This window comes from Shewanella gaetbuli (genome assembly GCF_023284065.1).
Taxonomy (GTDB): Bacteria; Pseudomonadota; Gammaproteobacteria; order Enterobacterales; family Shewanellaceae; genus Shewanella; species Shewanella gaetbuli.
The window spans coordinates 57,672-115,342 of record NZ_JAKIKP010000008.1 but is presented as its reverse complement, the minus strand read 5'-3'; the positions used below and the strand labels follow the sequence as shown (position 1 = coordinate 115,342).

Annotated in this window: 51 protein-coding genes (2 of these 51 cut by a window edge); 6 read left to right on the top strand and 45 right to left on the bottom strand. The window is 40.1% G+C overall.

All coding sequences use genetic code 11. The features are described from left to right. Both L2672_RS11825 and L2672_RS11820 read left to right on the top strand, forming a co-directional pair. On the top strand, nt 1–1,617 hold the 3' portion of the coding sequence (locus tag L2672_RS11825) for a carboxylesterase family protein (RefSeq protein WP_248996057.1). Its footprint begins 471 nt before the window's first position; 1,617 of the gene's 2,088 nt are visible here — the last part of the coding sequence; the start codon falls outside the window, past its left edge; the stop codon is at nt 1,615–1,617. 148 nt (nt 1,618–1,765) lie between these two features. After that, nucleotides 1,766–2,584: a DUF2797 domain-containing protein gene (locus L2672_RS11820; protein WP_248996114.1), complete on the top strand. Its 819-nt coding sequence runs from the start codon at nt 1,766–1,768 to the stop codon at nt 2,582–2,584. A 60-nt stretch (nt 2,585–2,644) separates the two neighbouring features. Here L2672_RS11820 and L2672_RS11815 read toward each other — a convergent pair whose 3' ends face one another. Beyond that, the gene (locus tag L2672_RS11815; RefSeq protein WP_248996056.1) at nt 2,645–3,205 is read right to left on the bottom strand and encodes a DUF4136 domain-containing protein; all 561 of its coding nucleotides are present in this window, start codon (nt 3,203–3,205) and stop codon (nt 2,645–2,647) included. A 284-nt stretch (nt 3,206–3,489) separates the two neighbouring features. On the opposite strand from L2672_RS11815, the gene L2672_RS11810 reads away from it, so the two are divergent. Further along, nucleotides 3,490–4,089, top strand: coding sequence for a LysE family translocator (locus L2672_RS11810; protein WP_248996055.1), 600 nt, complete (start codon nt 3,490–3,492; stop codon nt 4,087–4,089). 19 nt (nt 4,090–4,108) lie between these two features. Next, the gene (locus L2672_RS11805; protein ID WP_248996054.1) at nt 4,109–4,705 is read left to right on the top strand and encodes a DUF1415 domain-containing protein; all 597 of its coding nucleotides are present in this window, start codon (nt 4,109–4,111) and stop codon (nt 4,703–4,705) included. A gap of 72 nt (nt 4,706–4,777) precedes the next feature. Here the strand turns inward: L2672_RS11805 and L2672_RS11800 are convergent, their stop codons facing one another. The 25 genes from L2672_RS11800 to L2672_RS11680 form a co-directional block, all read right to left on the bottom strand. Continuing rightward, nucleotides 4,778–5,989 carry a BamA/TamA family outer membrane protein gene (locus tag L2672_RS11800; protein ID WP_248996053.1) on the bottom strand — a complete coding sequence of 404 codons (1,212 nt, stop codon included), beginning with the start codon at nt 5,987–5,989 and terminating at the stop codon, nt 4,778–4,780. A gap of 59 nt (nt 5,990–6,048) precedes the next feature. After that, a complete protein-coding gene (locus L2672_RS11795) occupies nt 6,049–7,353 on the bottom strand; it encodes a DUF4056 domain-containing protein (protein ID WP_248996052.1) in 1,305 nt (434 codons plus the stop codon). After that, entirely contained in the window at nt 7,353–8,267 is a 915-nt protein-coding gene (locus tag L2672_RS11790; protein WP_248996051.1) for an alpha/beta fold hydrolase, read from the bottom strand. The genes L2672_RS11795 and L2672_RS11790 overlap by 1 nt, the downstream gene beginning before the upstream one ends. Further along, on the bottom strand, nt 8,267–9,133 hold the full coding sequence (locus tag L2672_RS11785; protein WP_248996050.1) for a virulence protein: 867 nt from the start codon (nt 9,131–9,133) through the stop codon (nt 8,267–8,269). Before L2672_RS11785 ends, L2672_RS11790 begins: the two co-directional genes overlap by 1 nt. A gap of 389 nt (nt 9,134–9,522) precedes the next feature. Next, complete coding sequence (locus tag L2672_RS11780) at nt 9,523–10,569, bottom strand: fimbrial protein (RefSeq protein ID WP_248996049.1); 1,047 nt, start codon at nt 10,567–10,569, stop codon at nt 9,523–9,525. 104 nt (nt 10,570–10,673) lie between these two features. After that, nucleotides 10,674–13,145, bottom strand: a complete 2,472-nt coding sequence (locus L2672_RS11775; protein ID WP_248996048.1) for a fimbria/pilus outer membrane usher protein — start codon at nt 13,143–13,145, stop codon at nt 10,674–10,676. A gap of 162 nt (nt 13,146–13,307) precedes the next feature. Next, nucleotides 13,308–14,006, bottom strand: a complete 699-nt coding sequence (locus tag L2672_RS11770; RefSeq protein ID WP_248996047.1) for a fimbrial biogenesis chaperone — start codon at nt 14,004–14,006, stop codon at nt 13,308–13,310. 62 nt (nt 14,007–14,068) lie between these two features. Further along, the gene (locus L2672_RS11765) at nt 14,069–14,611 is read right to left on the bottom strand and encodes a fimbrial protein (RefSeq protein ID WP_248996046.1); all 543 of its coding nucleotides are present in this window, start codon (nt 14,609–14,611) and stop codon (nt 14,069–14,071) included. Between the two features lie 882 nt (nt 14,612–15,493). Next, nucleotides 15,494–16,270, bottom strand: coding sequence for a class I SAM-dependent methyltransferase (locus L2672_RS11760; protein WP_248996045.1), 777 nt, complete (start codon nt 16,268–16,270; stop codon nt 15,494–15,496). Between the two features lie 69 nt (nt 16,271–16,339). Further along, the gene (locus L2672_RS11755; RefSeq protein ID WP_248996044.1) at nt 16,340–18,337 is read right to left on the bottom strand and encodes a methyl-accepting chemotaxis protein; all 1,998 of its coding nucleotides are present in this window, start codon (nt 18,335–18,337) and stop codon (nt 16,340–16,342) included. 158 nt (nt 18,338–18,495) lie between these two features. Continuing rightward, complete coding sequence (locus L2672_RS11750; RefSeq protein WP_248996043.1) at nt 18,496–19,314, bottom strand: alpha/beta fold hydrolase; 819 nt, start codon at nt 19,312–19,314, stop codon at nt 18,496–18,498. A gap of 23 nt (nt 19,315–19,337) precedes the next feature. Beyond that, nucleotides 19,338–19,703, bottom strand: coding sequence for a hypothetical protein (locus tag L2672_RS11745; protein ID WP_248996042.1), 366 nt, complete (start codon nt 19,701–19,703; stop codon nt 19,338–19,340). A 136-nt stretch (nt 19,704–19,839) separates the two neighbouring features. Next, nucleotides 19,840–21,432 (bottom strand): ABC-F family ATPase, encoded by a 1,593-nt coding sequence (locus L2672_RS11740; RefSeq protein ID WP_248996041.1) that lies wholly within the window; start codon nt 21,430–21,432, stop codon nt 19,840–19,842. A 236-nt stretch (nt 21,433–21,668) separates the two neighbouring features. After that, a complete protein-coding gene (locus tag L2672_RS11735; RefSeq protein WP_248996040.1) occupies nt 21,669–22,577 on the bottom strand; it encodes a M14 family metallopeptidase in 909 nt (302 codons plus the stop codon). A 77-nt stretch (nt 22,578–22,654) separates the two neighbouring features. Further along, a complete protein-coding gene (locus L2672_RS11730) occupies nt 22,655–23,650 on the bottom strand; it encodes a DMT family transporter (protein WP_248996039.1) in 996 nt (331 codons plus the stop codon). Between the two features lie 4 nt (nt 23,651–23,654). Then, entirely contained in the window at nt 23,655–23,861 is a 207-nt protein-coding gene (locus L2672_RS11725; RefSeq protein WP_248996113.1) for a hypothetical protein, read from the bottom strand. Between the two features lie 157 nt (nt 23,862–24,018). Further along, entirely contained in the window at nt 24,019–24,777 is a 759-nt protein-coding gene (locus L2672_RS11720) for an SDR family oxidoreductase (RefSeq protein WP_248996038.1), read from the bottom strand. Nucleotides 24,778–24,787: 10 nt separating this feature from the next. Further along, the gene (gene mmsB / locus L2672_RS11715) at nt 24,788–25,693 is read right to left on the bottom strand and encodes a 3-hydroxyisobutyrate dehydrogenase (RefSeq protein ID WP_248996037.1); all 906 of its coding nucleotides are present in this window, start codon (nt 25,691–25,693) and stop codon (nt 24,788–24,790) included. 12 nt (nt 25,694–25,705) lie between these two features. Beyond that, the gene (locus L2672_RS11710; protein WP_248996036.1) at nt 25,706–26,821 is read right to left on the bottom strand and encodes an enoyl-CoA hydratase/isomerase family protein; all 1,116 of its coding nucleotides are present in this window, start codon (nt 26,819–26,821) and stop codon (nt 25,706–25,708) included. Next, nucleotides 26,821–27,600 (bottom strand): enoyl-CoA hydratase, encoded by a 780-nt coding sequence (locus tag L2672_RS11705; protein WP_248996035.1) that lies wholly within the window; start codon nt 27,598–27,600, stop codon nt 26,821–26,823. Before L2672_RS11705 ends, L2672_RS11710 begins: the two co-directional genes overlap by 1 nt. Nucleotides 27,601–27,654: 54 nt before the next feature. After that, complete coding sequence (locus tag L2672_RS11700) at nt 27,655–28,812, bottom strand: acyl-CoA dehydrogenase family protein (protein WP_248996034.1); 1,158 nt, start codon at nt 28,810–28,812, stop codon at nt 27,655–27,657. A gap of 173 nt (nt 28,813–28,985) precedes the next feature. Then, nucleotides 28,986–30,479, bottom strand: coding sequence for a CoA-acylating methylmalonate-semialdehyde dehydrogenase (locus tag L2672_RS11695; protein ID WP_248996033.1), 1,494 nt, complete (start codon nt 30,477–30,479; stop codon nt 28,986–28,988). Between the two features lie 133 nt (nt 30,480–30,612). Next, on the bottom strand, nt 30,613–31,818 hold the full coding sequence (locus L2672_RS11690; RefSeq protein ID WP_248996032.1) for an acetyl-CoA C-acyltransferase: 1,206 nt from the start codon (nt 31,816–31,818) through the stop codon (nt 30,613–30,615). A gap of 310 nt (nt 31,819–32,128) precedes the next feature. Further along, nucleotides 32,129–33,073 carry a homoserine O-acetyltransferase MetA gene (metA, locus tag L2672_RS11685; protein WP_248996031.1) on the bottom strand — a complete coding sequence of 315 codons (945 nt, stop codon included), beginning with the start codon at nt 33,071–33,073 and terminating at the stop codon, nt 32,129–32,131. 36 nt (nt 33,074–33,109) lie between these two features. Next, nucleotides 33,110–33,496: a YbaY family lipoprotein gene (locus L2672_RS11680; RefSeq protein WP_248996112.1), complete on the bottom strand. Its 387-nt coding sequence runs from the start codon at nt 33,494–33,496 to the stop codon at nt 33,110–33,112. A gap of 159 nt (nt 33,497–33,655) precedes the next feature. Here L2672_RS11680 and L2672_RS11675 point away from each other — a divergent pair, with 159 nt between their 5' ends. Further along, on the top strand, nt 33,656–34,402 hold the full coding sequence (locus L2672_RS11675; protein ID WP_248996030.1) for an SDR family NAD(P)-dependent oxidoreductase: 747 nt from the start codon (nt 33,656–33,658) through the stop codon (nt 34,400–34,402). 70 nt (nt 34,403–34,472) lie between these two features. Here L2672_RS11675 and ompW read toward each other — a convergent pair whose 3' ends face one another. Together ompW and L2672_RS11665 are read right to left on the bottom strand one after the other, a co-directional pair. After that, nucleotides 34,473–35,153, bottom strand: a complete 681-nt coding sequence (gene ompW, locus L2672_RS11670) for an outer membrane protein OmpW (RefSeq protein ID WP_248996029.1) — start codon at nt 35,151–35,153, stop codon at nt 34,473–34,475. Nucleotides 35,154–35,393: 240 nt separating this feature from the next. Further along, nucleotides 35,394–37,352: a monovalent cation:proton antiporter-2 (CPA2) family protein gene (locus L2672_RS11665; RefSeq protein WP_248996028.1), complete on the bottom strand. Its 1,959-nt coding sequence runs from the start codon at nt 37,350–37,352 to the stop codon at nt 35,394–35,396. Between the two features lie 179 nt (nt 37,353–37,531). Between L2672_RS11665 and dgcS the strand changes: the two genes are divergently transcribed. Then, nucleotides 37,532–38,416 (top strand): diguanylate cyclase DgcS, encoded by an 885-nt coding sequence (gene dgcS, locus L2672_RS11660; protein WP_248996027.1) that lies wholly within the window; start codon nt 37,532–37,534, stop codon nt 38,414–38,416. Nucleotides 38,417–38,457: 41 nt separating this feature from the next. Here dgcS and tilS read toward each other — a convergent pair whose 3' ends face one another. The 17 genes from tilS to rpsB form a co-directional block, all read right to left on the bottom strand. Continuing rightward, nucleotides 38,458–39,897, bottom strand: coding sequence for a tRNA lysidine(34) synthetase TilS (tilS, locus tag L2672_RS11655; RefSeq protein WP_248996026.1), 1,440 nt, complete (start codon nt 39,895–39,897; stop codon nt 38,458–38,460). A 15-nt stretch (nt 39,898–39,912) separates the two neighbouring features. After that, a complete protein-coding gene (gene dnaE, locus L2672_RS11650) occupies nt 39,913–43,389 on the bottom strand; it encodes a DNA polymerase III subunit alpha (RefSeq protein ID WP_248996025.1) in 3,477 nt (1,158 codons plus the stop codon). A gap of 141 nt (nt 43,390–43,530) precedes the next feature. Further along, a complete protein-coding gene (rnhB, locus tag L2672_RS11645) occupies nt 43,531–44,166 on the bottom strand; it encodes a ribonuclease HII (RefSeq protein ID WP_248996024.1) in 636 nt (211 codons plus the stop codon). A gap of 49 nt (nt 44,167–44,215) precedes the next feature. Next, nucleotides 44,216–45,361, bottom strand: a complete 1,146-nt coding sequence (gene lpxB, locus L2672_RS11640; RefSeq protein WP_248996023.1) for a lipid-A-disaccharide synthase — start codon at nt 45,359–45,361, stop codon at nt 44,216–44,218. A gap of 8 nt (nt 45,362–45,369) precedes the next feature. Further along, a complete protein-coding gene (gene lpxA / locus L2672_RS11635) occupies nt 45,370–46,140 on the bottom strand; it encodes an acyl-ACP--UDP-N-acetylglucosamine O-acyltransferase (protein ID WP_248996022.1) in 771 nt (256 codons plus the stop codon). Beyond that, entirely contained in the window at nt 46,137–46,598 is a 462-nt protein-coding gene (fabZ, locus tag L2672_RS11630) for a 3-hydroxyacyl-ACP dehydratase FabZ (protein ID WP_248996021.1), read from the bottom strand. The genes lpxA and fabZ overlap by 4 nt, the downstream gene beginning before the upstream one ends. Nucleotides 46,599–46,643: 45 nt before the next feature. Continuing rightward, the gene (lpxD, locus tag L2672_RS11625) at nt 46,644–47,666 is read right to left on the bottom strand and encodes a UDP-3-O-(3-hydroxymyristoyl)glucosamine N-acyltransferase (protein ID WP_248996020.1); all 1,023 of its coding nucleotides are present in this window, start codon (nt 47,664–47,666) and stop codon (nt 46,644–46,646) included. A 23-nt stretch (nt 47,667–47,689) separates the two neighbouring features. Continuing rightward, the gene (locus tag L2672_RS11620; RefSeq protein ID WP_275975028.1) at nt 47,690–48,196 is read right to left on the bottom strand and encodes an OmpH/Skp family outer membrane protein; all 507 of its coding nucleotides are present in this window, start codon (nt 48,194–48,196) and stop codon (nt 47,690–47,692) included. Nucleotides 48,197–48,251: 55 nt separating this feature from the next. Then, on the bottom strand, nt 48,252–50,735 hold the full coding sequence (gene bamA / locus L2672_RS11615) for an outer membrane protein assembly factor BamA (protein ID WP_248996019.1): 2,484 nt from the start codon (nt 50,733–50,735) through the stop codon (nt 48,252–48,254). A 31-nt stretch (nt 50,736–50,766) separates the two neighbouring features. After that, entirely contained in the window at nt 50,767–52,137 is a 1,371-nt protein-coding gene (gene rseP / locus L2672_RS11610; protein ID WP_248996018.1) for a sigma E protease regulator RseP, read from the bottom strand. Nucleotides 52,138–52,148: 11 nt separating this feature from the next. Further along, nucleotides 52,149–53,339, bottom strand: coding sequence for a 1-deoxy-D-xylulose-5-phosphate reductoisomerase (gene ispC / locus L2672_RS11605; protein WP_248996017.1), 1,191 nt, complete (start codon nt 53,337–53,339; stop codon nt 52,149–52,151). 5 nt (nt 53,340–53,344) lie between these two features. Beyond that, nucleotides 53,345–54,202 (bottom strand): phosphatidate cytidylyltransferase, encoded by an 858-nt coding sequence (locus L2672_RS11600; protein WP_248996016.1) that lies wholly within the window; start codon nt 54,200–54,202, stop codon nt 53,345–53,347. A 20-nt stretch (nt 54,203–54,222) separates the two neighbouring features. Then, complete coding sequence (locus L2672_RS11595) at nt 54,223–55,038, bottom strand: isoprenyl transferase (protein WP_248996015.1); 816 nt, start codon at nt 55,036–55,038, stop codon at nt 54,223–54,225. 131 nt (nt 55,039–55,169) lie between these two features. Further along, nucleotides 55,170–55,727 (bottom strand): ribosome recycling factor, encoded by a 558-nt coding sequence (gene frr / locus L2672_RS11590; RefSeq protein WP_248996014.1) that lies wholly within the window; start codon nt 55,725–55,727, stop codon nt 55,170–55,172. 100 nt (nt 55,728–55,827) lie between these two features. Continuing rightward, a complete protein-coding gene (pyrH, locus tag L2672_RS11585; protein ID WP_248996013.1) occupies nt 55,828–56,562 on the bottom strand; it encodes a UMP kinase in 735 nt (244 codons plus the stop codon). Nucleotides 56,563–56,630: 68 nt separating this feature from the next. Further along, on the bottom strand, nt 56,631–57,482 hold the full coding sequence (gene tsf, locus L2672_RS11580; RefSeq protein ID WP_248996012.1) for a translation elongation factor Ts: 852 nt from the start codon (nt 57,480–57,482) through the stop codon (nt 56,631–56,633). Nucleotides 57,483–57,600: 118 nt separating this feature from the next. After that, nucleotides 57,601–57,671, bottom strand: partial view of a 30S ribosomal protein S2 gene (gene rpsB, locus L2672_RS11575; RefSeq protein ID WP_248996011.1) — the 3' portion only. Its footprint extends 658 nt past the window's final position; only the last 71 of its 729 coding nucleotides appear in the window; its start codon lies beyond the right edge, outside the window; it ends in the stop codon at nt 57,601–57,603.

Below are 57,671 nucleotides of genomic sequence, written 5' to 3'. Positions count from 1 at the left end.
GGTAGTTTACCCAATCTAAGCCCTGACGTTGTTGTCGCTCAAAGTGTAATAGACACTCAAAATGGCGATAGGACATCACCTTTTATGGCAATTACTTTTAACTATCGCCTTGGTCTTTTAGGAAGCTTTTGGATTGAAGATAATGGGGATACTAAAGGGGGTAATTTCGGGATTGGCGATCAAAAACGCGCTTTACAATGGGTGAGTCAAAATATTAGTGAACTGGGTGGAGACCCTAGCAATGTTACTGTATATGGTCAGGGGAGTGGTGCTATATCAATTAATGTTATGCATCAAGAACATGAAACTGAACTTGATCCAGACTCCGTAGATAATGCAGCACCTCAATATTTCCAGCGCTCAATAATGCAAAGCTTACCGTTGGGGTTGCCTTTCAGAAGTTACAGTTTAGCTAAAGACTCTAATGAAACCATTATTGCTTTGGCTAATGAATTATTTGGTGATGAGAGCTCACCCGTTGCTGATTTAAAATCCCTTTCTGTTCCTCAAATACTTGAACTACAAAGCAAAGCAAAATCTCAATTAACGGGTCGATTATTTGGTCTACCCGATGGTGTGATTGAAAATATTGTTAAAGACGTTATTGACGGGACATCCCTAGCTGTAATTGCAGTTAAATATGCCTCAGATATTGCCGCCATTGAACCAAGAGCAAAAATGCTTGCTTTTGCTCCTTATGTAGAAGCTCATCGAGAGTGTATAAGAACAGGAATATTAGGCTGTCGTGAATATGCTGACTACGACGGTTATCATGTTATGGCTCAAACCGCCGACACGACGCTTCAAGTGCCCTCTGTAATTGGTTTCAATAGTGATGAATCAAATCCCTATACTGCAGTATTTAAAATTCCATTTCTTATTAATTTAGAAATACTGGGCTTTAATATTATCGACTTGATTTTAGGTTTATTAAGTGACGCGTCATTACCAGAAAATATTGCCGACTTTGTCCCTTATGAAGACGATGAAGATTCTAATGTTAATATTCCTGTGTACTCAATTTTATCTACTATTTGGTATTTAGATAACACTAGCGCGCTATCAATTGCAGATTTCAAGCCTGCAGAAGATGACACAACAATTAGTGGAGCTGTTGAAAACATGTCTAAGTTTAACAACTTAAACAATAATTTGTTATTCAAATGTGCCGCACGCGATTATGTACAGCAAGCTGTAGTAACAACACCCGATCTAAAAACCAGTTTGTATCATTTTGATTATATTTCTGGTTTTAATTCAAACTCATTTGACGACCCATTATTAGGGGCATTAGGTAGTTTGAGTTGTTTCTATGGCAAACCTTGTAACGGTGCAGAATTACCGTTTATTTTAAATAAAGCTATTGATGAAGACGGAACCGCATTATTTACCACAACACGAGATAAAAAGTTAATGCAATCACTTTCTAGATTATGGTTTAGCGATGCATTATTTGATGATAATCCATATACATCAGCTAATGATAATGTGCTTTATATTGGTGTAGAAAGTGAAGATATTGATGTACTAATTGTAGAGCCTCAAAACAATTGGGACAACATTATCAATACCAGTATTGATCCAACTGTATCTTCTGGAATATGTGAATTACTGTAACACCCAACCTAATATTAAACACTATCAATGGCAGTCTGAAAAACTGCCATTTTTTATGCTGTTTTTCCGAAAATCAAACATCATAAGCCCTAATCCTATAGGATAAATAATGCTAAACTATGGCGATAAATCATCTTATGGAATCATCATGTTAGGTACATTATCAAAATTAAAAACTAGCTTGAACTCACAGAATCAGGTTGAGTATCAATTACCAGTAGGCGATCAACTAGTGCCATTAAATCCACTTATAGGTCAATCTTTCACCCTAACCCATACTGGTAATATATTTTGTTGTAGCTGCGGTAAAAAAACTAAAAAAAGCTATTCTCAAGGTCACTGTTATCTGTGTATGCAAAAACTGGCCAGTTGCGACATGTGTATCATGAAGCCTGAAACCTGCCATTTTGATCAAGGCACTTGTCGTGAGCCAGAGTGGGCTCAGTCACATTGTTTTGTCCCACACTATGTATATTTATCTAATACTTCGGGTATCAAAGTTGGTATTACTCGTCACAACCAAATCCCTACACGCTGGATTGACCAAGGTGCAACCCAAGGTTTACCCATATTTAAAGTATCTACCCGTAAACTTTCAGGCTTAATCGAAATTGAGCTGGCTAAATTGGTGAATGATAAAACCCATTGGCAAGCCATGTTAAAGGGCCACAATCAAGATGTTGATTTAATTGAACAGGCTAATATGCTGATCCCTCAAATCGAACAAAAGCTGCAAGCTTTGGCTGATGAATATGGTGATATTGCAATCGAGCGTCTTGACGAAAACATTCAAGCCATTACCTACCCGATTGAGATGTTCCCCACAAAAGTTAAATCACATAATTTTGATAAGGTGGCGGAAGTATCTGGTGTGCTGCAAGGTATTAAAGGTCAATACCTTATTTTTGATACTGGGGTCATCAATATTCGTAAGTTTGGATCTTATGAAGTTGAAGTGAAGTTGTAAGTTCATTTGCAGCGCTAGGTTTGTATGATGGAAATAACCTAGCGCTTTGCAAGTTTACTGTTAATGCACATCCGGAATGTTACTGAGCATCATGTTGGCTAGCTCATCAAATTTTACTTCACGATTAACAACCGTTTTATGAGGGTCAGTAAAACCCTGCGCCAATACTCGCCAAAATGGCTGGTTAATTCTGGGATTAAAAAACGCAATTAATACAGAACCTTTTTCATATTCATCTGAAACATCTTGGGTGGATAACCCGGGCACTAAACCGGCTTTAGCCAGTATTTCCATATCACTCATTTCAGACTCCAGTGCCATGCCAAAGCCAACTGTCATTTGCGGGTTTTGATTATTGGCCACCAATACATATCCTTTTGAGGCCATTAACTTATCAACTGATTGACGTAAATGGCGCTTTAATTCTTCTTCATCCATTTTATTGGCGGTGTGTATGCTAAACATGGTTTCATGCCACGCATAAGTTTGGGTTGCTAAAGAAACATCACCGCTGGTTACCATTGTCATACGATGTTCGGCAACCGAATGATGGTCTGTAGCACAACCGCTAAGCATCATAATGCTGGCAGCCATAAAAAAACACAGTATCGATTTAAGCATTTATGAATATCCCATTTGAATTAGCATTGGCGTTGTTATTGCCCACTATTGATGCAACATGACTAAAGTGTTTTGATATCAAAAATCTCACTCACCTGCATAAATTACGCTGTTAAGCTCACAATAACAACATAGACAAACTGTTAACCCTGTACTATTAGAATTAAAAAACGTTAATAAGCCATTCTTTAATTTATGCCTTGATTTAATATTAGATTGTCATCAGATAAATGGTTACTATACTCGCCTCAAAATGACCAATATATTAGGCACGTTGCTACACCATGGAATTGATATTTGCTATCGCCTTATTTGCTTTCTCATCTGGAATAACACCTGGCCCTAACAATATTATGTTAATGACCTCTGGGGTTAATTTTGGTATCAAACGCAGTTTACCGCATTTACTGGGGATCACCTTAGGGTTTCCAGCAATGATATTAGCGGTTGGTTTAGGGCTTGCCGCGGTGTTTCAAAGCTACCCTATTTTACATACTGTCCTTAAATATATTGGAATTACTTACTTGTTATATCTTTCTTGGCTGATTGCCAATAGCAGTAGCAAAATGGAAGGTAAAAATGTCAGCAAACCCTTTAGCTTTATTCAAGCGGCTGCATTTCAATGGGTTAACCCTAAAGGTTGGATTATGGCAGTGGGTGCAACCGCAACCTTTACTACGGTAAATCAAGCGCTTGCTCCGCAAATTATCACTATTGCCAGCGTGTTTTTATGTGTTGCCTTTCCTTGTGCTATTGTTTGGCTGGGCTTTGGAGTTGGCTTAAAAAAACTCCTTAAAAACCAGCGTCAACAACGCATATTCAATGTGTCTATGGCATTATTATTAGTCGCATCTATCATTCCCATGGTACTGCCAAGTCATTAACCTTACCCGAGGCACAATTATGTCTGATCAACATCCCTGCATTGAAGAATCTGAAAACTGGGTTAAACAGGTCATAATGAAATATAACATTTGCCCGTTTGCTCGGCGCGAAGTAGAACGTAATAGCATTCGCTATACCCACACCGAAACAACTAAATTCAAACAAGTATTAAAAGCGTTTGTTGCTGAATGCCAGTACCTTGATGATAATCAACACGTTGAAACGACTTTGTTTATCTTACCTAGAGGTTTTGAAGACTTTTATACTTACCTAGACTTTGTCGATGCTGCTAACGACAAATTAGTAGAATTAGACTACGAAGGGGTTTATCAATTAGCCAGCTTTCACCCTGATTACTGCTTTGAAGGTGAAGACCAAGATAGTGCGGCAAACTATACCAACCGCTCGCCCTATCCGACCATTCATATTATTAGAGAAGCCAGTATGGAAGCAGCTTTAGCGCATTACGATGAGCCAGAAACAATTCCCGAGCGCAATATTGCCTTTGCAGAAAGAAAAGGCTGTGCTTTTTTTACCGCCTTACTAAAACAATGTCAAAGTCCTTCTAATAAGAGTCCTTCTGATAAAAGTACTTCTGATAAAAGTACTTCATAATAAATTTTCTATGAATAAAAGGCCTGCAAATAAATCGGAATATTAGCTGTGCCAGTGATTGATATGAGCCTGTTAAAAAGCTTCATTTACATTAAAGTAAAACCCAGTATCACCGTCGCCAAAGGCTAAGTCTAACCTTAGATTAACTTTTGGCTTTACTTCAAACCGATAGCCAACACCGGTATTGGGTAAAAGGTTTGATGTAAGCAATTCACTAAATTGATCTGATATCACCCCTGCACCGGCCCAAAAAACCATACCATGACGCCAAGGTAAATTCAGTCGATATTCCACTTGTGCTAATAGCATTTGCTTATCTCGGTACCGCCCTGTGGTATAACCTCGTAATAATTCGCCGCCACCCACTTTCGATAATTGATCCCACGGCACATCACCATGGGTAAATCGTCCTCTTATTTGCCAAGCTAATACATCGTCAGAGTGTACAGAGTAATAAGTGCTATATAGCGCATCAAATACCTCAAAATCAGTTTTACCGCCTAAGTCTTCACGATAAACACCCACGTCTAACTGGGCTATTTTACCTTGTTGAGGATTTAATACATTGTCGCGCGAGTCATAGCTGACATGGAAATTGAAGCCCGCACTTGTTGAAGACTCAAACAAGTCATCTACAGGTATAAGAGATTCTAAAATATCAATATCTTCAGCTTCGCTGTATCTAAAATCAAATCCACCACCCACGAACACATGTTCAGATACGCGAGCTAAATACATAGGATTAACTTCAATCGAGCGGCTATTTAGTTTCACCTTATTATCATCATTATGATTATTGTCATATCCAACGCCATAATAAACATCAGGTACGTTATACACGCCAGCATCAATGTATAATCTTTGAGTATCTTGTTTTATAAATGTTTTATTATGAATCCCGACACCTAAAGCGCCATTAACAGAAGCTAAGCCATTAATCACTAGAGATGATAACTGACTAACATCATCTTCAGGATCAATTTGATACAGACCAATAGCAGAAACTCCAACTCCTAAATTCATTTCAGGGTTATAAAAAGGGCCAGGTAAAATACTAAAGTCGATAAGTTTGTCGGCATCAAACTCACCGTCTGCGCCTAATTTATTTAAAAAGTTTTCAAACCAGCTATTTTCAGCCGCTAATTCAGGGGCATCTTCGGTGACGGCCGCAAGTAACTCATCCTGTGCGAAAACATGACTAGTGGTGAAGCTGAGCAAAATGATAAATACGCTTTTAAGAAGGTTTTTTCGCAAAATGGACAGACTAGGCAAAGGTAAAGTCATCTTATTATCATCCTAATAATTTTAAGGCTCATTTAATTTGAGCGCTGTGAGCTTGAAACTTATTCTTTCACCGATAAGTTAGCCAAAGGTAATTGAGGATATTGTTGCAAATGAGCTTCAAGCTCAATCACATCCTGTTGTTGATCATATTCAGCAATTTCTACAAATTGAGTATGATCAAAACCTTGTTGCCACAAACCTGTTGGAATATGCTCAAAAGAAGCTTTAAATTTATCATCAACATGCAAATATAACTTCGCCACATCATCTAACACTACTCCGTGCACCTCTTGAGCAATTGACAGCCTGTGAGGCGCAACAGGGTTCTGATAAACCTCTGCTAATAATGGCCAACTAGGACTTCTTTTAGCCAGCGTTTGCGGCACTAAAAAAGGTTGCTGAATATGACCAAGTTGATAATGGCGTTTGAGCAGCATAAATTTATTTGGCAACGGGTTATTTGAGTCCCACCATAAACCATCTACACCATCAAATAATGCATTAGTTTGATCAACCGACAAAGGTTGAAGCCATGCCAAAGTGGCTGCCAACCATGAAGTCATATGATAATTAAATTGTTGACGAGACATGACTAAGTTATCGGTAATTAGCGCCTGTGCAATTTTTGCACCCAACATATTTGAATAGAGGTCTTCTATTGAATAGGCAGATACAGCTTCGCTCCACAAGGCAAAACTACGATAGCCATGCCATTGCGCTATTTCATGGGCTTCAGCCATGGCAAAACCCATTCTAGCAGCAATAGCTGCAGCCACTTCCCAACGTTGCTCAGGGGTTAAACCAGAAACGTCAAACGCTTCTATTTCAATGCTTCTATCCCCGATTTCATAAGGTAATTTTATCGAAGTTTGTTTACCTAAATTAGGATATACCTGATAAAAAATAGCCACAGTATTATCAGCAGTATCTCTAATATGAGCTAAATCAATAAAGCCACCTTTTAATGTATAAAGCACACCATTGTTTTCAGTACTTTTTCCTTCATCAGGTGATATCTTTTGATAACTAAAACCACCTGCATCAAAGGCATGAGCACCTATTGATTCCAAATCGACGGTGTTTGCATGACGATAAAAAGGAATCGGCATCTCACCTACTTGCACACGCTGTGCATTACCAAAAGCACAACAAGGCCTTACACTTTCTGGCAAACCTAAGGCCGCTTGTTGTGGCAATAAAATATCACGTAGTAATGCTGGGTCAGGCGTGTCATCCAAAGCGGTTTTAACTGCGGCTTCGGAGGGGATTGCTCTAACTTGCCAATCGTTAGAGCTACAAGCGGTTAAAGTCACAAAGATGACTCCCGCGCCAAATAAACTTTTCCTTGTTAATATATTTTTCATTAAAAAAACTCTTTTATCGATTGGCTAATTTGCTCAGGAAAATCATTACTTAAGCCATGTGCACCACCAGGAATAACTTTAATTTCAGCATTTAAATATTGCGAAAATTCAACACCTTTTGCTAAAGGAAAGACAATGTCTTTATCTCCCCAAATAAGTAAAGATGGGGGTAAGTTAGGCTTAATGTCTTGTGGATGTAAACTGTCGCGGTAGGCAGGCAACGTGGTAATTAACGATGCTTTTTGTTGCTGAAAACTGGCAAAGTAGGTTTGGTAAACTTGCTCATCAATAAAACCGGGATACCATGGGTAATCAACAAATGTATGCTCAAGTAACAACCTTACTCCTTCTTTGTCTCTGGGGACAAATACGGATTCAGGTTTAGTTTTACCAAAACGTTGGGTCATTTGATGCATATCTTCGTCGGTAAATACTAAGCCTGGGCTGGCTAACATAATGGCTTTATTTACTTTGGGCTCTTGAATCATCAAGTCAAAAGTGACAAAACCACCAAATGAAATACCGACAAGGTTTACAGTGGATAAATTAAGATGATTTATCAACGCGCTAATAGCTGTAGACTGACTGCTAATGTTGGCTGGCATGCCACTATAAGATTCACCAAACCATAATAAATCTGGCACAATTACATAATAGTCGTCACTAATGTTCTGCATTATTTCATACCAGCTTGTTAAACCAGTACCACCAAATCCATGCAGTAATATCACACAGGGTTTGCTTTTATCGCCACCTTGCCAATAATGCAGACTACCACCTTGTGCTAAGGTTAAATCATGCAATTCAAAACCATTACTAATCAGCTGTTTTTGTTGATGGTTATCAACCATGCCCACAACTGAGCAACCACTGTTTAACAACAGCATCGCCAATAAGAAGATCCTAACTAACATTAAAATCTATATCCTAACCCAGCCATAAAGCTGGTACGGGTGCCTATGCCGCCTTCAAGCAACAAATCAAACCCTTTGCCCAAGTTAACTTGCCCGCCAATTAACCCATTCCATTTTTTAGCTAAATGTTGCTCAACAGAAAACTTAGCCCCATCAATGGGGACACCAATATTGACTAAGTAACCACCAAAATTTTGCTCTACATTTTGGTACATTGCCCCAATCCATATCTGAGTGTCATGGCCAGAAATTTTAGTTCGATATCCTATTCTTGGCGAAACAACAATGGAGCTTATTTCACCTTCAATAATATCAAGGTTGGTATTAGTGTAATTGGCATCTAATAAGGCGAACCAATTACCAAAACCTCCAGCAATGGTGCCACCACCGCCATAAGTTGTTCCTTTAAAGTTCAATTCAAAATCAAAAGGGTCAGATGTTACCGGAGGAAGAGGTGCTGGCAGTATGTCGGCCTCTATTTGAACGGTGGCAATGCTACTACCTCTAGTTTGTCCAATCACAGCATAAAAGTTTAAAAAAGGTAATAACCACATGTCAGCTCTAAGCGTCAGTGTTTCAGACTCTTGTATGGCTTCGCTGCCCTTTATTGATACTTTATCATCAACAAAGTCACCTAAACCAGAAAAACCAACACTATCAACAACTAAAGGTTGATTCATAGACATGTAATTTACACTAACGCCAAACGGTTTCGGTAATTCATAGCCTCTATCTATGGCCTCTTGAGCCCAAATAGGAAACGTACCTTGATACTGCGGGGTTATTTCAATTTGCTCATTAGCAACAGTCGAAAAACTTAAATTACAACCTATTAATAAAAACCAGAAAGTTAACACTTTTAGCATTGAGGTGGGATGTCCTATTTAAAGGTGTTTCGAAAACGATAACAAAAAATTATTTTGTAAGTATAACAATTAATTTTAGTTGAAAACTGTCTATATGATGAATGAAAACGACAAATTAGCTAGAAAATAATAGTTAACCAGCTTAAATGAACAGGAGTAGTGGCAATAAAAGACGAAAATGGCAAACAAGTTCATACTAGTAATTTATGCAGTAATAAAAGTATTTCTATAAAACAATAAAAAGAAAGCACCGCAATGCGGTGCTTTCTAACATAAATATGAGTGACACTTTTATCAGTTATTTCACATCACATGTTACCAATAATTCTTCTCGCATATACGTACAATAGGAGCGTAATATACAAGCAAACAACATAAACTTTCTGAAACTAGGGATAAAGTATGCTAAAAACTGTTGATGAACTATAGCTACCAGCAGGAGGCGTGCCGGTTCCATAATTAATTAACCTTGGTATAAAAAACTTATTTTTACTAATAGCGCCGTAGTTCTGCGCTGCCGTCAAGTAAAATATCTCTTGGCCAAATCGTACAGGCCACAATTGGCGATATTCATCCTCATACATCAATTCAATCCCTAAACCGTTTATAATGTTACCAGATGAATCTACCGTATTGAGGTAGGTACCTCTACCGCCTTCTGACCCATAATCGAAACGCATTTTGACAGCCTCTCCTTGGTATGGACAACTTAATCGAATATCTACAGAGGTTGAATTGAAAGGTCCTCTCGCTCCATTTCCAGATAACGTTGTATTGGATACCTGATCCATAGGGACATTAATATTTCGAGTATCTACCGTACAAGCTTGATCACGGTAAATTCTGGTGCCACCGTTAATACCAAAAATGAATGGCGGAGCTAGATAATTTGATTCATTATAAAATTGAAAAACCCCTAACTGGCCAGCATCAACTCGGGGCAAAATCGCGTCACCCCGAATTTTATTGTATTTCAATAATTTAATTCTTATATCAAATTGAAAAGTACGATCTCCAGTATACCCGCCATAGCTGTTCCATAAACCTTGCCAAGGGAAATCATACCAATTTCCTATAGGCCCAGTTCCAGTAACTCCACGTGCTTGAGCTAAAAAACCAATTCCATCAAGAGTCGTTGGATATATATCAGAACCATTATATTTACCAATCGGCACCCGAGACAGAAATATTTCTCTCGCATTAAAAGCTTCGCCATTATACTGACAGTCATAAACTGTCTGTTGGCCTACTTCTATCCAGTTTGTTAATTCTATAATATTACCCGTATTATCAGTTACCTTAATTTCACTAGGTAACTGAACATGAGTGTTATTATATGTTGCGGTACAAGTTGCCAGCGCCGCAGTACTTTCTAACGGCCAAATCCCAATTAACAACACGACAACTAAAGTCAATATTTTTACTAACTGAAACATTTTCACAACCTCATGATGATAAGTTAACTAAATCACTGTTATCAGCGATATTGTAAAGCCCAATTAAAGGACCCAATACTACTGTTCTAATTTCGTAAGTTCGCTTACTCACATTGATAATCTTTTCTATTCAGTTTAGTTACATCATCTATCACATAATCAAGCTGACAAACGAGCTCATTACCATTAAAGACTTCCAAAGTTCCCTGAGGTTTCACGCCTAAAAGATATATATTTCCGCCAGTACCAAATTGACTAGACAACAGTTTGCCATTGACACGAACAGAACTCCCAAGCGGAATAGGTTGACCATTTTTGGTTATATGGAAAATAGCTTCATAGCCTTTACTGACGTCAAAGCTCACAAATACACCAGCGCCTTTTACTGGCACAACATTTTGAGAAGTCGAATCAGCTTGGACCCCTTGAGACTCTGACACATCAATCGAGATGTTATTCTTTTTATAGGGTTGTACAAAGTGAGCAATAGCTAACCCTGAACCATTAGTTGAAGATTGTGAGTTAACAGCAACACCTTCTACATCAGGTACCTGAATAATGGCGAAAGTATCAGTTATGGGTTTTGATAAAATTAAACCTTCACTAAAACCAACAATTGAACCTTGCGCGCCATATGATAACGTCTCGTTTGTAGGAGATTTACTATAACCGGCTGTCAACAAGCCATAATCAGTGTTATAGCCTAAACTAGCTCGATAACGATTTTCCTTAGCAGCATTTCGACTGACAGAAGCATTATAATTTAATGATGCGTCCTTGAAAGTGCCACTAACTCCTGCAGATGCAGTGTCAAAATCACTATTGCGTACACCCGCTTCAGCTCGCACATTATGATAACTACGATTTTTATAGTCATCACTACTACTGAAAGGTACGTTCACACTTAAGGTGATAAAATCATCTTTTTCATTGTTTAAATAAGTACGCTTACCGCCGGTAAGATACAGATTAACGTTATCCCATATTGTGCTAGAAAGCATTGCCTGATAAGTATTTTGTTTCTCTCCACTCCAATAACTTGTTTCAGAGGCTGATAAAGTGAGTGAAGAGCGATCAAACAATGGTTGATAAATATCAATATTACCTCGGTTTTTAATATTTAATCGTTTAGCTTCTACTGTTGTACGATTCAAATTATCTGCATTAACTGAGTTATCTATATGTTCATTAAAAGTCAAAAAATCATTCGACTCATGTAATAAACTTCGTACGTTAATACGTGTACCGATTGAAGGAAACTGCTTGGTATAAGAGAATTGTGTCGAATAACCACCGTAGCTACCTAGTTCTTTATAATACTCAATATAAGTTGAACCAAACGCCCCTAAGTTCAAACCTGCACCGACATCGGCAACCCAATAGCCTTTTGCTGCGAGAGAACCAATATCAATGGTTAACGCATTATTTAAACCGTATTTAAAACTGCCACTAAAAAAACCACCTTCTTGATGATTAACGCCTTTAGCTTGCCCGAATGTCATTTGGTAATCAGACTGCCCTTTTCGTAACATGGCAAAAGAAGAACTAAAATTTGATGATGCCGTTTTCACTTGGCCATCTTCTTCAGTAATAATCATCACTAAATCTGAGGAGCTGCCTGTAGGATAAATATCAGTTATTTCAAACGCACCTGGAGCAACCGTTGTTTTATATATCAGCATATCATTCTGATACACTTCAACAGTAGCATTAGTATCAGCCACGCCAGTGAGGTTGGGAGCGTAACCGCGTAAACTTTGAGGCCTAAACTCGGCATCACTGAAAAGCGTTACACCATTATATAGAAAAGATGATGTGGCATAACTGGTAGACATCCGCCCAACACGGAAATTGCTTTGTATGGCAGGAATGGGACGGTTAGCATACAAAAGGTTATTAATATAAGTTAAATCTTCACCTTCTGATTTGGTAGCAACACCCACAGATCTGATCTGCCACTTATTAATGTTCACACCACCCGTTAAGGAAACCCCTAAAAAGTCTGATGAATTGTCATCAAAACTGCCATTAGCAAAATAGGTCAGATAAGCTAAATTTTCACCATAATCAAGTGAATTCTTATCGTAATAGCCATGGGGACGATACACTTGATTAATGTTAGGAATACTAACATTAACGATCATGTTATTGACGTTTATTCCAATGTCTGAATCAGCGATATATGACTGAATATCTAACACTGTTTCAGATGCAACATCTGAAATAAATTTCTTATTAATATCAACATCTAAATCAAATAAAGCCACAAGCTCAGAAGAGATTATGACTTTACTTTTGCCTTTCGCATTTACAATTTCAATTGGAAAGTTTTCTTCAACAGTTTTTCCATTTACAACGACACTAAAAGGATAAACACCATCTGGAATAACAAACCCTAATGAAATAGACTCACCGAACCCATAAGCACTGGAGTTAAGCAACTCTTTAGTATAGAAAAACTCATCATCATCGTCGTCATCATCGTCATCGTCCGCAAACGAATAAGTTGAAACTAGTAATGCTTGTGTACAAACTAAAAAGAGTACTAATGAAAAATATTTACCTTCTTTAAACACAAGGAACCCCCTCCATTTAATTACAACTAATGGATATGAAAGTAATAATATGATAGTAAATTAACGACTAAATAATTAAATGTGGTAGTTAAAGTTGTTACTCACCACCATTAAAATTAATGGTGGTGAAAGTAAACACAACACACAAGGGCGTTAAATTAGTTAATTAACCGGCATTACTATTGTTTTAACTGAACCATAATCATTAATTACCTCAATAGATACTTCTTGATTATAATTATCAGCTGGAACAGATATCGACTCACCAGGTAAAATGATTGATTTATCATGGTAATCAATATTGTTATAAATGATTTTACGAAAGTTCAAGCTCACTAAGTTATTATTAGTTAATAGTAACGACTGGTTTTCACCCTGATACTTCACGTCAATACCATCTAAACTTAACTCAGACTTTTGCTCAACACCTTCTGGTCGTAAAAATAATTTTATTTGCTGTCTGGTAGAAATTAATAGCGCGTTTTTATCACTATCTTTTTTACGTTTAGGAATGTTTTTAACACTTAAGTAATACACATTCTCTCGACCCGACAAACTGTGTTTATCACCAATATATTGCACTTTAATTTGCGCTGATGAATTAGCTTTCACAACAAAGACCTCAGGAACAATAATAAATTCTTCCCAAATTACAGAGTCCCCTTTGAGATCTTCAATCCAACTTTGTACCAGAAAATCCTTGTCGCTGGTGTTGCTCAAGCTCAAAACACTGTTATCCTTTTTATTTAAATCCACAACCATCCGCGTTGAAGACAAAGAGAAACCGCCTTCTTCTTTGGCGTGAATCGCTAATGACACTATACTTGTTGCTAAGCACAATAAAAAAATAAAGTATTTCAAACTCGAGCTCCTTATATCACTAAATCAAATATATTCTAGAAACAAACTAGTAAGATTATGATTTATTGATAAATTACTGAGAAATCAGCAGTTGAATCGGCAGTACCAGCAGTTACAGGTACAGCTGTTGCTTCATATTCAGCAATGAAGTTAAGTGTTACATCTGTAGCACCATTTAAAGGTGTATATTCAGAGTCACTACCAATAACAACATCACTACCTGATGCAGCATTAGTAATACGAACACCAACACCAGTGGCTGTACCTGTAGTCGCTAATAATGCAGGAGTCGCGGCATCAGGGTTACCAACAAAACGTGCACCAGCAGCTGTCACAGAAGCAGGACAAGCAGATAGTTCAATGCTGAATGTTTTACCACCCACACGATCACCTACAGCCGCAAGTGCAGCACTACCAACAGTACCTAAGTCTACTGTTAATGCAGTAGAAGTAGCTGACACAGTACAAGTTTGGTCAGTGATAATACCGTTAAAAGTTACAGTACCATCAGCTGCAGATGCTGAAGCTGAAAATAATGATGAAAGTAAAACTGCTGCAGTAGAAACAGTTGCGAAAGTTTTGTTATTTAAAGCTTGCTTAATCATATGTATATCTCCCAAAGGATAATCTTTAGTAACTTCAATAATTTTTGCGTTGATTATGGCCGTATTTTTGTGCTTCCGGTTAACAGAAGTCATAAAAATAAAACTCACTATCAGATATCAGCTACTTATTAATAAATTAAAAACTTAAAATTTAAAACTACACTTTATTAACAACTAATTACTTAAAGCTGTTAGAGCCCTGGTTTTCAACCAAGTTGCCAAATCAATACGTAATTATAAGTTAGTTGTATAGTTATTTATGTTGCATAACGACTCTTTCAATATTTTTAAAGTAATCGTTTTGCGAGTCAAATAATGAACATCAGCCAGTGATTAATGAAGTGATAAAATATAATTTTTATTAAAGACCATTTAATTATTGTTATTAGCCTTAATTAACTTTTAATAACCCCTGTAAGTATTTGATTTTAATAACCATAAGTGCGCCCCGGAATTTTAAAACACAAAAGCAGCTTTCAAAATAACTTTCTAAAAAATTTGAAATAACATTGAAAAATACATGAAAAAGAATCAAATGTTCGAAAATTAAGTATTTTTTAACTGGCCAACATATCTATTTCTCTCTTTTAAAGAGCATTATAATGCTCAAAGCAGTCAATTTATAAGTTCTTTTTTGGTTGTCTGTCACTTATAGCGTCCCTACCGGTTAAAAATTTACAAGTAAAGTGAATGAAAACTGGATCTTTACTCACTTTACGTCCGTTTAAATATACCAAGTCTTTTTCAGGACAGCGTTATTGAAGATAAATCGATATAAAAGCTTAATTATTACTATGGTTAACTAGACTAAAGTGCTAATTAGTTATCAAGTGCAAAGAGAATAACTTTAACTTCATTAAAGCAAAACACTTTTAACTAATATCACTCTTTGACTGCACAAATTGAATACACGAGCGGCAAAGGCTTATTATGATAAAGCAGCTGGAATCTATTGGGGTTTGTCTTATTCCTCTTTAACCCCTTAAAACAATTATAGGGACTAAAATCATATTCATTCACTGATGTAATAATTAGACCAGCTTTAATTAATGCGTTAATGGCATCACTCAAGGTGTGTGGCCATGTCACTACCGTTTGCAAATCACCTGAGCAGTTTTCGGTATAAGTTCCTTCTTTTTCAATATCAGGCTGTATTGAATGAAAGTAGCTATAGCCTTGTATCACATCTGCAAAGGGATGAAATTCAGCAATATAGAACTGCCCTCCTGATACTAAGCTATTCGCAATCGTGTTAGCCCATGCAGATAAATCTGGTAACCAACACAACACGCCAAATGAAGTGAATACCACATCAAATTGAGATTGGACTGTTTGTCCAAACGCCAAAATATCCTGACAAACGAAATCAGCTTCAATCGCTAACTCTTTAGATAGCTCATTAGCTTTTTCTATTGCAGCATCTGACAAATCGACCCCAGTTACTATTGCCCCCATTCTCGCCAAAGACAATGTATCTAACCCAAAGTGACACTGTAAATGTAATAAGCGTTTGTTTTGTAATGGAGGAAGTTCCCCAAGTTCAATTTCAGTTAACGATGATTGACCAGAAACAAACCCAGCAACATCATAAAACTTAGAGTGAATATGAATTTGAGTTCGTTGATTCCAAGCGGCTTTATTGAGCTCTAAATAATCCATTGGGGTTCCATTTTAATATCACTTTGCATAAAAAAGCCGAGCTATGCTCGGCCAAGTTGTTAGTATAATTTAGTTCGAAAGGGTAAATTTACTTACAATACTAGACATTTTATGAGCGTCAGTTAGAAGTTTTTCATTCAATGCTGAAATTTGCTGCGCGACACTTTGAGTATTTTGATAAATCTCACTAATTTGCAGAGCATTGCGGTTAACCTCTTCAGCAACTGCAGATTGTTCATGGGTTGAAGTGGCAATTTGCTCATTCATGCTGTCAATCACGCTAACATGACTCACAATGTTATCTAGCTCTTCACCTGCATGAACAGCCTCTTCAACACTTTGCTGTGCTTGTAACTGTCCTCTTTCCATTGCTTTTACGGCACTGGCTGCACCCGCTTTCAGCTTATCTGTCATTAGTTTAATATCTTCTGTCGATTGTTGAGAACGTTGCGCAAGTGTTCTCACTTCATCAGCAACTACAGCAAAACCTCTCCCTTGCTCACCAGCTCTTGCTGCTTCAATCGCCGCATTTAATGCTAATAAATTGGTTTGCTCAGCAATAGAACTAATGACATCTAATAACGCGACAATATCACGAACATCTTTGTCTAAGGTATTAATCGACACAGCAGCTGCGCCAATCTCACTTGCCAATGACTTAATTGCAATACTCGTTTTACTCACATCACTATTGCCTGTTTTAGCTTCTGCATTAGCTTGAGCAGAAGCTTCAGATGCTTGAATAGCATTAGCAGCAATTTGCGTCACTGTTGCACTCATTTGTGTCATAGCGGAAGCTACTTGCTCTGCTTCTGCGCTACCTCTATCAACATCTGACTGCATTGATTGGGTAAAGCCATCCATTGACTCTACTGCTTGAACAAGTGTTGAAATATTACCTCTAACTTGAGAAACAATCGTTTCAAATTCATCCATCATAGTATTAAACGATTTAGCCAACTGCCCAAGCTCATCTGACGTCTGTAATTCAATCCGCGTCGTTAAGTCAAAATTTGATCCTGCATGAGTGATTGACCGTTCCACATTTCTTAAACTGGTGTTTAAGTATTTTAAAATCGACCATGTAATGTAAGCGACTAATGCTAAAGCCAGTAACAATATCCCTAAAGCCGTATATTTATGAGTGGTCGCTTGAGTTAGCTTATCTTGCACATTCTTTTTCAAGCTTGTCGACAATTGCTGCTCAAGATTGGTTAAAACCCCAATTCTATCAGTGGACATTTTAAACCATTGCTCAGGGTTTTGGGCCGCAATAGCGCCAACATCTTGCGCAAAAGCAATCGAACGTAATTGTTCGACCTTAGCAAAAGCATCTGAACGCTGAGCCTGCTCGTAAAGACTCACTTCCTCAGATTGCGCTAATGCTAAAAAGCGCTCTGTATAGCTATTTTGCTCGGCAACTAACGTGACAAACTTTTTATACGCTCCAGCTTTAAAGCCTTGTTGACCAAAAGTAGAACTTAACACAGCCCTTTCAATACCCGCTCTTTCTTTCGCTTGTAAGAATGCTCCGAAAGAAGCTAATGCTAAAGCCACTTCACTATTAGATGTTTCACTAGCGGCATCATCAACCATAGAAAGTAATAAAGTATTGATTTGGGTGTAGTATTTAACTTCATCAGCAACAGTTATCGCTAAATTATCAACTGAAGATCGTATGTTTTCCAATTGCCTGAAACTTTGGTTCACTTGATTTAAGGTAGAGGCGAAAGCTTGCGGTAATTGGTTATCTTCAACAACCTTTTGAAATACCTTGAGCTTAATGTCAGTTTGAAGGCGTTGTTGTGGTAAAGCAGATTTAAATGCTTGGCCTTGGGAACCTATAAATCCCGCACTCATACCACGCTCTTTTTGTAACTCATGTACAAACGCGCCATTGGTAATAGCCAAGTCCGTTAGCGATATAATAAGTGAAAGCTGCTGTTGAATCTGATATTTATTATGAACAAACATTCCACCATATACTATTGAAGTTAATAGAGGGGGAATCGCTAACAATGCCAACTTTTTTGAAATTTTTAAGTTACCAATCCATTGCCAAATCATATCATTCCTTAATTTATCGCTTTTGCCTGGGAGCGGGAAAGGCCTGTTATTGTTGCCTTAATCGCAATTTACGTTGTTTAATATATTAGTCGGCAAATGTGGCAATTTCCTGAGGAAAAAATCATTTTTTCTTCATTTATACTATCTAACGGTCAACACTATTCAAAATTGTGAACTGTCTGACAAAATGAGCTAATTAAATGAGGCCATTCGTCTAAGTCGGCCATATTATTCGCAACATGTAATTTGGCTTGAGGTAATGCCTTCGCCAGTGTTTTTGCCACACTTAGCGGATGTGCCTCATCATCATCCCAAGCTAATATCAAACATGGAACATTAATACTGTTTAGTTTTTCCCTATCTGGTAAATCATTTTCAGACGCTGCTAGAAAGAGTTGCTCTAAGGTTTGACGCTTCATATTTTTTAAGCCATCTAACATCCCCAGTACACTGTGCATGTGAGCCTGTAACAGCCAACTAGGGAGCATTCGGTCAATGTGTTTAGCATTTATTTTCGCCAATCCTTTACCGCCCAACAGCTTTGCGGCTTTTGCAACTTTGCGATAATAATCTTGTTTAGATGCACGTAATTGCCACGCTACAGGAGGGTTCATAATCACTAACCCTTTTATTGATTCGGGGTAAGCTAAAGCAGCATACAAACTACTGGCAGCCCCCATAGACTGACCGCCTAAGACCACTTTATCTTCGTTAAAACAATGCTGCTGTAAATGATGAAGTTCTTCAGCCAAGTTTGGCCATAAATAATCCAACTTACTAGGCGATGCGGTGGTAAGTCCGTGCCCTTTAGCGTCAAAACGTAGTAGTGACATGGATTTAGGAAAGCGATGCCAGGCAAAAATGCCTAACGCATCTTCGCTTTGCATACAGGCTAATAAGCCATGAGACCAAATCATTGCAGGGCCATTACCTGTCTGCGAATAATTTATATTATTAATATCAAATGGCTGCGACATCCTTCACCCCTTTTCAAACTGGGTTATCCTTTAACAATTTCAACTAAACGCTGCACAAAAAGGGCGACTGCTTGCTCGTCATCAAAACTAAATGCTAATCCATAATGTGACTCTGACAAGCCTTTATATTGGCGTTTGGGAAATCGGGTCATTTGTGCATTATGGTGATAATCATATTTAGCATGCACACCATTAATAGTAGCTAATTCGCTGGAAAAAACCTCAAATGCAGGCCTAATTATTAATAGCGGTGCTTTGGTTTCATTGTGTAAATAAATCGGCTCTTTCAACTCAGGCAACATGTACTCGCGAACATTGTTAATATTAAAATTACTGCGGCAATGAAGTTGATTTAATGCTTTGGTGAATTGCTCATTGGTTATGCTCATATTTTTCTCTTTATAATCAGATGTGATTTGAGTTTACAGCCCTAAAACTAAAAAGCCCCGAACTTTCGTTCAGGGCTTTGTTGTTCAATCTTCTTGGTTTAAGAAAGCTTGGTTGAAGACTACTTGGTTGAATAGATTACCCTTCAATACCTTTACTTGCCAAGAACTCGTCGTAAGTGCCTTTAAAGTCATTAACACCGTTAGCGGTAATTTCAATAATACGTGTCGCCAACGAAGAGACAAACGCACGATCATGAGAAACAAACATTAGCGTACCTTCATAAAGTTCTAATGCATTGTTTAGTGACTCAATAGATTCCATATCCATGTGGTTAGTTGGTTCATCAAGTAGCAAAATGTTTGGCTTTTGCATAATTAATTTACCAAAGTACATACGGCCTTTTTCACCACCAGACAGAACTTTAACAGACTTTTTAATATCGTCTGAACCAAATAGCATCCGGCCTAAAATACCACGAACGGCTTGGTCGTCATCATTTTCTTTACGCCATTGGCTCATCCACTCAAATAATGTCATGTCATTAGCAAAGTCAGCTTCATGATCCTGTGCGTAATAACCAATATTAGAGTTTTCAGACCACTGAATTGTACCTTCATCCTGAGGGATATCATGTACTAAGGTACGTAACAGCGTGGTTTTACCAATACCGTTTTCACCTAAAATAGCAATGCGTTCACCGACTTCAACCATTAAATCTAACTTGCTAAATAATGGGTGGTCATAGCCTTTGGCTAAGTTTTCAACCACTAAAGCATTACGGAACAATTTCTTTTCTTGTTCAAAGCGGATAAATGGATTCACGCGACTTGACGCTTTAATTTCATCAAGCTTAATTTTATCAATTTGCTTAGCACGTGATGTTGCTTGCTTCGCTTTAGAGGCGTTGGCAGAGAAACGCGCTACGAAGGTTTGAAGTTCAGCAATTTGAGCTTTCTTCTTCGCATTATCAGACTGTAAACGTTCACGAGCTTGCTGAGCAGCCATCATATACTCGTCATAGTTACCCGGATAAACGCGAAGTTCACCGTAGTCTAAGTCGGCCATGTGAGTACAAACTGAGTTTAAGAAGTATCTATCATGCGAAATGATAATCATGGTGCTATTACGTTGGTTCAACATATCTTGTAACCAACGAATGGTGTCGATGTCCAAGTTGTTGGTTGGTTCGTCAAGTAATAGTAAATCTGGATCAGAAAACAATGCTTGCGCCAACAAGACACGTAATTTAAAACCTGGGGCAATTTCGCTCATTAAGCCAAAGTGCTGCTCTGTACCAATGCCAACACCCAGCAATAAATCACCAGCTCGAGATTCTGCGGTATAACCGTCCATCTCGGCAAATTCCATTTCTAATTCAGCAACTTTAATGCCGTCTTCTTCACTCATTTCAGGTAAAGAATAAATTCTATCGCGCTCTTTCTTTACTTCCCATAATTCACGGTGCCCCATAATAACGGTGTCAACCACTGAGAACTCTTCATAAGCAAATTGATCCTGATTCAATTTACCCATGCGCTCGTTGACATCTAAAGAAACGTTACCGCTTGATGGCTCAAGATCACCGGCAAGAATTTTCATAAAGGTTGATTTACCACAACCATTTGCGCCAATTAAACCGTAGCGATTTCCGCCACCAAATTTAACAGAGATGTTTTCAAACAGCGGCTTAGCGCCAAACTGCATTGTAATGTTAGCTGTTGTAATCAAAATGAAATTCCAAATCGGGTTGTGTACAGTTGTCGTAATCTAAAAGACTAGCTTTGCATAGTTATGACAGCATATTGACTATCACAACAAAAAGGACAAAAACTAAGCAAAAATCAAGCGCGATAGTTTAGTTTTTTTCGGCCTAGTTAGCAACTAAACCCGTTAATAAACTCGTTTCAAGCGGCTAAACTCAGTACAACGGCACAAAAATGTGCCGTAGGCTGATTATATCGAGCTTATGATAACTGCTTAATGATGTAATCTAATCCACCCGTTATTGCAGCAACTTGTGCATCATTACATTCTTGGGTGGTGACCAGAGGCGAATCAGGATAAACCTCTGTGGTCGTATTAAATTGATTATTGGTCATGCCTGCACACAAGCCCAATTTTTTTGTTGGGTAATTAATCACACCAAACTGTGCAATATCAACACCGATTAATTGACCATCGTCATCTGGTGCAATATGGGTAACCTTTGCTACTGAATCAATAATCGCTTTTTGAAATTCAGGAGTCGGATTGTCACTGTCGCCAACCAAGTAAAAACCATCAGGAATAACACCTTTTTCATAGTCTTTACCATCACGGGCACTTAAAGCTGGTCTAAATTCTAACTCGTCTGTATCTGTGGTTTCGTGCAAGTCGATATGAACAAATATGTCACCTAATGTTGCTACAAATGCCATTGCAGCAGCAGACTCGTTAGCTGGGCTGTTGGCATAAAAAGAACGGTTAGGATCTACTGCATAAGGGTTCCAACGATTAATTGTTTCGTATCCCCAAGGGCTTATACAAGGTAATACGGCAATATTAAACTGCTCACTATAAGTTTTGGCTTTGGTTGCTAAAAATTGAATAGCGCCATGAACACCGCTGGTTTCATATCCATGCACCCCACCAGTAATTAATACGGTTTTCTTTTCTGGATGCCAATTTTTAGTTTTAAAGGCAAATAGTGGATACTTTTCAACATCATAATCTAAAGCACCATATTGAATTTGTTCAAACTCTGCTGCTAATGGCAATAATTTACTCACCACTTCATCTTGGTAACTGCGTTTAATGGTTACCTGGGCTAACCATGCTTGTTTTTCTTGATCGCCCCAAGGTTTACCAGGAGTGCCTATTGGAAAATGTGTCATTATTTTTAACCTTTTAACGCTAGTTTTTAATAAGTTGTTGTTTATTAATTGTTTTGAAAATATTTGCTTATATTAGGCTATTTAGGTTTAAACAGTATCACTATAGCAATACCTGCCAGTATGATGCTGCCACTCATCAATAAATGAAGGGTTATTTGTTCTTGCATAAATATCAGTCCGCCCACTGCTGCTAACAAGGGAACAGACAACTGCACACTTGCCGCTTGCGTGGCCTGTAAGCCAGTCAATGCTGCATACCATATGGCATAACCTAAGCCTGAAGCAAAAATACCTGACATTGCCGCTAGCCAAATACCTTGTTGGCTAATGCGCAGCTCAATAAATTCTGCCTGTTGATAAATTAACGGGTATAGGTACAAAATAACCATTACCACCAGCATCCCCACTACTGCACGACCAAAGTGAATAAAATTAGTCGTCAACACACTGCTTGAATTTAATGGCTGCGCAGCACGGTGTTTGCCTAATACCGAATACATGCCCCATGCAACTCCGCTTAGTGACATAAGTATAAAACCAGAAAATGTCGGCTCAGTTAAACTTGGCCAAATAAGATAAGCTAAGCCCATAAATGCCAAAAAAATACCACTCATTTCAATCAAGGTAGGCTTATGCCCTTGCAAGATTGCACACATAATCATGGTGACTTGCACCGCGCCAAATAGTATTAATGCGCCTGTCCCTGTATCAAGAAACAGATAACCCACTGAAAAAAACCACGCATACATTAATAACATCAATGCGGATAAATATTGATACACACGACTAACAAAAGATGGCTTAACTGAAGACGATTGATTGTGTGGTTCTGCTAACTGAGTGGCTAAAGTTGGTTGAGGGCGATAAAAAATCCAATGCAAAATGCCTAAAGTTATTGCGCCGGTAAGTAACCTAATAAAGGTAAAACTGTTAGCGTCAATGGCACTATTAAGCCCGCCGGATAATGCCATTCGACATAAAACAGAGTTAGCCGCAAAAGCAACTAACGCTATACTGGTTAACAGTAAGGTTTTATAAGGCTGTATAACCGACACAAAAGCTTGGTTGTTCACGATGTTACTTCTGAGCTTTCTTGAAACTAAATTTTTGTATAAACCAGTTGATGGTGGCAATTTGTTGTTTTTGTGACAGGCCAAAATAAATACATATCCAAGGTGATATTAAAAAGAACCAAGGTAATGCTGCGGTAGAGCGACCGCTAAAGAACAAATACAAAAAACCACCATACATGACCAAAACGCCCATGATACCCACCGCTAACATGAGTTTTTTGACCCACAGTTCAAGTTTTGAAGTATTCAAAATTTGTCCTTTATAATAATTATGTTGAACTTTTGGTTAATTTTTTTAACAAAAAACCGAGCAGAGCTCGGCTTTTTTATACATGATAACATTGTTATTTTAATAAACGAATAACCGTTTATAAACGAATACCGCCATCAATTTCAAAAACACGACCATTTACATAATCATTTTCAATAATAAAGCGAACCGTTGATGCAATCTCTTGAGCTTCACCTAAACGTCCTACTGGTACCATTTTTTCAAGGCGTTCTAATGCTTCAGGTTTCATAGCAGCAGTCATTTCTGTTGCTATAACTCCCGGAGCAACTGCTGCTGCGCGAATATTATAGCGCGCTAACTCTTTAGCCCAACCGACAGCCATTGCCGCCACACCAGCTTTAGAGGCAGAGTAGTTTGATTGCCCCATATTGCCCGCTTTAGCCAAGCTAGAAATATTAATAATCACCCCTGGCTGATTTGTTTCAATCATAACTGCTGCGGCTTCACGACCACATAAAAATGTACCCGTTAAGTTAACGTTAATCACCGACTGAAATTGCTCGTATGACATACGATCAGTGACCTTACCTTCTTTAGCTTTAACCATTAAGCCATCACGCAAAATACCTGCGTTATTAACTAATACATTAATATGACCAAAGTCTTCACGTATGAAATTAAAGCCCGCTACCACATCTTCTTCATCGGTAATATCTAAGGCATAGCCTTGAACTTCTGTTGATGCGCCTAAGTCAGCACAAGCTTGCTCTAGTTTTGTTTGGTCAACGTCAATTAATGCTAATTTTGCACCTTGGGCAGCAAAATCATGAGCCATTGCCAAACCTAAACCACCTGCACCACCAGTGATAACAACTACTTTGTCTTTTAATTCCATGAATGGATCCTTACTTTTTGTTTTGATTGGCAAACTGTTCAAAGATACTCGAAAAATCAAGTTTGCCATGGCCTTGTCTGGCATGATTTACATATAAACTTCTGGCTAACGCGCCCATTGGCGTACTTGAGTTTGACGCCATTGCCGTTTGTTGAGATAAGCCCAAATCTTTCACCATCAGGTCGACCATAAAGCCACCTTGATATTGATTAGACGACGGAACATTTTCCATCACATCAGGACATGGATTGTATTTCTCTAGTGTCCAATTACCACCGCTACTGACCTTCATGATATCAGACAACACTTTGGGATCTAAACCATTATCAATGCCTAATTGCAGTGACTCACTGGTGCCCACCATTAATACCGACAACAGCATGTTATTACATATTTTAGCTATTTGACCCGCACCAACGTCACCCGCATGGAAGATATTCGCCCCCATCACCTTTAATACGGTTTGTGCTTGTGAGTAAGCATCTTGAGAGCCTCCACAAATAAAGGTTAATGTGCCTGCTGCCGCGCCTGCTGTACCACCTGAAACAGGCGCATCCATAAAGCTAATTCCTTTAACGGCTGCTTGTTGGCCTACCAACTGTGCAGTTGCAGCGTCAATGGTTGAGCAATCAATAAGCAAGGTATTTTGGCTAACAACATCTAATAAACCCGTGCCTTGTTCAGAGCCTAAATATAAGCTTTGTACATGTTTTCCCGCTGGCAACATGCTGATGACAACATCGGCTGAGGCCGCAGCGCCACAAGCGGTTTTTGCACTTAATGCGCCTTGTGCTGTTAAAGTTTGTACCGCAGCTGGGTTTAAATCAAATACCGTGACAGTCATGCCCGCTTTAATTAAATTTGCGGCCATTGGGCCACCCATATTTCCTAATCCAATAAAGGCTACTGTTGTCATAATCAATTCCTTTTATAAATGATTTAATGGATGCTCTTCAGGTAACCAAGGTGATGTTAATAGCTTCACAACGGCTTCTTCAGTCACCTCTTCGGCAGTGGCAAAGCGCCATTGAGGAGTGCGGTCTTTATCAATCAGTAATGCCCTAACTCCTTCACAAAAATCACCATGAGAACAACAGTTAACACTAATACCAAGTTCCCATTTAAAACAATCAGCTAAGCTCATCTCTTGATCTAGCTGCGATTGAGCAAACACTAAAAACCAACTTAAAGGGCTTCCTGACATAGCCGTTTTTTGTGCACGCTGTAACCAAGGTAGTTCAGTGGATAAACTGGAGAGTTGATGATGGACATCTTCAATTTCCCCTGCCATTAATAAATCAATTTGTGGCTGGAATTGTTCCAATGGACTCTCTGGCAGCTTGGCAGATGTATTGTCTTGTAAGCGAATCAGTAGCTGAGTTAATGATTGATGATTGTGGTTTTTATCATCATTCCATTGCACATCAGCCAGAGCGTCAAATAAAGGCTCTTTTTCATCACTTGCCAAAAAGTGATTACCAATAGCGGTATACAATGCATCTGCAGCATTCATATTGTAAGCCGTTAAGCCCAAAAATAACCCCGTTTTACCCGGCATACGGTTTAAAAAGTAACTGCCACCAACATCAGGGTATAAGCCAATGCTGATTTCTGGCATTGCTATTCGGCTTCGTTCAGTAACAACGCGGTGGCTACCTGCTGCCATCAGTCCTAAGCCGCCGCCCATCACAATACCGTCACCCCATACCAGCACGGGTTTGCCATATTGATGTAACAAGTAATCGAGTTGATATTCTAGTGTAAAGAAGTCACATGCCGCTTGCGTCATTTGATTTGGCATAGCAACAGAGGCATGATAAATCGCTCTAACATCGCCACCAGCACAAAATGCTTTTTCGCCTGCGCCATCTAGCACTACGCAGGCAATACTATCGTCCTGCTGCCAAGCTAATAATTGCTCAGTCATGGCTTTCACCATGTCTAAATTAAGCGCGTTTAACGCCTTCTCAATATTTAAGGTGACCACGCCTATAGATTTACCAGACAAGGTGCCTAAGGTTTGAAAAATTACATCTTGAGTCATTAGCCATTCTTCCAATTTGGTGAACGTTTTTCTAAGAAGGCGTTAACCCCCTCAGCCTGATCTTCTGTATCAAATAATCCAATAAATAACTCACGCTCTAAAGGCAGCGCATGATTGCGAGGCTGTTGTCGCCCCGCCTGAATTAAGGTTTTACACACACTCACACTACTGGGCGATTGCTTAGCCACATTCGCAGCTAACTCGCGGGCTTTTACTAAACTTTGCCCCTGTGCAACCACCTCTTCTACTAAACCAATTTTTTCAGCCTGTTCAGCTTTTAGGCGTTCACCACACAAAATCATCCGTTTTGCCCAACCTTCGCCAACCAAAGCGGTTAGGTTTTGCGTACCACCAGCACAAGGTAATAAGCCAACTGTTGCTTCTGGTAACGCCATTTGCGCTTGTTGTTCAGCAATACGAATATCACACGCTAGCGCCACTTCTAATCCCCCACCCATGGCATAACCATTGATGGCCGCAATAGACACGCCTCTAAATTGGCTTAGGGTTTCAAAAGCATCACCAAAGGCTTTCGCCATTGTGGCAGCATTGGCTTTATCACCATCGGCAAACAGTTTTAAGTCTGCCCCAGCAGAGAAAAACTTCTCTCCTTGTCCGGTAATAATTAGCGCATAAATATCTTTATTATCATTAAGGGTTAACACGGTTTGTTTTAATAAATTCAAACTGTGCGCTGTCCAAATATTTGCCGGCGGATTATTCAGGGTTAAAATTGCCGTGTGTTGCTCAATACTGACTAAAATAGCGTCATTTGTCATGAGAGGTCCTTTTAAAATTTAGCAGTAATTCTCGAATCGGATCATCGAATCGGATCATCGAATCGGATGCGCGTTGTCATCTAATAGTCGACGGGCAATAATTAACCGCATAATTTCGTTGGTGCCTTCAAGAATTTGATGAACACGCACATCTCTGAAATGACGCTCTAATGGATATTCACGGATATAACCGTAACCGCCATGAATTTGCAGTGCCGCATCACAAACTTGAAAACCAATATCAGTAGCAAAACGTTTTGCCATAGCACAGTACGCGGTGGCCTCTGGGTCTTGGGTATCTAATTTAAATGCCGCTAAGCGTACCATTTGTCTTGCCGCTACAAGTTCAGTGGCCATATCCGCTAATTTAAATTGTAAGGCTTGGAATGCCGCTAACGGTTTACCAAACTGTTTCCGCTCATTCATGTATTGAGTAGCACGGTCTAACGCTGATTGCGCTGTGCCAATTGAACAGGTAGCAATATTGATTCTGCCGCCATCTAGGCCTTTCATGGCAAAGGTAAAACCTTGGCCTTCTTCACCTAATAAATTTTCAACTGGAACACGAACATTTTCAAAACTAATTAATCGAGTCGGCTGCGCATTCCAGCCCATTTTGTCTTCAGCTTTACCATAGGTTACGCCGTCGGCATCTGCTGGAATAGCAATGGCTGAAATGCCTTTCGCGCCAGCTTCACCTGTACGGCACATTACCACTAACAGCTCGGTTTCACCCGCGCCTGAAATAAACATTTTTGAACCATTAATCACGTAATGGTCACCATCGCGAACCGCTTTAGTTTGCAACGAAGCAGCGTCACTACCTGCTCCCGGTTCAGTTAAACAATACGAAGCTAACTGGCTACCGGTGGTTAAACTTTCAGACCATTGCTGACGTAGCGTCTCAGTTCCCCATGTCGTCACCATCCAAGTGGCCATATTATGAATCGTCAACATGGCTGTTGTGGCGGTACAACCATATGAAAGCTCTTCAAAAATAATTGAGGCATCAAGGCGTGACAAGCCCATGCCACCTTCTGATTCGGGAGAATATAATGAACAAAAACCTAACTCACCCGCTCTTTGAATGACATCTTTTGGAAAATGATGCTCTTCATCCCATTTGGCAGCAAACGGTGCAAGTTCATCGTTGGCAAATTGTTTGGCTAAATCGGCAAACTGACGTTGATCTTCATTTAAATTAAAGTCCATGGTAACTCCTAATTTTTATTATGCTGTGACTCTTGGGGTCACTTTTTGAGGCAAGCGGAGTACGCTTACTGTAGGTCTTGTTATTTAGGTTTATTGCTATAAATTGAGTATTTCAGCAACATTGAACGGGACACAATAACCAATATTGTGGGTAAACGTGTCCCGAACAAACACTATTTGAGGTTAATACTCATGTTAGGTCCTGAAACGGCATCGGTATCAAACCAGCGAGAGGTAATAGTTTTGGTTTCGGTATAAAAACGTACCGCCTGCTTACCATAAGCATGTTGATCACCATAAAAACTGCCTTTCCAACCCGTGAATGAGAAGAAAGGTAATGGCACAGGGATAGGTACGTTAATCCCCACTTGACCCACTTCAATTTCATGTTGGTATTTACGTGCTGCGCCGCCAGAAGCGGTAAAGATTGAGGTGCCGTTGCCGTAAGGGCTGTTATTCACCAGTTCAATAGCATCATCTAAGTTTTCAGCTTCCATACAACACAGAACAGGGCCAAAGATCTCTTCTTTATAAATACTCATGTCTGTGGTGACTTTAGTAAACATAGTTGGGCCAACCCAGTTGCCTGATTCGTAACCTTCAACGGTAAAGTCACTGCCGTCTAACAAGCATTCAGCTCCTTCTTGCTTACCTTGTTCAATGAGCGACAACACTCTGGCTTTAGCTGCTGGGCTAATAACTGGGCCATAGGCAGCATTTTCGTCATTCCATAAGCCTGGACGCACTTTTGCTAACGCCTCTTTTAATTCAGGAATCCACTCTTTTGCTTTACCCACAAATACCGCAACAGAAATAGCCATGCATCGTTGACCTGCTGCACCGACAGAGGCACCAACAAGGTTATTAATAACTTGCTGCTTATTAGCATCAGGCATAATGACACAGTGGTTTTTAGCCCCAGCAAAAGCTTGTACACGTTTAAGATTATCAGTACCGGTTTTATAGATATATTGACCAACACCTACGGAACCCACAAAAGAAATCGCTTTAATGGCTGGGTCTTGTAACAAGATATCAACGGCGGTTTTATCCCCATGAATAAGTTGTAATACCCCTTTAGGGGCGCCGGCTTGTTCAAATAATTCCACCAAACGCTGTGGTGTCATTGGATCTTGTTCTGAGGGTTTTAAAATGAAAGTGTTACCACATGCAATAGCCAGTGGGAACATCCATAATGGGATCATCGCGGGGAAGTTAAACGGGGTAATACCCGCACATACACCTAAAGGTTGAGTGTAACTGTAGGTATCAATGTTACGAGCAACATTTTCAACCGTTTCACCCATTAATAAAGATGCCACATTACAAGCGTGTTCTGCTACTTCAATACCACGCCACACATCGCCTTTGGCATCTTCAAAGGTTTTACCGGTTTCTTGTGCCAGTATGGTGGCAATTTCATCGTGATGTTCTTTTAGTAAATGCTGATAACGCAGCATTACCCGAGCACGCTCAGAAACAGGCACTTCTTTCCAAGTTTTAAAAGCTTCCTTTGCACTGTGAATAGCTTGTTCAACTTCGCCAGGCGTCGCGGCATTAATTTTGGCAATCACGCTATTGTTAATCGGGTTAGTCACATCAATATTATGTGTCCCTTGGCCCACGGTAAACTCGCCATTAATGTAGTGCTTAACTTGAGTGGTCATCTTTTTCGTCCTTTAAAGGGTTTTGTTCGGGTTAACCGCGCGCTTTAATTGTTGTTTTGAGTCGTTTTTTGTACTCATTGCGCTGTATATGTATAAACCCATGTCTTGTTGAATTTAACTTACAATTGAGCCATTAAACTTCAATTGCCATAGCAGTCGCTTCGCCACCACCAATACATAATGAAGCAACACCCCGCTTTAAGCCGCGCGCTTTAAGTGCATGAATTAACGTCACTAATAAACGTGCGCCTGAACAACCAATTGGATGGCCTAGGGCACATGCGCCGCCGTTAACATTCACTTTGGCGTTATCTAGCCCCAGCTCAGAAACCGCTAACATCGTGACCATGGCGAAAGCTTCGTTAATTTCAAATAAATCAACGTCATCCTTGCTCCAATTGACTTGGCCAAATAACTTATTCATTGCTCCAACAGGCGCAGTAGTGAATAAAGCAGGCTCTTGTGCATGAGTTGTGTGGCCTTTAATAGTGGCTAACACGGGTAAACCTAAGTTGGCGGCTTTTTCGCGTGTCATCAGCATTAATACTGCGGCACCATCTGAAATTGAACTTGAGTTTGCAGCAGTAATAGTGCCGTCTTTAGCAAATGCAGGACGCAAGCTAGGGATTTTATCTGGACGCGCATTACCGGGTTGTTCATCGGTATCAACAATCTTGTCGCCTCGACGATCACTTACCGTAACGACGGCGATTTCGGCATTAAATGCCCCAGAATTAATAGCCTTGTTAGATTTTTCTAGAGAACTTAGGGCAAAGTTATCCATTTGCTCGCGGGTTAGGCCATATTCATCAGCGGTTTTTTGGGCAAATGTTCCCATTGCGCCGCCGGTGTAGGCATCTTCAAGGCCATCTAAAAACATATGGTCAAGGACTTTGCCATGGCCCATGCGCATGCCGCCACGCGCTTTGTCTAATAAGTACGGTGCTTGGCTCATGCTTTCCATACCACCCGCAACCACAACGTCTGCACTGCCTGCTTTAATTAAATCATGAGCAAGCATGACGGTTTTCATACCTGAACCACACACTTTATTGACCGTAGTTGCGCCAACATTTAACGGTAATCCCGCACCTAATGCTGCTTGACGAGCAGGTGCTTGGCCTAACCCCGCAGGCAATACGCATCCCATTAATACTTCATCAATAGTGGCAGCTGAAATGTTGGACTCGGTTAGCATAGCTTTAATCGCTGTGGCAGCTAACACTGGAGATGGAACAGTTGATAATGAGCCTTGGAAGCCTCCCATAGGGGTGCGTTTAGCACTAACAATGACAATATCTTGTGCCTGATGGCCTGTTTCAACTTGCGATGAACTCATAACGACTCCGAAATAAATTTGATTTAACGGTCAATACATTTCTACACTTTGACGTTTACGCGAACGTAAAGCAAGAGCTAGTCAAGCTAAGTGACACAAGTTTTTTGTGATAATTGTCAGTGAAGATTTACACTTGCAATAAAATCGGCTTTAGAAGTAGCAAGGAGTCGAACTAAAAAAGTAGAAGAACAGTTAGGAGTGTATCTAAGCTATGGAGTGTTAATAGATGATATAAAAAGGCTCAAGTCACTACGCCACTGGCATAAAATCATGATGTCAGTGGCGACTTTAATGACCTAAATGGATTAGATTACTTTCGGCTTTCCCATGGCGTCATTTGACTCATATCAGACAAGTCGTAAGGCGTTAACTGATAAACATAATAATTTAACCAGTTACTCACTAACAGGCTGCCGTGGCCATGCCAACGAGCGATAGGATCTTTGGTGGGGTCATTATCACGATAATAATTAACCGGAATATTAGGCTCAAGACCCTGGCCTAAGTCTCGTTGATACTCATCATGCAATGTTGGCTTTTGATATTCAGGATGCCCCATTACAAATAAGTTTCGATTATCTTTACTTAACACAATATAAGCACCGGCTTCATCTGAGTGTGCTAGTACATCGACCGCTGGATGTTGATGTAAATCTTCGATATTAATTTCAGCAAATCGAGAATGTGGCGCAAAAAATTCATCGTCGAAACCACGTAATAACGGATGAGGCTCACTCACTCGGCTATGATTAAATACCCCTGAGCGCTTTTGTGGCAGCAAACCTCTTTCAATACCATATAAATGAAATAAACCTGCATGAGCCGCCCAGCATAAAAACAATACCGAGGTTACATGCTGCTGTGACCAATCAATAATTTCTTTGATATGCTCCCAGTACACCACATCTTCAAAATCTAGCTGCCCTAATGGGGCGCCAGTAATAATTAACCCATCATAATTATTATGGCGAACGTCTTCAAAGTCTCGATAAAACGTGTTCATGTGGTCAACGGATGTATGTTTCGACTCTTTATCATGAATCCGCAGTAAGTCGACATCCACTTGTAAAGGCGTATTGCCTAATAGCCGAAGCAGCTGTGTTTCGGTTTCAATTTTGTTCGGCATCAAATTTAAAATCAGCACTCGCATGGGGCGAATATCTTGATTCGCAGCGCGAGTTTCAGACATAACAAAAATATTTTCAGACTCTAAAATACCCGCTGCAGGTAAATTATCAGGAATTCGAACAGGCATACTTCTCACCTTTTCTTAAAAAACAATAAAAACGACTTAGTTGACAGCATCAACGACCACAGTAATGGGCTTAGATTGACTAATATCAACTGGATATGATTGGGTATTAATAAATTTGAGACTGTTATCTACCGAAATTTTTGCCCTGATTGAATAGCGATGGCCGTCAACAAAATCAGACTTTGGTAAAACAAATTCAAAAGGAGTAACCGAAGACACAGGACTGAGTTCATACTCCGCTAACACCACAGCCTTTACATCTTGTAATGACACATCTTGCAATTGGATATTGATCACAGAATTAGCAGGTAACGCAATTCGCTGTTTATAAATAACTTCACCAGAAACTGACACGGTTTCAACGCTCGACTGACAAGCCGATAAGCCGATAACCATTGTTGCTACAGATAAAATTTGCTTCATCACCTTCAATTACCCCATCACACAAAGTAGCTTACCATCATACATAAAGACATCTAGAAGTCTATACATCTGAAGTTGAAAAGTTTTCGTACTTGTTATCTCTAATAGTTGTTTCTATCATGAGTGACAATTTAAGACCAACTAATATGAACACCACCCATGACAACCATTGCCACAGCTATGATTATTGGCGCAAGCTCTCAGTTGAGTAAAGAAATTGCCCGCCAACTTGCAGCTCAAAACGTAAAATTACTGTTATTTGTACCCGAACCTGCAGCCATGGATGAGTTTGCTAAAAGTTTACCAACATCAACCCAAATATTACCGTTATCCATTTTTGACTCTCAAGCACTTATTAACCAAATTAGTGAAGCATGGAATAAAGAAGAAGGCGCTCATTTGGTCATCGTTAATACCGGTATGAATGGTTACGACGCCAGCTTACCGTGGAAGCTAGAGCAAGGAATTATTGATGTAAATGTCACAGGGTTTGCCGCCATTTGTAATTGCGTATTCAAATTGATGGTCGAGCAAGGATATGGCCAACTTGCAGCAATAAACTCTATTGCAGGCCAACGTGGTGGCCCCAGCATGGCTTACCATGCATCAAAAGCCTTTGCGGCAAACTACTTTGAAGGCCTGAGCATGCACGCTCAAAGATTAAAATTGCCTATCACCATTAGTGATATTCAGTTAGGTTTACTCGATAAAGCCGCCTTACAACAAAGTCGTTTCCTTTTACCGCCGTTAGATAAGGTTGCTAAACAAATATTAACTGCACTGAAAAAAGGTAAACGCCGAGTATATGTCACTAAACGTTGGCGTTTAGTTGCCTGGATAAACCGCATGCTGCCAGAATATATTTATAACACTCGCCACTGGAAAGCGAAAAAGAAAAAGCACTAACGTCGCCCCATGGCAAGTTTTACATAAAAAAATAGGAGCCCTAGGCTCCTATTTTTTCAGATATTCGCAATTAGAACTTATACCCTACACTGACCATGTAAACCCATGGATTAATGTCTGTTTCAATCGTGACAGCTACTGAATCACTCCCACCATTTGGGGCATAATTAAACGACGCATCAGTTGAAATGTCAGCATACCAAACTGATGCATTCACTAACCAGTTACTGTTGATCTGATAATCTAGACCCACTTGTGCAGCAAGCCCCCACGAGTTAGACAAACTTAAATCAGATAATCGATTGTCGACGTCATTTGTAATTTCGTTATCAAAAAAGTTGGTAAAATTAACCCCTACGCCAATATATGGACGAAGTTTTGATTGAGCATTACCAAAATAATACTGAGCTACTAAGGTAGGTGGTAAATGCTTAGTTTCAGCAATCTTTAGGTCACCTGCAACAGAAATATCATGAGAAAATGGAGTAGCAGCTAGTAATTCAACTGCCCAGTTGTCAGTAATCATGTAACCAAAATTTAAACCAACTTGAGTGTTATCATCAACAGAGAATTGTCCTAAATCCCCTAAATCAGGAGTCACTACATTTTGACTTGACTCGTTTGGCGCAACCATTACCGCACCAAATCTAAATAAGAAATCACCGGCTTCATGTGCAATCGCAGTAGAAGACACACCAGCAGAAAGTAAACTTGCAGCAACCAATCCTAACGTTAATTTTTTGTTCATCATCTCACTCCATCAAGGCAACATATGGACGTTATTCGTTACATCCTTAACATTTGCCGCCACTCTGCCAGAGTTTTACCGCATTAACCTTGATTTAGATCAACAACTTCTCATACGCCTAAATAGGTAGTGTTTTATCAAGCACCAAGTTGATCTAGATCACACTTAGCCGTTGAAACATTATTTAATGATTGATAACAATACAATTTAAGCTCAATAAATATACTGCCACTAATAATTGAATTAGTGACCTTGTAATAAAAACTCTTCTGCTTTTTCTATACTGCGAGATTTGCCAACCAGCATAAGAATATCATTGCGTTGTAATACCCAGTTGTCTGGAGCTGGCTCAGTTTCCAAACCTTTACGTCTTATGGCTCTTAGCTCCACATCTAAATCACGCCAAGGTATGTCCACAACTTTGCGCCCCACGCTACTGGCATTGGCACTTAGCGATACCGCATGTAATGAGTCTAAAGTGAAATCGGTTTCGCTTCCTGAAAAGAAGCCGTGTAAATATTGATAATGATTTCGGCGTTCTGACTCTAGTCGTTTTATGATACGCGGTAATGGCACGCCACATTTATAAAGTACTTGCGACACTAGCATCAAGCTGCCCTCTAATGATTCAGGAATAACTTGTGTCGCGCCAGCCTCTTTGAATTCACTTAGATTAGAATCGTCACGGGTGCGGATTAAAATTTTGGCATTGGGGGCCAGTTTTCGACTCACAGCAAGGGCTTCCTCCGCCTGCCGCTCTTCAGCAAAAGTCACCACAACCATACTGGCTTGGCGAATCCCTACTCGCTTGAGAATCCCCATCTTACATGCATCACCAAAATAAACCGGCTCACCTGCACCACGAGACTCCGCCACCCTAGTGGGGTCTAAATCTAAAACAATATAATTAATCGCTTCGGTTTTAAGGAAACGTGCAATAGTCTGCCCTACTCGGCCATAACCTAAAATCACCACAAAGTCTTCGTTATCAGAATCATTAGGAAGTGGAATAGCTTGAGATAACATCTCTCCAGAAGGTTGGTAACCTTTGAACTTTTTAGCAATATCAACACTATGTCGAATTAACCAAGGGGCGAATGACATAGAAATCACCGCAACCGATACTAAAATGGTGCTCACTTCAGTATCTAGTAATTGATAATTCACAGCTAAAGCCAGTAATACAAAGCTAAACTCCCCCACTTGAGCGAGGCTAATTGCAGTGCTTAGTGCAACATTGCTATGCTCACCCACTAATTTCAGAATCGTGTAAATAACAGCGGCTTTTATTGTGATAGCAACGATTAATACCACTAAAATTTGCCACCAATAATGAAATACCAGCTCAAAATCTAATAGCATGCCAATAGAAATGAAGAACAGCCCCATTAACAAATCTCTAAAGGGACGAATGTCGGCTTCTAACTGCCGACGATACTGGCTTTCTCCCAATAACATGCCTGCAATAAAAGCCCCTAAAGCCATAGATAAACCTAGCCACTGGGTAAAAGCGCCAGTGACCAAAGCAACAACCAGAGTCGATAATACAAACAACTCATTAGAACGAGAACGAGCAACCTCGTCAAAAATCCGTGGTAATACCCACTTACCAAATGACATCAAGCCAATGAACGCCAATATTCCAGTGAATAAACCATACAGAATGTTATTAATACTCATTTGGTTACCATCACTTGCTAGCAAAGGCAGTAAAATGAGCATAGGGATGACGGCTAAATCTTGAAATAATAAAACACTAACAGACAACTCACCATGACGTCGACGAAGCCAACTGAGCTCATTAAGTAGTTTTAAAACAATGGCAGTAGAAGATAATGCGATAGCACAGCCAATCACCACAGAAGCAATCAAATTTTGACCAAATAGATAAGCAATTGCACCGGTAATTAACGCGGTCATCAAAACTTGTACACTGCCGACGCCAAATACGGTTCTTCGCATTGCCCAAAGACGTGGAACAGAAAACTCTAGCCCTAGGGTAAACATTAATAACACTACACCCAATTCAGCGACATAGTGCACCTGATGTTGAGAAAACCAATGTAATCCACTTGGACCACTGATTACCCCAGTAAGCAAATACGCTAAAATTGCGGGCAAGCCTAATCGCCCTAAAAAAGCAATCGCGATAATAGCTATAACCAACATAAACAAAATATGTAAAAACATATTATGTTCCATAGACTGCTCCCTCCTGTCAAAAATCCGCCAGCATTAATCCATTAAAGAGTTAACAGAATAGCACAAAAACAAACAAATCCTTAAAAATCATACCTATTTGTATCATGGCGTAAAAAGTGCATAACAGTACGTGTTAGACAACCAGAAACATATCAACCCTTAACTCCTTGGAGTGTATTATGGACTATGCTATTGCTACTGAACTACACCATGAAGAATATTGGTTTAGGGCTGAATCCCCGATACAAGCAGCATCTGAGCTTGACCTAGTGCAAGTTATGCAGCAATTTCACGCTAGTTTAGATCCAAGAACCGTCTTTGCCTGTTACGGCAAAATTATCGGCCAATATTTGCCGATTAAATCTTTACGCCTTTATATTGATGACCAAAAATTCACTTTAGGCCGCAACAATGGGATTGAACTGGTAAGAGAGATAAATACTGAACAGAATAGCTATAAGGTACATTATTTTTTAACCCTGCCACTGACTCCAACTCAAACTACACAATTAGCTCAACTTGAATCGATTGTGTTACCCGCATTTTATAATGCAATGAAATATCAAAAAATGGCCAACCAAGCTATGTTTGATGAACTCACCGGCTTAGGTAACCGCTATTACTTTAAAAAGTGTATCAACAAAAGTTTAGCGCGTGCTAAGAGACAGCAAGGCAAGGTGTCATTAATCGTATTAGATTTAGATAAATTTAAACAACTCAATGATACCTTTGGTCATATTATTGGTGACGAAGTACTTTGTGCATTTTCGAATCTTATTAATGACTCTATTCGCGATACTGATCAAGCATTTAGAATCGGTGGCGACGAATTTGTCATCGTGACAGAAGGTGATGCTGATGCCGCTAGTCTGGTTTGTAATAGAATCATTAATCAACTTCCGCTTCAGCCAGAGTTAACCGTCTATAACGTTAAGTGTAGCTTAGGCGTGGCAGAGTCGAGTGAAAATGACCTGTTAAAATCACTTTATAGCCGGGCAGATCATGCGATGTATTGTGCTAAAGCGGCTGGCAGAAACTGTTTTAAAGTAGCTGAAAATAGCTAATACTCAGTAAAGTGAACCAATAAAATTAGCACTAAAATACATTACCAAATAGATAAACCAGGCAAGTTATCCTGCTGCATAAACCGTTTATCCACCCATAATCCTATCGCAGCGACCAAGGTATCACCATAGTAAAGCAAAGGGACTTGTTTACGACGCCAAGGGGCAATACCAACCTCCTGCCATAATTTTTTCAATTCTCTAGGTTTGTGACGAGCATTCAAATGAAACTGCGGATAACACTTCACTTTTCCTGGTTGATCAAAACGTAAACTCACCGACTGGTTCGCCTGCGGAAACACTAGCCGATGCCCTGAATGAGTTTTGTTGATCGTAAAGTGGCGCTGATAAGCCGTTAATTCAAGGACATGTGACGAATGGCTAAACCAATCAATCACGGCTTGATTCAAATCATTTTCATGAGATTCATCTTGAGATAATGTCGCTGCAGGTAACCCATATAAGTGCTGATTAAAGCGTTTGATCACTGTCCCTGAATATTCAATATGAACATTGGCATCATCTTGAGCGGTTAACGCTTGGGTTAATACTTGTGCTAATTGAACTTGTGATGGCATAACCAGCCCTAATGAATCAATATAACTTCTTAACAGTTCTGTTTGCCAAGCAGTGGTATATTTCGACAACAACGCAATTGATAAACCCACCCCATTAGCCTGCATACTGAGAGGGTCTTGAGGACGGTCAATTAATAACGGCAGTTTATGCTGCACTTCTTCGTCAATCATTTGTTGTTGCTGTGCAATTAGATTTGCACTGCGATTAGCCGTCTGGGTAATACTAGGCCAACGATCTTTTAATAATGGAATGACGTTCAAGCGTAAAAAGTTACGATCAAAACGGTCATCTTGATTACTATCATCTTCAATGTGTTGCAGCGAATTGGCTGCTGCAAATTGCTCTATTTGTTGCCTGTCGATGGATAAAAGAGGCCTTAACTTAAAATATTGCTGTTCAGGTTTACCCGATAACTGCACTTCACCCATTGAGGCGAGCCCTTTGGGCCCTTGGCCACGTTTTAGCGCCAGTAACAAGGTTTCAAGTTGATCATCCTGATGATGGGCAGTTAATAAAATATCATGTTGATTAAGGTGGCTTTCAATGGCCTGATAACGTGCTTGGCGGGCAACGGCCTCCAAACTTTGACGTGATTGTTGAACTAATGTGACGTATTCAATTTGAAGCGGTAATTGATAACTATCAGCGCGATTTTGACAATGCTTTACCCAATCATCTGCATACTGACTCAAGCCATGATGAACATGAACAAGCAAATATTCAAACTGCGGGTGCAGCTTGGCAAACTCACTTAGCCCATAAGCTAATACTTCAGAATCGACACCACCGCTATAAGCTAATACGATCTTGCGCTTATTGGTTGAAGAATAAGGCTCTGAATCCGTTTTGTGAGCCCTTTCAATAAGCTGTGCTATTTTATCGACAAGGTAAGCAATATCCATCCGCGGTTAACCCCGTTAATTGAACACTATTTTGACGTTTTCAGAGCCCAATTGTGACTCAATTGCTAGCATCAATTCATCAGATGGGTTAACGCGCCATTCATCACCTAACACAAGTCTGCCAGTGGCGTTTTCTTGTAAGTAATTAATCACAACAGGTACAGCACCATTTTTCCAAGGAGTAATAATCTCTTCAAACTGGGCTAACCACTGCTCAGACAACTTATTGGCATAAACGGTCAACTCTACAGCCTTAGCAAAGTGACTTCTGGCTTCTCCAATTTCAATAATATTACGACCATTCATACGGTTACCGCCTGAAAAGTCATCAAAACTGACATCACCTTCACAAATTAGAATTTTGTCTTTTTCTAATAAGTGACCAAACTTTTCAAAAGGTTCGGTAAATAACATGACCTCTAAGCGAGCACTTTTATCATCTAAGGTCACTAAGCCCATTTTAGAACCTCGCTTGGTGATCATAACCCTTGTGGCCACGACTAAGCCCGCTGCCTTGACGGTTTTGCCCCGTTCAGTGGGGTGAATATCTTTTAATCTGCCAGAGGTATATTGTTTTAATTCAGCCAAGTACTGATTAATTGGGTGCCCTGTTAAATACAACCCTAATGTTTCACGCTCGCCTTCTAGCCATACTTTGTCTGGCCAAGGAGTACATTCTACAAACTGTTGTTTGTTATCGTCTGGTTCAGCATTCAGTAAACCAAACATATCATGCTGACCAATCTCTTGAGCTTTAGCATGCTGTGCTGCAGCGCGAATCGCTTCAGGTAATGTGGCCATCATTGAAGCTCTATGCGGGCCTAAATTATCTAACGCGCCAGCGCAAATAAGCTTTTCAATGACACGCTTGTTTAGTTTCTTTAAATCAACTCTGGCGCAAAAATCAAATAAATCCTTAAAAGGGCCATCTTCTCTAGCTTGTAAAATTGACTCAACGGGGCCTTCACCTACCCCTTTAATCGCCCCAATGCCGTAAACGATATTTAAGTCATCATCGACGGTGAATTTAAATAATCCTTTATTCACATCAGGGGGAATAAGTGGCAAGCCCATTCGTTCACACTCATCAACCAAGGTGACAATTTTATCAGTGTTATCCATATCGGCCGACATTACTGCCGCCATAAATTGTGCTGGATAATGAGTTTTAAGCCATAAGGTTTGATAAGAAACCAGTGCATATGCCGCCGAGTGAGATTTGTTAAATCCATAGCCAGCAAACTTTTCCACCAAGTCGAAGATTTTCATCGACAGTTCACCATCAATTCCGTTATTGATAGCACCCTCTTTAAAAATACTCCGTTGTTTTGCCATTTCTTCAGGTTTTTTCTTACCCATTGCACGACGCAACATGTCTGCGCCACCTAGGGTATAGCCCGATAAAACCTGAGCAATCTGCATCACCTGTTCTTGATATAAAATAATGCCGTAGGTTGGTGACAGTAGCTCTTTTAATGATTCATGCTGATATTGTGAATCAGGGTAAGACACCTCTTCACGACCATGCTTACGCTCAATAAAGTTATCTACCATGCCTGATTGCAAAGGCCCCGGACGGAACAAGGCAACCAATGCAATCATATCTTCGAAACAGTCAGGTTGCAGACGCTTAATCAAGTCTTTCATACCACGGGATTCCAACTGGAATACTGCTGTGGTTTCATAGCGTTGAAGCAATCTAAATGACGCTGGGTCATCTAGAGGAATCGCTTCAATACGAACAGGCGCTTTACCTTCCTTTTCTAGGCGTGGATTGATCATCTGCAACGCCCAGTCGATAATGGTTAAGGTTCTAAGCCCCAAGAAATCGAATTTTACCAACCCTGCGGTTTCTACGTCATTTTTATCGAATTGAGTAACCGGGTTTAGGCCTTCTGCGTCACAGTATAATGGTGAGAAGTCAGTAATACGGGTAGGCGCAATAACCACCCCGCCCGCATGCTTACCCGCGTTACGCGTAACGCCCTCAAGACGACGGCACATGTCAATGAGCTCACGTACATCTTCATCTGCATCATATGACTCTTGTAGCGCGGGCTCGACTTCAAAAGCCTTCGCCAATGTCATGCCAGGTTCTGCCGGTATAAGCTTCGAAATTCTATCGACAAAACCATAAGGATGGCCAAGTACACGACCTACATCACGTACTACCGCTTTAGCCGCCATCGTACCGAAGGTAATAATTTGCGATACCGCTTCGCGGCCATATAACTCCGCGACATGGTCAATAACCTCATCTCGCCTATCCATACAAAAGTCGACGTCAAAGTCGGGCATTGAGACACGTTCAGGGTTAAGGAATCGCTCAAATAGTAAGTCGAACTCTAGTGGGTCTAAGTCAGTAATTTTAAGGGCATATGCCACCAAAGAGCCTGCACCCGAGCCACGTCCTGGGCCAACAGGAATACCGTTGTCTTTACCCCACTGAATAAATTCCATTACAATCAAGAAGTAACCAGGGAATCCCATTTGGTTAATTACTTGCAGCTCAATATCAAGACGCTCATCATATTCAACGCGCTTTTCGGCTCGAACGTCTGGATCAGGAAATAAAAATTCTAACCTTTCTTGCAAGCCTTTTTGCGACACATCAACTAAAAAGTCTTCAATAGATAAGTCACCCGTAGGGAAGTTAGGTAAGAAGTATTCATGCAGTCGAATGGTCACGTTACAACGTTTAGCGATTTCTACCGTATTGGCAATTGCAGCAGGAATATCTTTAAACAGCTCACACATTTCTTCTTCACTACGAAGATATTGTTTATCACTGTACGTTTTAGGACGGCGGGGATCGGCTAAGGTATAACCATCATGAATGGCGACACGAATCTCATGAGCTTCAAAATCATCTGGGTTTAAAAACACGACTTGATTAGTCGCTACAACAGGTAAACCAGTATTTGAGGCTAATTCTACCGCCATATGTAAATAGCGTTCTTCATCGGGCCTATCTGTTCTAATTAACTCTAAAAAGTAACGGTCTGGAAAATGAGTTTGATAAAAACTCACTAGCTCATCCACTTGACCTTGATTCCCTTTTAATAACGCTTTACCAATGTCCCCTTCTTTAGCGCCAGAAAGAATCAAGATACCTTTGTTATATTTAACTAACCATTGTTGATCAATAACCACGCGACCATTTACTTGGCCACGTAAATAAGCCTCACTGATCAGCTGAGTTAAATTTTGGTAGCCATCATTATCCATGGCAATAATGGTCAGCGCACATAACTCTTGATCAAAACTTGGCACTTGCATCCAAAAGTCAGCACCAACAATGGGCTTAATGCCCGCACCATGCGCGCCACCATAAAACTTTACTAAGCCACAAAAATTGTTTTGATCTGTAAGTGCAATCGCTCCCATGCCCTGCGCTTCTGCGGCAGCTAAAATGGGTTTCACTTTCGCGACGCCATCACACATTGAAAAATCACTGTGAACGCGTAAATGCACAAAACGAGGATCGGACATAATATTCTTATTCTTTGAAGGTAAAAAATGATGAGAATTTCAAACTGAACAACAGACTAACAAACATTCATTTTGCTGCCAATGAATTCAGGTTAAAGGCAATAAAAACTTCAGAAATAGTCAGCTTAATTGGCGAATGACTTAGCGTTTAGCAATACACTCAGCAACGGGTTTGAAACTTTTTCTATGTTGCTCTAATACGCCGAACTGAGCCAGTGCCTCGAAATGCGCTTTGGTCGGGTAGCCTTTATGTTTAGCAAAACCATATTGAGGATACTGTGCATCTAGCTGTTCCATTTCTTTATCGCGTACCACTTTGGCGATAATTGAAGCGGCACTAATACAAGGCACTAAACCATCGCCTTTAATCACTGCATGAGCTTGTATACCAAAATCAGGCACTCGATTACCATCTACCAATACCGATTCTGGAGTAATAGTCAAACCTGCAACAGCTCGCTGCATTGCTAACATGGTGGCATGTAGAATATTAAGTTGATCAATTTCAGCTGGTGTCGCACGCCCTACACTCACAGCAAGTGCGTTCTCTAATATTTGTTGATAAAGCACATTACGGCGTTTTTCAGTCAACTTTTTAGAGTCGTTTAAGCCTTCAATAGGCTTAGCTGGGTCAAGTATTACAGCAGCCGTTACCACATCACCTACTAACGGCCCACGCCCCACTTCATCAACGCCAGCCACTAAACCAATGGAAACTTGCTGAACTTGTTCAGGGGTAATGTTTTTTATCACCACAGGTAAATTGGCATTAAACATGTAAACTCACTATTGACTATGATGGCGGCTAAAAGTGCCACGGGGTTACTTACTTGGTAATCAACTCAACTACGGCATCAGCGGCACGCTCACTGGCATCACAACGAATTTGATTATGTATTTGAGTGAATTGATTTAATAAAGGTGCAAAGTCTACATCCAGTTGTTTTATCACTTCGTTGGCAATCAATTGTGGCTGACAGTCTTCTTGGATCAATTCTGGCACTATAGTGTCATTGGCCAATAAATTAGGTAATGAATAATTACTAACCAACATCATCCGCTTTGCAATGGCATAAGTGATTGGACTAACTCGATAAGCCACCACCATAGGGCGTTTAATTAACATTGCCTCTAATGTTGCCGTGCCTGATGCCAGTAAAATACAATCAGCTGCCGCCATAACTTCACGTGATTGCCCTTCAACTAATTCTACGTCTAAATCTGGCGCATGTTCTGCTAAGGCTGTGAGGAACTGAGCTTTCCTTGCTTCATTCACCAATGGAGTGACAATTTTAATATCTGGGTAATGATTTTTGACCAATTGCGCGGCTTTAACAAATGGTTCAGCCAATTGTTTAAGCTCACCACCACGAGAGCCTGGCAATACAGCCAAGTATTCGGCATTCAAATCTAAGTTAAGCTGTTTTCTAGCATTCAGCTTGTCACTAACAAGCGGAATATCATCCGCTAAAGTATGACCAACAAAAGTACAAGGAACTTGATGCTTATCATAAAAAGCTTTCTCAAACGGCAATAAAGACAACACCATATTAGTGGCTTTGGCTATTTTGAAAATTCGTTTTGGGCGCCATGCCCACACAGATGGACTAACGTAATGAACCGTTTTAATGCCCTTATTTTTCAGTTTAAGCTCTAGGCCAATATTAAAATCAGGCGCATCGATTCCAATAAAACAATCAGGGTTAATATCGACAATTTTCTCAATCAAACTCGAACGCACTTTGAGCAATCGAGGCAAGCGAGATAACACTTCCACTAGCCCCATTACCGCTAACTCTTCATACGAAAACCAAGATTGAAATCCTAATTCATCCATGCGAGGACCACCAATGCCGACAAATTGTGCATCAGGGTAGCGTTGCTTTAATGATTTAATTAAACCTGCACCAAGAATATCGCCGGAGATTTCTCCGGCGACCATGGCAAAAATACGAGGGGAATGATCACTCATGAGATTGCTTATCGAATAATGCCACGAGAAGAACCGGTAATAAAATCAACCATTGATTGAACATGCGGTTCATTTTCAGCATCAGTTTTAATTTCTGCTAATGCTTCTTCAATGGTTAAATTCTTACGATAAAGTGCTTTATAAGTGCGGCGAATAGCATGCTGGGTTTCTTTGCTGAAGCCTCTACGCTTAAGTCCTTCAACATTAAGACCTCTTGGTATCGCGGGAGTCCCTGCAGCCATAACAAATGGTGGAACATCTTGGAATACCGTTGAAGATCCTGCTGTAAAGGCATGTGATCCAATTTTTACAAACTGATGTACGCCTGTCATACCACCTAAAATAACATGATCATCAACATGAACATGGCCAGCAATCGATGCATTATTAGCCATAATAACGTGATTTCCTACCACGCAATCGTGGGCGATATGCACATAAGCCATAAATAAGTTATTCGAACCAATACGCGTTTCGCTATTGTCTTGAACCGTACCACGATGAATCGTCACTGACTCACGAACAATATTATTATCACCCATAATTAGACGTGTGGGTTCACCGGCATATTTTTTGTCTTGGCATTCTTCGCCAACAGATGCAAATTGGAAAATGCGATTACCTTTACCAATAACTGTTGGACCTTTAACTACCACATGTGAGCTTATCCAAGTATCATCGCCAATCTCAACATCAGCACCGATATAAGTCCAAGGCCCAATGGTGACATTGTTGCCAATTTTTGCATCAGGGTGAACGTACGCTAATTTATCAATCACTTTTGAATCTCTCTTCTGGCACACATTATTTCAGCAGAGCACACGACTTCACCATCAACTCGAGCTTCACCTTCAAACACGCCTATACCACGACGTTCTTTGATCATTTTGACGTGAAAATGAATCTGGTCACCGGGTTCAACAACACGTTTAAAACGTGCTTTATCAATACCCGCAAAATAATACAATACATCTGGAGAAGGCTCTGTACTCATGGTTTTAAACGCAAGTAAACCCGTTGCTTGGGCCATTGCTTCTAAAATAAGTACTCCAGGCATTACCGGTTGTACTGGAAAGTGGCCTTGAAAAAAAGGTTCATTGATAGTCACATTTTTGATGGCATGCAATTGCTCACCAACGGTGTAATCTAATACGCGGTCTATCAATAGAAATGGATATCTATGAGGAAGATATTTCAGAATTTCTTTAATATCCATTGTGTTCAATTCGTTCGACACTCTTGTTTCCTTAATAAGGTTCAATGAGATTCAGTTTATAAACTATTAATCTTGTTTTTGCGCATTCTCAAGCTGTTTAACTCGAGAAAATAAATCATCTAACTGACGGAATCTGACGGTATTACGTCGCCAAAGTTTGTTTTCCGTTGCAACAGTTGCTGATGAGTAGACGCCTTTTTCACGGATGACACTCGTCACATTGGTGCCACCGCTAATGTGTACACCATCAGCCACTTTGATATGGCCCGCGACGGCTGAATTACCACCAATAATGCAATATTTGCCTATTTCGGTACTACCAGCAATAGTCGTACTTCCCGCGATAGCCGTGTTCATTCCTATAATGGCATTATGAGCCACTTGAACTTGGTTATCGATTATCACACCATCATGTATTTCTGTATGTGATAAAGCACCACGGTCAATGCTAGTACAAGCACCAATTTCAACATTATTACCAATTCGGACACCGCCTGTTTGCGGGATTTTTATCCAAGTACCGCGCTCATTAGCATATCCAAAGCCATCAGACCCAATCACACTAGCAGAGTGCACAATGCAATTCATCCCAATATGAACATCATGGTATACGGTAACATTAGCCCATAAACGAGTATTTTGGCCAATTATTGACGATTCACCGACAACCGTTCCGGCGCCAATCTGAACGTTATCACTTAATATAACGTTCGCAGCAATCACTGCATTGGCTCCAATAGAAACATTATCACCTAACTGGGCGGTAGGGTCGATAAATGCACTTGGATGAATCCCTTGCGCTGCTGCCGGGGTAGTATCTAGCTGTTGCGCAATGCGCGCAAAACCGACATAAGGGTCAGCTAAAATAATTGCCGTACCCTTATAGTCTTGAGCATTTTGTTCAGTCATTAATACCGCGGTTGCTTGAGTTTGTTCGAGCTGTGCACGGTATTTACTGTTGGCTAGAAAAGAAAGTTGGCCTTCTATGGCATCTTCAAGTGTTGCAACACTGGAGATAACTTGCGAGTCATCTCCCTGTACAACAGCATTTAATAACAGGCCTACTTCTTTTAAAGTCATTTGCTGCATAAATTTTGCCTTACTTTACTGGCTTAGTTAGCTTTGCTAAGTGCTTCAACAACTTTTGCACTGATATCAGCTTGTGGTTTTACATAAATAACTGCACCACTTTGTAATACCATGTCATAGCCTTCTTTCTCAGCAATGGCATTAATTGCTTTTTGAACTTGGACTAAAAGTTTGTTTTGCTCTTCACCTTGACGACGACGCATGTCTTCATCAAGCGCTTTGCCTTTAAGTTGGAAATCAGACTTTAATGATTCCATTTTGCGAACAAGTTCTGTTTTTTGTGCGTCGCTCATTAACGCACCATCACGTTGTTGCTTCTCAACTAAACCACGCATTTCATCTTGCATCTTTTGTACTTCAGCAACACGGTCACCAAACTCAGCTTTTAATGCTTGTGAAGTTTGCTCACGTTGAGGAAGTTGCTCAAATACTCCGCCCATATCAACAACGGCAATTTTTTCAGCCTGTGCCATCATAGGTGCGGCCAAAAATGCTAATGTCACTAATGTGCGATTGACGATCTTTTTCAAAGTAAACTCCTTAAATATAGTTAATTTTTCAGCAAAGCTGCTGATGTTATTTGTTTTAGAATGTTTTACCAATGTTGAACGAGAAAATCTCAGTTTCATCATCTTCGTATTCTTTAATAGGCCAAGCTAAGCTAAATACCATTGGACCCATTGGCGATAACCACTGCACACTCATACCCCATGAAGCACGGATGCGAGCTGCGTCACTGTAGTCTTCAAGCTTTTCAAATTCTTCAGCGGGTAAGGTACGATATGAGTCATAGTCAAACTCAGTGTCCCATACATTACCTGCATCCACGAAGAAACTGGTACGAACAGAGTTAGTGTAAGCTTCATCTAAGAATGGGGTTGGGACAATTAACTCAAGGCTCGCCGTTGCAATGGCGTTACCACCGATTGAGCGACCTTGGCTAATTTGAATCTCGTTTGGCTCACCCGGTAAGCTACAGCCGTCACCAGAAGGATCTGGCGCACAGTTCTCACTACCTCGAATAAGATAGAATGAACGAGGGCCTACTGAGTTAGATTTAAAGCCACGTAATGAGCTACTTCCCCCTGAATAATAGTTCTCCCAAAACGGTAGAATCTGATCATTCTGATTAAACTTGCCATAACCGTTTGCATAACCAATACGTGCGCGAGTTAATAATACAAAGCTATGTTTGCGGTTTATTGGGAAATAGAAATTAGTATCAAAATCTGTTTTAAAGTACTGTAAATCAGAACCCGGAACGGTCATTTTACCGCTCAAACGTTGTGACGAACCATTAGTTGGGAATGTTCCACGGTTAAGCGTACTTCTATACCAACCGGCATTTAATTCAAAGTTGTTAAAACTTAAATCGGCATCAGGATCATCACTCGCGCGATAAACATTATAGAAACGCAATGCTTGCTCATAAGCCGAAATTTCAGAAATCGTATTATGACGGAAACCAATACCGCCGTTTAAACGGTTGTATTCGTTAATCGGGAAACCTGAGTTAAGTGCCACACCATAAGATTTGTTTTTATATCGTTCAAGGTTCGCTTCATTAGCGTCAAACTCATTCCAATAAAGACTGCCGCCTAAGCTCACACCGTCTTTGGTGAAATAAGGGTCGGTATAAGAGATATTAGCACTCTTAGAGTATTTATTGGTGTTGATATTAATCCCTGCTTGGTTACCAGAACCTAAGAAGTTACTTTGCTCAACACCAAACTGTAAGCTAACTCCCGACTCAGTACCATAACCGACACCCGCATTAAATGAACCAGATGGCTGCTCTTTTACGCTAACAGCAACATCAACTAAGTCATCACTTCCAGGAACTTGAATAGTTTCGGTATCAACGGTTTCAAAGTAACCTAAACGGTTTAAACGCGCTTTTGACTGTTCAATTTGAGCAGAATTAAGCCATGCACCTTCCATTTGGCGTAATTCACGACGCATAACTTCATCTTTAGTGACCGTATTACCTGAAAAGTTAATACTGCGAACATAAACGCGTTTGCCTGGATTGATATTAACATTCAAAACCACTTCTTTCGTTTCGTCATTAATTTCAGGGTAGGTTTTCACTTCTGGATAAGCGTAACCAAAACGGCCTAAATATTTGCTATACATTTCTTCTGTATAGGTAACATCTGCACCGTTATACATGTTGCCGGCTTTGATCGGCAAAATGGCATTCATTAATTCTTCGCGGCCCATCAGGTCGCCGGTTAAATTAACTTCTTTGACCTTATACTTTTCACCTTCATCAACGTTAATGGTGATGTATAAACCTTTACGGTCTGGCGTCATCGCAACTTGAGTAGAAGTTACATCAAAACGAATATAGCCTTGATTGTGGTAAAAGGTTTTGATGGTTTCTAAATCGGCTTGTAATTTTTGCTTTTGATAACGACGTTCACCAAATAAGTCCCACCATGCCACAAAGTCTTTCAACTCTAGCATGCTGATTAATTCAGAATCGGTGAAAACAGTATTACCTACCACGTTAATTTGGCGAATTTCAGCCGCCAAACCTTCAGTAAAGTTAAATTTTAACTCCACACGGTTACGAGGTAAGTTAATAACCTGCGCTTCCACTTTAGCGCCATATTTACCCACACCGTAATAAAAATCTTGTAGGCCTTTTTCAATACCCGACAACATAGTGCGGTCTAAAGATTCACCAATTTTTACACCTGAACCGTCCAAACTCTCTTGTAACTGTTCATCTTTGATGTCTTTGTTTCCTTCAAAGGTCACCGCACTAATTGTGGGGCGCTCTTTTACGGCAACATAAAGTATGCCATCTTCATGGCTAATACTGATGTTTTCAAAGTTGGTTGAAGCGTATAAGCTTTTTATCGCTTGTTGTATCTTTACTTGATCAACTGTATCGCCGACTTTCACCGGTAAATTTAGCAGTGCAGCTCCTAATGCTACACGTTGTAGACCTTCAACTTGAATGTCTGTGACTTCAAAAGGTTGGAATGTATTTGCCCAACCATTCCCCGCAAAAGACGCGCCGACGAATAACATCGAGGCAAAAAGTTTATTCAATCTCATAGAGCACTTCTAATTATTTGTCTGTCCTTGCTCAGAGTCGGGCAAAATCGTTAAAGAGTGCAATACTCATTAACATTAGCAGCAGAGCTGCGCCAAACCTGAATCCGATTTCCTGTACCTTTTCAGGTACAGGCTTCCCAGTAATCACTTCAACGAAGTAATACAGTAAATGTCCACCATCTAACACTGGTAAAGGCATTAAGTTGATAATACCTAAGTTAACACTGATTAATGCTAGAAACCCAAGAAAATGAACCAATCCATATGTTGCACTTGTTCCAGCACCTTGCGCAATTGAAATGGGACCACTTAAGTTTTTTACCGACACATCACCAGTAAATAGTTTGCCGATCATTTTAAAACTGACAACCACCAGTTGCCATGTTTTATCCACTGCCGCCGTGACCGAATCAATCATGCCATATTCTAAGTCAAAGCGCATATTCTCAGGCCACTGAGGTGCCGTAGGACTAATACCAACAATGCCAACCTCTTCACCTTTACCATTAACGATTGCCTGAGGGGTCACGTCTAAGGTTAACCTTTCTCCTTGACGTTCAACGGTCATGGATATTTGCTTATTGGCAGATGTTTGTACCACATCAACAAAACCATTCCAATCTTTGTACGGTTGTTGATTGATATTTAATATTTTATCGCCGACCTTAAGCCCTGCTAATTCAGCGGCGCTATTGGCCGTAATTGCCGCAATAACAGGATCGATAGCGGGTCTAAAAATCCCCAGCCCTAATGCAGTAATTGGCGACTCTTTTTCAGGGTCAAATCTCCAATTACGGGTATCTAATTTGTATGTTTTGCTAGCGTGCTCTGGGTCAGCTAGGGTATTTAATGGCATAACACTAATATCAAATTTGTCACTGCCAATTTGCCCAACTAGAGCTAAATTAACCTCTTCCCAGTTGCGTACCTTTTGCCCTGCTACTGCCGTCACTTGATGTGGCTCATCTAATTGAATGACTTGTGCAGGTGAGCCGACCGTTGTGGTATCAATGACAGGCTTAATAGAAGGAACACCAATCAGATACATCGCATATAACGCGATAATCGCTAAAATAAAGTTTGCGATAGGCCCTGCTGAAACAATGGCAATACGCTGCCACACATTTTTACGGTTAAATGCTTGGTGTTTTAAATGTTCAGGTACATCCTCTACTCGCTCATCAAGCATTTTGACGTAGCCACCTAACGGAATCATAGCTATGACATATTCTGTGCCATCTTTGCCCGTTTTACGCCAAATAGCTTTACCAAATCCAATAGAGAATTTTTCTACTTTTACGCCACACTTTCTCGCTACCCAAAAATGGCCATATTCATGACCGGCAATCAAAATACCTAGCGCGACGATAAATGAAGCTAAATTCCAAAAAAAATCGAACATTATACTCCTGACTACAATAATGCTTTTACGTTAAGGGTCGCTTGCTGTCTCGAAAGACCATCAAGATAAAGAATATCTTCAATCGTGTTGACCGCTGAAGGGCTAACAGTGGTTAAACACCTTTCATTTATGGTAGCAATGTCGGTAAATTTAATTTGGCCACTTAAAAAAGCATCCACAGCAATTTCGTTAGCGGCATTGAGCACCGTTGTTGCTGTTTGACCTTGCTGACACGCTTCAATCGCTAACTTCAAACAAGGAAATCGATTAAAGTCTGGCTCAATGAAGCTTAATTGTCCGACTGTGAAAAAATCTAAAGGTTCAACACCAGCAGAAATTCTCTGTGGATAGCTCATACAATGAGCAATAGGTGTGCGCATGTCAGGATTTCCCATCTGCGCAACCACAGAACCATCTTTGTATTGCACCATTGAATGAATAACACTTTGAGGGTGAATCACCACTTTTAATTGATCGACATGGGTATTAAATAACCATTTGGCTTCAATATATTCTAAGCCTTTATTCATCATTGTCGCTGAATCTACAGAAATTTTACGACCCATAGACCAATTGGGGTGGTTACATGCTTGCTCTGGAGTCATTAATGCTAAAGCCGACAACTCAGTATTTAAAAACGGTCCACCTGAACCGGTTAATAAAATATGACTGACACCATCGTCTTCAAGATTACAGTAACCTAAATTGGTTTGAATCGACTCAGGCATACATTGAAAAATAGCATTATGTTCACTATCAACCGGTAAAATTGTCGCCCCCGACTCTTTCGCCGTCTGCATAAACAACTCACCTGACATCACAAGCGCTTCTTTATTTGCTAATAGAATGCGTTTACCCGCTTTAACTGCTGCAAAGGTTGGTACAAGCCCAGCAGCGCCTACAATAGCTGCCATAACGGTATCAACATCTTCATGGGTAACCAAAGCAATTAAATCTTGCTCAGAGCTCGTGACTTGCGTTTTACACGATGAAGGTAACTTATCTTGTAACTGTTTTGCTGCTAATTCATCGACCATATGGGCAAACTTGGGTTGATGAGCAACACATAGTTTGAGCATTTTATCGACACTAGAATGAGCAACCAATGCATAAACTGAATACTGCTCAGCATTTTGCTCTATCACGCTTAAGGTACTTGCACCTATGGAACCTGTGGCTCCAAGAATAACCATATTTTGCATAAGGGCTACATCCACATTGCAATGTAGATCAGCGTAAATACCGGAAATGCGGCAGTTAAGCTGTCAATTCTATCGAGTATTCCACCGTGCCCTGGCAAAATTTTCCCTGAGTCTTTAATTTCAGCCACACGTTTAAACATACTTTCAGATAAGTCACCAAAGGCTGACGCTAGTGCGGTAATCAAGGTCACTACAATCAGTAAACCAAGCTCTTGTTCTGGTGAAACATACATCACCCCTGCCACAATCAGCATGGTGGTAAGTAAACCACCTGCTAGACCTTCTAAGGTTTTAGCAGGACTCACACTTGGCATTAATTTATGTTTGCCTAAACTTCGTCCAGCAAAATAAGCTCCGGTATCGGCAGCCCACACAACTAACATAACAATAAAAACTAAAGCGCCACCAAAATAAGGATCGACAGAACTACTTAACGATTTAAGCGCAATAAGTGACACAAAACATGGAATTAACGTCAACTGACCAAACATGGATTTCAACATAGGGCTGGTGTTCCACACTTTGGCACTTTTAGGAAAACTCATCACTAAAAGCGTACTAATAAGCCACCACATCACTCCAATACTAATAATGGCCAAAAACATTGGGTGGATTTGACCTTTAAACCAGAGTTCATCAGCGGGAAACATCACATTGATGATAATTAACAGTGAGGTGACGGTTAAGGTAAATGACCATTGAGTGACATTACACTCTTTATCAATTAATCGGCCCCACTCTTTTGCAGCTATGGCAAAAATAGGCACTAAACCCCAAGCAAAATAAACGGTTGGAGCCCAAAATATCCCAGCCAATACAAGGGGGATTAAACACAGTGCTGTTATTATTCGTTGTTTTAGCAAAAAAATAATCCTCTTAAGAATTAGAGCGCTTGAATTTCTTCAATTTGACTACCGGTCAAACCAAATCGGCGCTGTCGGCTGGCAAAAATTGCCAGTGAGTGATGAAAAGCTTTCTCATCAAAATCAGGCCACAGAGTTTCAGTAAAGACTAACTCAGCATAGGCAGCCTGCCATAAAATAAAATTACTGATGCGATAATCACCGCCAGTACGGATCATTAAATCAACTTCACTTTGATTTTGCATGCACAAATGTTGATTAATTGCTGCTTCCGTTAACTGACTGCTGTTGATTTCGCCACTTTCGACTTTTTCGGCCAATTTTTGAACAGCCTGAGCGATATCCCAACGTCCACCATAATTAGCGGCCACATTTAACACTAGACCAGTATTATGTTGAGTCTGCTCTTGAGCCTTAATAATTTGACTCTGTAATCGAGAAGAGAATCGGCTAATATCACCGATAATATTGAGTTTGACTTGATTTTTATCGAGGCGTTTTATTTCTCGTTGCAGCACATTGAAAAAAAGCTCCATCAATAAGGTGACTTCTTTATCCGGTCTGCGCCAGTTTTCACTTGAAAAAGCAAACAAGGTCAAAGACTCAATACCTAATTGACTGGCAACACTGACAATACGTCTCACGGCTTTTACACCCGCTTTGTGTCCAATTACTCTAGGCATACCTTTATTTTGAGCCCAGCGTCCGTTGCCGTCCATTATGATGGCCACATGTTTAGGCAAAGACTGCCTAACAACTTCAGACAGTTGTCCTGGTAAAGTCTCCGATGTCGATAATTCTGTGACACCTGGTTCAAAATCAATAGTAGAAGACATCTACAACAACCCTATAAAAAACAAACGCCGTGTAGTATACCCTTACACGGCGTAATAACTCTAGCGCATGTTGTTCTTTCGCCGTTAAAATCACCTACAAAAGCCAACACCCACTTAGCATTAATACAAGTTTACACTTCCATTAATTCTTTTTCTTTGGCAGCTAACAACTGATCAACATTCTTGATAGCTGCGTCGGTGTGTTTCTGAACCGTGTCTTCACTACGACGTACATCATCTGCAGTACACTCTTTGGCTTTTTCAAGCTTCTTAACTTCACTGATCGCGTCACGACGAACGTTACGAATAGCAATACGGCCATTTTCAGCTTCGTTGCGAACAACTTTGATGAAGTCTTTACGACGTTCTTCTGTTAACGCTGGTAAAGGAATACGCATTGACGTACCCGCAGTCATTGGGTTTAAGCCTAAGTCTGAAGACATAATGGCCTTTTCTACCGCTTGTACCAATGTTTGGTCAAATACCGTTACATTTAAGGTACGTGAATCTTCAACACCAATGTTTGCAACTTGCTTAAGCGGTGTCATTGCACCGTAATAAGAAACTTGAATAGAATCTAATAGACTTGGGTGAGCACGACCTGTACGCACTTTAGCCATTTGATTTTTGGTAGCATCAACACATTTTCCCATGCGCTCTTGCGCATCTAATAAAATTGTTTCAATCACAATAATTTCCTTTTTAACAAATATTCATTTAGCGTGAGCTGATAATAAAGAATGACACAGGCACTAGATCAGCTCAAACAAGGAGTACACTTTTATGCGACTATTTTTTCTGGCTGTTAATAATAGTGCCTTCGCTTTCGCCCATGATAACACGACGTAAAGCGCCAGGCTTATTCATGTTGAATACTAAGATAGGCATATCATGATCACGTGCCATGGTGAAGGCTGCAAGATCCATGACTTTCAACTCAGACTCTAATACTTCAGAGAATGTTAATGTGTCATATTTCACTGCTTCTGGATTTTTCATTGGGTCAGCAGAGTAAACACCATCAACTTTTGTGCCTTTAAGCACAACTTCGGCTTCAATTTCAATGCCACGTAAACAAGCAGCAGAATCAGTAGTACAGAAGGGATTACCCGTACCGGCAGCAAAAATTACCACTCTGCCAGATTTCAATAAACTAATTGCTTCAGCCCAGTTGTAGTCATCACAAACACCCTTTAACGGGATAGCTGACATTAGGCGAGCATTAACATAAGCACGGTGTAAAGCATCACGCATGGCTAAGCCATTCATGACCGTGGCTAACATACCCATGTGATCACCCACTACACGGTTCATGCCAGCTTGTGCTAGACCTTCACCACGAAATAGATTACCACCACCAATAACAACACCAACTTGAATGCCTAGCTCAACAAGTTCTTTCACTTCTTGGGCCATACGATCAAGTACTTTAGGGTCAATGCCGAAGCCTTCTTCACCCATTAATGCTTCACCGCTTAACTTAAGCAGAATACGTCTAAATGCTGGTTTTGGATTGGTGCTCATAATTTTTATCCTAATTATAACAAGACCGCAGCGATTGCTGCGGTCTTAGGGTATTTAGAGAAAAGCGATTACGCTTTTTTAGTAGCAGCGATTTGTGCAGCTACTTCAGCAGCAAAATCTTCTTCTTTCTTCTCGATACCTTCACCCACTTCTAAACGAATGAAGTTAGAAACAGTGGCGCCTTTCTCTTTAAGAATATCACCAACAGTTTTCTTAGGTTCCATGATGAATGGTTGACCAGTAAGAGAGATCTCACCAGTAAACTTCTTCATACGACCGATAACCATTTTCTCAGCGATTTCTTGAGGCTTACCTTCGTTCATTGCGATTTCAACTTGAAGCGCTTGCTCTCTTTCAACAACATCAGCAGGAACATCTTCAGGCTTAACGAATTCAGGCTTAGAAGCAGCAACGTGCATAGCAATGTGCTTTAAGGTTTCTTCATCAGCTTCACCAGTAACAACAACACCAATACGGTCGCCGTGACGGTAAGAAGCTAAGTTTTCACCATCGATGTACTCAACGCGACGAACGTTGATGTTTTCACCGATTTTAGCAACTAAAGCAACACGAGTTTCTTCAAATTGTGCTTTTAATGCTTCGATAGTTGTTTTAGCAGCAGTAGCAGCGTCTAATACTTCGTTAGCAAATGCTAAGAAGTTAGCATCTTTAGCTACGAAGTCAGTTTGACAGTTAACTTCTACTAATGCAGCGTAACCTTCACCATTCTTGATAAGGATAGTACCTTCTGCAGCGATATTACCCGCTTTTTTAGCAGCTTTTGCAGCACCGCTTTTACGCATGTTATCAATTGCTAGCTCGATGTCACCGTTAGTTTCAGTCAATGCTTTCTTACAGTCCATCATGCCAGCGCCAGTGCGGTCACGAAGTTCTTTAACTTGGGCAGCAGTAATTGCCATTGTTAAATCCTCTATTTAAATTCGTCTAATTTTGCGTTTATAAAACAGGGGCCAAAAGGCCCCTGTTCACCAATTATTTTATTGGCAAATAAGGGAGATGCTAAGGCATCACACCTTATTAAACAGTTTCTACGAAACCGTCTTGCTCAGCTTGAACAGCTAAATCTTGACCACGGCCAGAGTTGGCAG

Bases quoted from the DNA above. Each gene is read 5' to 3' on its own strand.
- L2672_RS11725 (WP_248996113.1), bottom strand. From the start codon at position 23,861: ATGTTAGCGGTGGGTATCATGGGCGTTTTGGTCATGTATGGTGGTTTT.
- dnaE (WP_248996025.1), bottom strand. From the start codon at position 43,389: ATGTCCGATCCTCGTTTTGTGCATTTACGCGTTCACAGTGATTTTTCA.
- tsf (WP_248996012.1), bottom strand. From the start codon at position 57,482: ATGGCAATTACTGCTGCCCAAGTTAAAGAACTTCGTGACCGCACTGGC.
- rseP (WP_248996018.1), bottom strand. From the start codon at position 52,137: ATGTTCGATTTTTTTTGGAATTTAGCTTCATTTATCGTCGCGCTAGGT.
- tilS (WP_248996026.1), bottom strand. From the start codon at position 39,897: ATGGATATTGCTTACCTTGTCGATAAAATAGCACAGCTTATTGAAAGG.
- L2672_RS11595 (WP_248996015.1), bottom strand. From the start codon at position 55,038: ATGTCTTCTACTATTGATTTTGAACCAGGTGTCACAGAATTATCGACA.
- bamA (WP_248996019.1), bottom strand. From the start codon at position 50,735: ATGAGATTGAATAAACTTTTTGCCTCGATGTTATTCGTCGGCGCGTCT.
- rnhB (WP_248996024.1), bottom strand. From the start codon at position 44,166: ATGTTTAATGCCAATTTACCTGTGGTGATAAAAAACATTACCCCTGAA.
- L2672_RS11695 (WP_248996033.1), bottom strand. From the start codon at position 30,479: ATGACCACTCAAGTTAAGCACTACATTAATGGCGAGTTTACCGTGGGC.
- L2672_RS11720 (WP_248996038.1), bottom strand. From the start codon at position 24,777: ATGGAATTAAAAGACAAAGTAGTTGTTATCACTGGTGGTGCAGGTGGT.
- L2672_RS11700 (WP_248996034.1), bottom strand. From the start codon at position 28,812: ATGGACTTTAATTTAAATGAAGATCAACGTCAGTTTGCCGATTTAGCC.
- L2672_RS11815 (WP_248996056.1), bottom strand. From the start codon at position 3,205: ATGCTTAAATCGATACTGTGTTTTTTTATGGCTGCCAGCATTATGATG.
- L2672_RS11735 (WP_248996040.1), bottom strand. From the start codon at position 22,577: ATGACACATTTTCCAATAGGCACTCCTGGTAAACCTTGGGGCGATCAA.
- L2672_RS11800 (WP_248996053.1), bottom strand. From the start codon at position 5,989: ATGACTTTACCTTTGCCTAGTCTGTCCATTTTGCGAAAAAACCTTCTT.
- L2672_RS11805 (WP_248996054.1), top strand. From the start codon at position 4,109: ATGTCTGATCAACATCCCTGCATTGAAGAATCTGAAAACTGGGTTAAA.
- L2672_RS11755 (WP_248996044.1), bottom strand. From the start codon at position 18,337: ATGATTTGGCAATGGATTGGTAACTTAAAAATTTCAAAAAAGTTGGCA.
- L2672_RS11665 (WP_248996028.1), bottom strand. From the start codon at position 37,352: ATGGAACATAATATGTTTTTACATATTTTGTTTATGTTGGTTATAGCT.
- L2672_RS11780 (WP_248996049.1), bottom strand. From the start codon at position 10,569: ATGTTTCAGTTAGTAAAAATATTGACTTTAGTTGTCGTGTTGTTAATT.
- L2672_RS11785 (WP_248996050.1), bottom strand. From the start codon at position 9,133: ATGCTAAAAGTGTTAACTTTCTGGTTTTTATTAATAGGTTGTAATTTA.
- L2672_RS11705 (WP_248996035.1), bottom strand. From the start codon at position 27,600: ATGACAAATGACGCTATTTTAGTCAGTATTGAGCAACACACGGCAATT.
- L2672_RS11820 (WP_248996114.1), top strand. From the start codon at position 1,766: ATGTTAGGTACATTATCAAAATTAAAAACTAGCTTGAACTCACAGAAT.
- lpxB (WP_248996023.1), bottom strand. From the start codon at position 45,361: ATGAGTGATCATTCCCCTCGTATTTTTGCCATGGTCGCCGGAGAAATC.
- L2672_RS11710 (WP_248996036.1), bottom strand. From the start codon at position 26,821: ATGACTCAAGATGTAATTTTTCAAACCTTAGGCACCTTGTCTGGTAAA.
- ompW (WP_248996029.1), bottom strand. From the start codon at position 35,153: ATGATGAACAAAAAATTAACGTTAGGATTGGTTGCTGCAAGTTTACTT.
- L2672_RS11760 (WP_248996045.1), bottom strand. From the start codon at position 16,270: ATGGATTATTTAGAGCTCAATAAAGCCGCTTGGAATCAACGAACTCAA.
- L2672_RS11675 (WP_248996030.1), top strand. From the start codon at position 33,656: ATGACAACCATTGCCACAGCTATGATTATTGGCGCAAGCTCTCAGTTG.
- L2672_RS11750 (WP_248996043.1), bottom strand. From the start codon at position 19,314: ATGTCGCAGCCATTTGATATTAATAATATAAATTATTCGCAGACAGGT.
- L2672_RS11790 (WP_248996051.1), bottom strand. From the start codon at position 8,267: ATGTTAGTTAGGATCTTCTTATTGGCGATGCTGTTGTTAAACAGTGGT.
- L2672_RS11810 (WP_248996055.1), top strand. From the start codon at position 3,490: ATGGAATTGATATTTGCTATCGCCTTATTTGCTTTCTCATCTGGAATA.
- mmsB (WP_248996037.1), bottom strand. From the start codon at position 25,693: ATGACAACAGTAGCCTTTATTGGATTAGGAAATATGGGTGGCCCAATG.
- L2672_RS11795 (WP_248996052.1), bottom strand. From the start codon at position 7,353: ATGAAAAATATATTAACAAGGAAAAGTTTATTTGGCGCGGGAGTCATC.
- L2672_RS11680 (WP_248996112.1), bottom strand. From the start codon at position 33,496: ATGAAGCAAATTTTATCTGTAGCAACAATGGTTATCGGCTTATCGGCT.
- lpxD (WP_248996020.1), bottom strand. From the start codon at position 47,666: ATGCAGCAAATGACTTTAAAAGAAGTAGGCCTGTTATTAAATGCTGTT.
- dgcS (WP_248996027.1), top strand. From the start codon at position 37,532: ATGGACTATGCTATTGCTACTGAACTACACCATGAAGAATATTGGTTT.
- L2672_RS11745 (WP_248996042.1), bottom strand. From the start codon at position 19,703: ATGAGCATAACCAATGAGCAATTCACCAAAGCATTAAATCAACTTCAT.
- pyrH (WP_248996013.1), bottom strand. From the start codon at position 56,562: ATGAGCACCAATCCAAAACCAGCATTTAGACGTATTCTGCTTAAGTTA.
- L2672_RS11690 (WP_248996032.1), bottom strand. From the start codon at position 31,818: ATGAGTTCATCGCAAGTTGAAACAGGCCATCAGGCACAAGATATTGTC.
- ispC (WP_248996017.1), bottom strand. From the start codon at position 53,339: ATGCAAAATATGGTTATTCTTGGAGCCACAGGTTCCATAGGTGCAAGT.
- metA (WP_248996031.1), bottom strand. From the start codon at position 33,073: ATGCCTGTTCGAATTCCTGATAATTTACCTGCAGCGGGTATTTTAGAG.
- L2672_RS11765 (WP_248996046.1), bottom strand. From the start codon at position 14,611: ATGATTAAGCAAGCTTTAAATAACAAAACTTTCGCAACTGTTTCTACT.